This is a genomic window from Salinicola sp. DM10 (assembly GCF_017306975.2).
Classification (GTDB): domain Bacteria; phylum Pseudomonadota; class Gammaproteobacteria; order Pseudomonadales; family Halomonadaceae; genus Salinicola.
Window position 1 is genome coordinate 114738 of sequence record NZ_JAFLEN020000005.1, and the last position, 54823, is coordinate 169560.

Annotated in this window: 53 protein-coding genes (2 of these 53 only partly in view); 25 read left to right on the plus strand and 28 right to left on the minus strand. The window is 68.1% G+C overall.

From position 1 onward, the window contains the following. Both mltF and J0A90_RS15870 read left to right on the plus strand, forming a co-directional pair. Positions 1 to 90 carry the end of a membrane-bound lytic murein transglycosylase MltF gene (gene mltF / locus J0A90_RS15865; protein WP_207034262.1) on the plus strand. 1377 nt of this gene lie to the left of the window's left edge, so 90 of the gene's 1467 nt are visible here — the last part of the coding sequence; the start codon falls outside the window, past its left edge; the stop codon is at positions 88 to 90. 57 nt (positions 91 to 147) lie between these two features. After that, positions 148 to 2106, plus strand: coding sequence for a diguanylate cyclase domain-containing protein (locus J0A90_RS15870; protein ID WP_207034265.1), 1959 nt, complete (start codon positions 148 to 150; stop codon positions 2104 to 2106). 7 nt (positions 2107 to 2113) lie between these two features. On the opposite strand, the gene tadA is transcribed toward J0A90_RS15870, so the two are convergent. Then, complete coding sequence (gene tadA / locus J0A90_RS15875; RefSeq protein WP_207034268.1) at positions 2114 to 2581, minus strand: tRNA adenosine(34) deaminase TadA; 468 nt, start codon at positions 2579 to 2581, stop codon at positions 2114 to 2116. An 83-nt stretch (positions 2582 to 2664) separates the two neighbouring features. Here tadA and J0A90_RS15880 point away from each other — a divergent pair, with 83 nt between their 5' ends. Further along, a complete protein-coding gene (locus J0A90_RS15880) occupies positions 2665 to 3480 on the plus strand; it encodes an acyl-CoA thioesterase II (protein WP_207034271.1) in 816 nt (271 codons plus the stop codon). A gap of 128 nt (positions 3481 to 3608) precedes the next feature. Here the strand turns inward: J0A90_RS15880 and J0A90_RS15885 are convergent, their stop codons facing one another. After that, positions 3609 to 4682 carry an NAD(P)-dependent alcohol dehydrogenase gene (locus tag J0A90_RS15885; protein WP_207034273.1) on the minus strand — a complete coding sequence of 358 codons (1074 nt, stop codon included), beginning with the start codon at positions 4680 to 4682 and terminating at the stop codon, positions 3609 to 3611. Positions 4683 to 4931: 249 nt separating this feature from the next. Here J0A90_RS15885 and J0A90_RS15890 point away from each other — a divergent pair, with 249 nt between their 5' ends. Further along, a complete protein-coding gene (locus J0A90_RS15890; protein ID WP_207034276.1) occupies positions 4932 to 5855 on the plus strand; it encodes an AraC family transcriptional regulator in 924 nt (307 codons plus the stop codon). Between the two features lie 15 nt (positions 5856 to 5870). Here J0A90_RS15890 and J0A90_RS15895 read toward each other — a convergent pair whose 3' ends face one another. Next, positions 5871 to 6605, minus strand: coding sequence for a TSUP family transporter (locus J0A90_RS15895; protein ID WP_207034280.1), 735 nt, complete (start codon positions 6603 to 6605; stop codon positions 5871 to 5873). An 84-nt stretch (positions 6606 to 6689) separates the two neighbouring features. Here J0A90_RS15895 and J0A90_RS15900 point away from each other — a divergent pair, with 84 nt between their 5' ends. After that, positions 6690 to 7181: a hypothetical protein gene (locus J0A90_RS15900; RefSeq protein ID WP_207034282.1), complete on the plus strand. Its 492-nt coding sequence runs from the start codon at positions 6690 to 6692 to the stop codon at positions 7179 to 7181. 18 nt (positions 7182 to 7199) lie between these two features. Here the strand turns inward: J0A90_RS15900 and J0A90_RS15905 are convergent, their stop codons facing one another. The 4 genes from J0A90_RS15905 to J0A90_RS15920 form a co-directional block, all read right to left on the minus strand. Continuing rightward, entirely contained in the window at positions 7200 to 7706 is a 507-nt protein-coding gene (locus J0A90_RS15905) for a GNAT family N-acetyltransferase (RefSeq protein WP_207034285.1), read from the minus strand. 48 nt (positions 7707 to 7754) lie between these two features. Beyond that, positions 7755 to 8213: an META domain-containing protein gene (locus J0A90_RS15910; protein ID WP_207034287.1), complete on the minus strand. Its 459-nt coding sequence runs from the start codon at positions 8211 to 8213 to the stop codon at positions 7755 to 7757. A gap of 118 nt (positions 8214 to 8331) precedes the next feature. Further along, a complete protein-coding gene (dacB, locus tag J0A90_RS15915; RefSeq protein ID WP_207034292.1) occupies positions 8332 to 9780 on the minus strand; it encodes a D-alanyl-D-alanine carboxypeptidase/D-alanyl-D-alanine-endopeptidase in 1449 nt (482 codons plus the stop codon). A gap of 68 nt (positions 9781 to 9848) precedes the next feature. Next, complete coding sequence (locus tag J0A90_RS15920; protein WP_207034295.1) at positions 9849 to 10508, minus strand: tRNA (guanosine(46)-N(7))-methyltransferase TrmB; 660 nt, start codon at positions 10506 to 10508, stop codon at positions 9849 to 9851. 328 nt (positions 10509 to 10836) lie between these two features. Here J0A90_RS15920 and J0A90_RS15925 point away from each other — a divergent pair, with 328 nt between their 5' ends. The 7 genes from J0A90_RS15925 (at position 10837) to J0A90_RS15955 (ending at position 18101) form a co-directional block, all read left to right on the plus strand. Continuing rightward, on the plus strand, positions 10837 to 12714 hold the full coding sequence (locus J0A90_RS15925) for a beta-ketoacyl synthase (RefSeq protein ID WP_207034561.1): 1878 nt from the start codon (positions 10837 to 10839) through the stop codon (positions 12712 to 12714). Between the two features lie 69 nt (positions 12715 to 12783). Next, positions 12784 to 13272, plus strand: a complete 489-nt coding sequence (gene coaD, locus J0A90_RS15930) for a pantetheine-phosphate adenylyltransferase (protein WP_207034297.1) — start codon at positions 12784 to 12786, stop codon at positions 13270 to 13272. After that, entirely contained in the window at positions 13157 to 13540 is a 384-nt protein-coding gene (locus J0A90_RS18780; protein WP_233076874.1) for a YfhL family 4Fe-4S dicluster ferredoxin, read from the plus strand. The genes coaD and J0A90_RS18780 overlap by 116 nt, the downstream gene beginning before the upstream one ends. A gap of 52 nt (positions 13541 to 13592) precedes the next feature. Continuing rightward, a complete protein-coding gene (locus tag J0A90_RS15940; protein WP_207034300.1) occupies positions 13593 to 14984 on the plus strand; it encodes an MATE family efflux transporter in 1392 nt (463 codons plus the stop codon). A gap of 77 nt (positions 14985 to 15061) precedes the next feature. Next, complete coding sequence (locus J0A90_RS15945) at positions 15062 to 16375, plus strand: short-chain fatty acid transporter (protein ID WP_207034303.1); 1314 nt, start codon at positions 15062 to 15064, stop codon at positions 16373 to 16375. A gap of 142 nt (positions 16376 to 16517) precedes the next feature. Then, positions 16518 to 16994, plus strand: coding sequence for an acyl-CoA thioesterase (locus J0A90_RS15950; RefSeq protein ID WP_051896374.1), 477 nt, complete (start codon positions 16518 to 16520; stop codon positions 16992 to 16994). A gap of 30 nt (positions 16995 to 17024) precedes the next feature. Further along, positions 17025 to 18101: an ion transporter gene (locus J0A90_RS15955; protein WP_207034306.1), complete on the plus strand. Its 1077-nt coding sequence runs from the start codon at positions 17025 to 17027 to the stop codon at positions 18099 to 18101. 137 nt (positions 18102 to 18238) lie between these two features. Here the strand turns inward: J0A90_RS15955 and J0A90_RS15960 are convergent, their stop codons facing one another. Next, positions 18239 to 18778: a cytochrome b gene (locus J0A90_RS15960; protein WP_207034309.1), complete on the minus strand. Its 540-nt coding sequence runs from the start codon at positions 18776 to 18778 to the stop codon at positions 18239 to 18241. Between the two features lie 106 nt (positions 18779 to 18884). Continuing rightward, entirely contained in the window at positions 18885 to 19205 is a 321-nt protein-coding gene (locus J0A90_RS15965; RefSeq protein ID WP_207034312.1) for an I78 family peptidase inhibitor, read from the minus strand. Between the two features lie 232 nt (positions 19206 to 19437). Here J0A90_RS15965 and J0A90_RS15970 point away from each other — a divergent pair, with 232 nt between their 5' ends. Genes J0A90_RS15970 through J0A90_RS15985 form a run of 4 tightly spaced genes read left to right on the plus strand, consistent with a single transcriptional unit; the run spans position 19438 to position 23402 of the window. Then, on the plus strand, positions 19438 to 20358 hold the full coding sequence (locus tag J0A90_RS15970) for an ABC transporter substrate-binding protein (RefSeq protein ID WP_207034315.1): 921 nt from the start codon (positions 19438 to 19440) through the stop codon (positions 20356 to 20358). Between the two features lie 7 nt (positions 20359 to 20365). Continuing rightward, positions 20366 to 21553: an ABC transporter permease gene (locus tag J0A90_RS15975; protein WP_207034318.1), complete on the plus strand. Its 1188-nt coding sequence runs from the start codon at positions 20366 to 20368 to the stop codon at positions 21551 to 21553. A gap of 14 nt (positions 21554 to 21567) precedes the next feature. Next, positions 21568 to 22644, plus strand: a complete 1077-nt coding sequence (locus J0A90_RS15980; RefSeq protein WP_207034321.1) for an ABC transporter ATP-binding protein — start codon at positions 21568 to 21570, stop codon at positions 22642 to 22644. Continuing rightward, the gene (locus J0A90_RS15985; protein ID WP_233076857.1) at positions 22641 to 23402 is read left to right on the plus strand and encodes an ABC transporter permease; all 762 of its coding nucleotides are present in this window, start codon (positions 22641 to 22643) and stop codon (positions 23400 to 23402) included. The genes J0A90_RS15980 and J0A90_RS15985 overlap by 4 nt, the downstream gene beginning before the upstream one ends. 88 nt (positions 23403 to 23490) lie before the next feature. On the opposite strand, the gene J0A90_RS15990 is transcribed toward J0A90_RS15985, so the two are convergent. From J0A90_RS15990 to J0A90_RS16010, 5 genes are all read right to left on the minus strand, one after another. Then, entirely contained in the window at positions 23491 to 24255 is a 765-nt protein-coding gene (locus J0A90_RS15990) for an SDR family NAD(P)-dependent oxidoreductase (RefSeq protein WP_233076858.1), read from the minus strand. A gap of 124 nt (positions 24256 to 24379) precedes the next feature. After that, on the minus strand, positions 24380 to 24676 hold the full coding sequence (locus tag J0A90_RS15995; protein ID WP_207034326.1) for a MarR family transcriptional regulator: 297 nt from the start codon (positions 24674 to 24676) through the stop codon (positions 24380 to 24382). Next, positions 24669 to 27017, minus strand: a complete 2349-nt coding sequence (locus J0A90_RS16000) for an FdhF/YdeP family oxidoreductase (RefSeq protein WP_207034329.1) — start codon at positions 27015 to 27017, stop codon at positions 24669 to 24671. The genes J0A90_RS15995 and J0A90_RS16000 overlap by 8 nt, the downstream gene beginning before the upstream one ends. 398 nt (positions 27018 to 27415) lie before the next feature. Further along, on the minus strand, positions 27416 to 28222 hold the full coding sequence (locus J0A90_RS16005) for a formate dehydrogenase accessory sulfurtransferase FdhD (RefSeq protein WP_207034330.1): 807 nt from the start codon (positions 28220 to 28222) through the stop codon (positions 27416 to 27418). 215 nt (positions 28223 to 28437) lie between these two features. Further along, positions 28438 to 28569, minus strand: a complete 132-nt coding sequence (locus tag J0A90_RS16010; RefSeq protein WP_035475804.1) for an entericidin A/B family lipoprotein — start codon at positions 28567 to 28569, stop codon at positions 28438 to 28440. Positions 28570 to 28789: 220 nt separating this feature from the next. Between J0A90_RS16010 and J0A90_RS16015 the strand changes: the two genes are divergently transcribed. Then, complete coding sequence (locus tag J0A90_RS16015) at positions 28790 to 29215, plus strand: HIT domain-containing protein (protein ID WP_207034332.1); 426 nt, start codon at positions 28790 to 28792, stop codon at positions 29213 to 29215. A 2-nt stretch (positions 29216 to 29217) separates the two neighbouring features. Here the strand turns inward: J0A90_RS16015 and J0A90_RS16020 are convergent, their stop codons facing one another. From J0A90_RS16020 to J0A90_RS16035, 4 genes are read right to left on the minus strand one after another with little or no spacing between them, the layout of a single operon-like run. Continuing rightward, positions 29218 to 30249, minus strand: coding sequence for a nickel/cobalt transporter (locus tag J0A90_RS16020; RefSeq protein ID WP_207034333.1), 1032 nt, complete (start codon positions 30247 to 30249; stop codon positions 29218 to 29220). Beyond that, on the minus strand, positions 30237 to 30929 hold the full coding sequence (locus tag J0A90_RS16025) for a DUF1007 family protein (RefSeq protein ID WP_233076859.1): 693 nt from the start codon (positions 30927 to 30929) through the stop codon (positions 30237 to 30239). The genes J0A90_RS16020 and J0A90_RS16025 overlap by 13 nt, the downstream gene beginning before the upstream one ends. 56 nt (positions 30930 to 30985) lie before the next feature. After that, positions 30986 to 31399 carry a hypothetical protein gene (locus J0A90_RS16030; protein ID WP_207034335.1) on the minus strand — a complete coding sequence of 138 codons (414 nt, stop codon included), beginning with the start codon at positions 31397 to 31399 and terminating at the stop codon, positions 30986 to 30988. After that, positions 31396 to 32013, minus strand: coding sequence for a hypothetical protein (locus tag J0A90_RS16035; protein ID WP_207034337.1), 618 nt, complete (start codon positions 32011 to 32013; stop codon positions 31396 to 31398). Before J0A90_RS16035 ends, J0A90_RS16030 begins: the two co-directional genes overlap by 4 nt. 227 nt (positions 32014 to 32240) lie before the next feature. Here J0A90_RS16035 and J0A90_RS16040 point away from each other — a divergent pair, with 227 nt between their 5' ends. From J0A90_RS16040 to J0A90_RS16055, 4 genes are all read left to right on the plus strand, one after another. Next, positions 32241 to 33383 (plus strand): glycerate kinase, encoded by a 1143-nt coding sequence (locus tag J0A90_RS16040; RefSeq protein ID WP_207034339.1) that lies wholly within the window; start codon positions 32241 to 32243, stop codon positions 33381 to 33383. 139 nt (positions 33384 to 33522) lie between these two features. After that, positions 33523 to 33996 carry a Dps family protein gene (locus J0A90_RS16045; protein WP_035475788.1) on the plus strand — a complete coding sequence of 158 codons (474 nt, stop codon included), beginning with the start codon at positions 33523 to 33525 and terminating at the stop codon, positions 33994 to 33996. 196 nt (positions 33997 to 34192) lie between these two features. Continuing rightward, the gene (locus J0A90_RS16050) at positions 34193 to 35929 is read left to right on the plus strand and encodes a PAS domain-containing methyl-accepting chemotaxis protein (RefSeq protein WP_233076860.1); all 1737 of its coding nucleotides are present in this window, start codon (positions 34193 to 34195) and stop codon (positions 35927 to 35929) included. After that, a complete protein-coding gene (locus tag J0A90_RS16055) occupies positions 35926 to 37452 on the plus strand; it encodes a chemotaxis protein CheW (RefSeq protein WP_207034347.1) in 1527 nt (508 codons plus the stop codon). Before J0A90_RS16050 ends, J0A90_RS16055 begins: the two co-directional genes overlap by 4 nt. Here the strand turns inward: J0A90_RS16055 and rmuC are convergent. Continuing rightward, positions 37449 to 39005, minus strand: a complete 1557-nt coding sequence (gene rmuC / locus J0A90_RS16060; protein ID WP_207034350.1) for a DNA recombination protein RmuC — start codon at positions 39003 to 39005, stop codon at positions 37449 to 37451. The genes J0A90_RS16055 and rmuC overlap by 4 nt on opposite strands. A gap of 162 nt (positions 39006 to 39167) precedes the next feature. On the opposite strand from rmuC, the gene J0A90_RS16065 reads away from it, so the two are divergent. Beyond that, the gene (locus tag J0A90_RS16065) at positions 39168 to 39731 is read left to right on the plus strand and encodes a type 1 glutamine amidotransferase domain-containing protein (protein ID WP_106418683.1); all 564 of its coding nucleotides are present in this window, start codon (positions 39168 to 39170) and stop codon (positions 39729 to 39731) included. Positions 39732 to 39845: 114 nt separating this feature from the next. Continuing rightward, positions 39846 to 40991, plus strand: coding sequence for an App1 family protein (locus J0A90_RS16070; protein WP_233076861.1), 1146 nt, complete (start codon positions 39846 to 39848; stop codon positions 40989 to 40991). Between the two features lie 42 nt (positions 40992 to 41033). Here J0A90_RS16070 and J0A90_RS16075 read toward each other — a convergent pair whose 3' ends face one another. The 6 genes from J0A90_RS16075 to J0A90_RS16100 form a co-directional block, all read right to left on the minus strand. Then, entirely contained in the window at positions 41034 to 41675 is a 642-nt protein-coding gene (locus J0A90_RS16075) for a Vat family streptogramin A O-acetyltransferase (RefSeq protein ID WP_207034353.1), read from the minus strand. Between the two features lie 181 nt (positions 41676 to 41856). Next, the gene (locus J0A90_RS16080) at positions 41857 to 43332 is read right to left on the minus strand and encodes an aminoacyl-histidine dipeptidase (RefSeq protein WP_207034356.1); all 1476 of its coding nucleotides are present in this window, start codon (positions 43330 to 43332) and stop codon (positions 41857 to 41859) included. Positions 43333 to 43444: 112 nt separating this feature from the next. Then, complete coding sequence (locus J0A90_RS16085; RefSeq protein WP_207034359.1) at positions 43445 to 45766, minus strand: GNAT family N-acetyltransferase; 2322 nt, start codon at positions 45764 to 45766, stop codon at positions 43445 to 43447. Positions 45767 to 45804: 38 nt separating this feature from the next. Beyond that, positions 45805 to 46218, minus strand: a complete 414-nt coding sequence (locus J0A90_RS16090) for a hypothetical protein (RefSeq protein WP_106418687.1) — start codon at positions 46216 to 46218, stop codon at positions 45805 to 45807. 115 nt (positions 46219 to 46333) lie between these two features. After that, positions 46334 to 47884: a DHA2 family efflux MFS transporter permease subunit gene (locus J0A90_RS16095; protein ID WP_207034362.1), complete on the minus strand. Its 1551-nt coding sequence runs from the start codon at positions 47882 to 47884 to the stop codon at positions 46334 to 46336. Between the two features lie 13 nt (positions 47885 to 47897). Further along, complete coding sequence (locus J0A90_RS16100; RefSeq protein WP_233076863.1) at positions 47898 to 48986, minus strand: HlyD family secretion protein; 1089 nt, start codon at positions 48984 to 48986, stop codon at positions 47898 to 47900. A 180-nt stretch (positions 48987 to 49166) separates the two neighbouring features. On the opposite strand from J0A90_RS16100, the gene J0A90_RS16105 reads away from it, so the two are divergent. Next, complete coding sequence (locus tag J0A90_RS16105) at positions 49167 to 49814, plus strand: TetR/AcrR family transcriptional regulator (protein ID WP_207034367.1); 648 nt, start codon at positions 49167 to 49169, stop codon at positions 49812 to 49814. Here the strand turns inward: J0A90_RS16105 and J0A90_RS16110 are convergent. The 3 genes from J0A90_RS16110 to J0A90_RS16120 are packed head-to-tail and all read right to left on the minus strand — an operon-like array spanning position 49799 to position 53633. Continuing rightward, positions 49799 to 52054, minus strand: coding sequence for a xanthine dehydrogenase family protein molybdopterin-binding subunit (locus tag J0A90_RS16110; RefSeq protein WP_207034370.1), 2256 nt, complete (start codon positions 52052 to 52054; stop codon positions 49799 to 49801). The genes J0A90_RS16105 and J0A90_RS16110 overlap by 16 nt on opposite strands. Beyond that, positions 52051 to 53085, minus strand: a complete 1035-nt coding sequence (locus J0A90_RS16115) for a xanthine dehydrogenase family protein subunit M (RefSeq protein WP_207034373.1) — start codon at positions 53083 to 53085, stop codon at positions 52051 to 52053. The genes J0A90_RS16110 and J0A90_RS16115 overlap by 4 nt, the downstream gene beginning before the upstream one ends. Further along, complete coding sequence (locus J0A90_RS16120; protein WP_207034376.1) at positions 53082 to 53633, minus strand: (2Fe-2S)-binding protein; 552 nt, start codon at positions 53631 to 53633, stop codon at positions 53082 to 53084. Before J0A90_RS16120 ends, J0A90_RS16115 begins: the two co-directional genes overlap by 4 nt. 362 nt (positions 53634 to 53995) lie before the next feature. Between J0A90_RS16120 and J0A90_RS16125 the strand changes: the two genes are divergently transcribed. Then, positions 53996 to 54823: the 5' portion of a Na+/H+ antiporter gene (locus tag J0A90_RS16125; protein ID WP_035472653.1), read on the plus strand. Its footprint extends 891 nt past the window's final position; only the first 828 of its 1719 coding nucleotides appear in the window; it begins with the start codon at positions 53996 to 53998; its stop codon lies beyond the right edge, outside the window.

Consider the following 54823-nt stretch of genomic DNA (forward strand, 5'->3'; position numbering starts at 1 on the left):
CGCAGTCAGCAGCAATTCGACCAGTTGGGTCAACGCACCCTGGACAGCGACACCATGACGCCGCTGGAGATCGTCGCGCCGCTGATGTAACGCTTGGCAGGACCGGTCACTCGCGCTGGCCGCGTCTCTAGGAGTCGTTGATCGCCTATGCCCTTGGTGTCCCGTCTGATGCTCTATCTGAGCCTACCGCTTATCGCCTGGGCACTCTGGTCGGGGGGCGATCCCGCCCAACACTGGATACTGGCACCGCTGCTGGGTCTACTGGCGCTGGGCCAGTGGCTCACTTGGCGCAGCGGGCTCGTGCTCAGCCGCTGGCTACTGATCCCCACTGCGCTGGTGACCCTCGGCATTATCGCCAGCTTCATGCTCAGCGAGAGCTGGATAGCCACCGCCACCTGGCAGAGCTGGCTCGACCGCCTGCCGGGGAACTGGACGCTCTATCAGATGCGCCCCTCGCCGCTGGCGCTGGCCGCGCTGTTCACGCTGATGCTCAACCTGCTGCTGCTCAGCCGGCTGGGGCTGGGTTCGCCGGCCCTGCTACTGCTCGTCGCCGGCTGCACGGCGCTGTTGAGCGCGCGTTCGCTGCTGCCCGCCCCGCCCCACGCGAGCGCGCTGATCGGGGCGCCGCCTGAACTGGTGGCAGCACTGTGGCTGCTCTGGGGCGGCCAGCTGGCGCGCCTGGTCGCACCGTTGCTGCGCTACTGGCAGCGTATCCTGCCACCGCTGGCGATCGCTGGCACGATCATGCTGGTCGTGCTGTTCGGCTGGCAGCAGCAGCGCCAGAACGACAATGACCGGCTGTTCGCCCAAGTCGCCAACGACGGTGATCGCATCGCCACCCTGCTGGCCACGGAAACCGAGGCCCACCTCAAGGCGATGCGCCGTTTCGCCAGCTTCTGGGACATGCTCGGGAAGATTCCCACAAGCGACGAGTGGGCGCGCCAGGCCAAGCTTTACTACGAGGATTTCGGTTACTTTCGCAACATCGCCTTCATCGATCGCGACGGCAAGGTGCTGCGCATCTATCCGCTGCGCGGCAATCTGTCGCTGATCGGGCTCAATCTTTACCGCCACCAGCTCGAGACCAATGCGGTACTCGACCGGCCGCTGGTCTACGGCATCGAGGGGCAGACCGGGATCATCGACTTCCTGCAGGGCGGGCGCGGTGTGATCAGCTATCTGCCGGTTCGCGATAGCGCCGATGGCGAGCTGCTGGGGGCGGTGGGTATGGTGGTCAGTGTCGACAACCTGCTCAGGTCGCTGCTGCGCCAGACCCACAGCCGCGACCGCGCGATCATGCTGCTCGACCACCAGCAGGTCTACTTCCATGGCGGCCCGCTGGCCAACCTCTCGGACTGGCGCTACCAGCGCCCGGTGCAGATAGGCGCCGACACCCTGACGCTCAGCGTACAGCCCGATCTCGATCTGCTGCTGCGCCAGCGCGATCGAGTGCCGGAGATCACCCTGGTGTTCGGCCTGGTGCTCGCCTATCTGGTCTACATGGTTCTCTACGTCTATCGCCGGCTGGCCCAGCAGCATCGCCTCGCCAGCCAGGCCAACGACTCGCTGCGCCACGAAATCGCCCAGCGCGAGCGACTGCAGGGCGAGATCGAATGGCTTGCACGCCACGACGAGCTGACCCAACTGCCCAACCGCCGCCAGTTGATGAACTGGCTGGAAGAGCACCAGCAGGCACTGCCGCTGGCGCTGATGATCTGCGACCTGGATCACTTCAAGCGTATCAACGATCATTTCGGCCACCTCACCGGGGACCGCTACCTGGCCACCCTGGCCGAGAGCTGCCGCGCAACGATCGAGGCCGCCGGGGGGATCTTCGCGCGCTACGGCGGCGAGGAGTTCGTCGCCTGCGTGCCCCACTGCGACCGCCAGCAGGCCAAGCGTCTGGCCGAGACTCTGCGTCAGGCGCTGGCCGCGAGTGAACTGGTGCAGCCCGACGGCCAGCCGGTGACCCTGAGCATCGGCGTCAGCGTGACGAGCGGCGGCCCGCTGCAGCGCGAGGCGCTGTTCCAGGCCGCCGACGAGTCGCTCTATCGGGCCAAGCAGAATGGCCGCGACCGGGTGGAGATGGACGGACTGGTACTCTGAATTGGTACTATGAGTCGCCCGCCCGACGGGCCTGGAAGAAGCCCTTGAGCAGGCGCCGCGAGGGCGCCGCCAGCACCCCGCCGCGCACCTCGATACGGTGGTTGAACCAGGGCTGGGCGAACAGGTTGGCGCGGGACTCGGCCATGCCGCCCTTGGGCTCGGCGGCGGCATAGACCAGACGCGCCAGGCGCGCATGAATCATCGCGCCGGTACACATCAGGCAAGGCTCCAGGGTGACGAACAGGCTGCAGCCGTCGAGGCGGTAGTTGCCCTGTGTGAGACTGGCGTCGCGCAGGGCCTGGACCTCGGCGTGGGCGGTGGGGTCGTGGCTGGCGATGGGGCGATTGTAGCCGCGCCCGATCACCTCGCCGGCGGCATCGACCACCACCGCGCCGATCGGCACCTCGCCCGCCGCCAGTGCCAGTTGCGCCTGCTCCAGCGCCCGATGCATGTAGAATTCGTCACTCTGGGTCATGCGCTGCCCGCTCGTTGGATCGTCCTGGCCGCGCGCCCGGGCGGGCACGTCAGCCGTCATTTACTGCACGCAAGGATACGCGAATGAGCCAAGCGTTGGATGATCTCGTCGCCCTGCTGGGTCTCGAGGCTCTCGAAGAGAATCTGTTCCGTGGCCAGAGCCAGGATCTGGGCCTGCCACAGCTGTTCGGTGGTCAGGCGCTGGGGCAGTCGGCCGCCGCCGCCACCCGCACCGTGCCCGAGGATCGTTACCTGCACTCGCTGCACGGCTACTTCCTGCGCCGCGGCGACGCCGCCTTGCCGGTGGTCTACTCGGTCGACCGCGTGCGTGACGGCGGCAGTTTCACCACCCGCCGCGTCACCGCGATCCAGAAAGGCCAGCCGATCTTCTTCTGCAGCGCCTCGTTCCAGGGGCGTGAGGAGGGCATCCACCATCAGCCGAGCGCCCCCGAGGTCGAGCATCCCGAGGCGCTGCTGGCGCGTGGCGAAGCGGTGCATCAGCGCTTTCGCAACCATCCGGTGGAGTTCATCACCGTCGAGGAGCGCCATGATTGCCCGCCGTCGCGGATGATCTGGTTCCGTCTCGCCGGTGGGCAACTGCCCGCCGACCCGGCCCTGCACCGCTATCTGCTCGCCTACGGCTCGGACTTCAATCTGCTGCTGACCAGCCTGCTGCCCCATGACGTGACCCTCGGCGACCCGCGGCTGCGCATCGCCAGCCTCGATCACGCGCTGTGGATCCACGAGGACCCCAAGCTCGACGACTGGCTGCTCTATGTGATGGAGAGCCCCTGGGCAGGCGGGGCACGCGGTTTTGCCCGCGGCAGTTTCTACGACACCCAGGGGCGTCTGATCGCCTCCACCGCGCAAGAGGGCATGGTGCGGGTCGGCGGAGACTGAAGCTCGGCTTGACTGAAACGCAAAAGCGCGCGACCCGAAGGCCGCGCGCTTGGCACGCTCACGCTATCCGAGTACGGGTCGCGTGGCGGCTCTGGCCTTAGGCCAGAGCCAGAACTAGAGCCAGGCGATCAGGCCGCCTCGGCATCCTTGAGCGAGGCCATGTCGATGACGAAGCGGTACTTGACGTCACCTTTCTGCATGCGCTCCCACGCCTCGTTGATCTGATCGATATTGATCATCTCGACGTCGCAGGTGATGCCGTGCTCGGCGCAGAAGTCGAGCACTTCCTGGGTTTCCGGCATGCCACCGATCAGCGAACCCGCGAGCACACGGCGACGGAACACTAGGTTGGCACCGGAGACCGCCGGGTCGATCGGCTCCAGCAGCCCCACCAGGATATGCGTGCCGTCCGGCTTGAGCGCTTCCAGGTAGGGGTTGATGTCGTGCTGTACCGGCACCGTGTCGAGCATGAAGTCGAAGGTCTCGGCGACCGCCTGCATCTCTTCTTCGCTGGTGGAGATGACCACGTGGTCGGCGCCCTGCTTCTTGGCCTCGAACTTCTTCGACTCGGAGCGGGTGAACAGGGTCACCTCGGCGCCCAGCGCCTTGGCCAGCTTGACACCCATGTGGCCCAGGCCACCCATGCCGATCACGCCGACCTTGTCACCCGGCTTGACGCCATAGTGCTTGAGCGGCGAGTAGGTGGTGATGCCGGCGCACAGGATCGGCGCCGCGGACTTCAGGTCGAGGCCTTCAGGCATGCGCACCACGAAACGCTCGCTGACCACCACCTTGTCCGAATAGCCGCCCTGGGTCAGGGTGCCGTCGTGCTTGTCGGGGCTGCCGTAGGTCATCACGAAACCTTCGGCGCAGTAGTTCTCCAGGCCGTCCTGGCACGCCTTGCACTCGCGGCAGGAGTCGACCATGCAGCCGACGCCGACCAGATCACCGACCTGGTACTGGCTGACATCGTCGCCGACGGCGGTGACGCGACCCACGATCTCGTGGCCCGGAATCACCGGATAGGAGGCCATGCCCCAGTCGTCGCGGGCGAAGTGCAGATCGCTGTGGCAGACGCCGCAGTAGAGGATCTCGATGGAGACATCGTCGGGACGCGGAGCGCGGCGCTCGAAGTTCCAAAGCTGCAGCGGCGCGCTGTCGGAGTGGGCGGCATAGCCTTTGGCCGGGGTCTTCTCGCTCATGGGAAAGCTCCTTTTCCGGGGTCGCTCTCGACCCGTGAATGACGGCGCAGAGTGTGGTCCATCGCGCGCCACGCTGCCATGCTCGATCCTGCCGAAGGTCTGCCGGATTCTGCTTAGGGAAAGTCGATTTCGGCACGTCATTCGTAACATTCGTGCACAATACCCTGAAAGCTAACTACACTTAACCTCCCGGACGACCATCATTCGGCCCGCCGGGCCAGCAGATACCGCAGCGCAGGGGACTTGCCGATGCTAGACACACGCTCACCACTGCTCGATCGCGCGCCCACCGCGCCGGCCGGCGCCAAGCCAAGCGCAGCGGTCTCCGCGCGCCGGCTGGCCGAAGCGATCACACCGCTGGTCAACGACGAGGGGTTCATCGACACCGCGGTGGAGGGAGTACGCCTGATCGCCTCACGCTGTAGCTATCCGCGTACGCCGCTGATCTACGAACCGGGCATTTTCGTCATCGCCCAGGGCGACAAGATCGGCTATCTGGGCGAACGCGTGATCCACTACGGGCCGGGCAACTATCTGGTCCAGGCGCTGCCGATGCCGTTCGAGTGCGAGACGCGCACCCCCGAGAACGCGCCGATGCTGGGGATCAATATCGCCTTCGATCCGCTCACCCTCAGCGAGCTGGTGCAGCAGCTTCCCGCCCCGGGGCGCGAACTCGGCGATCCGGCACCGATGGCCGCAGTGGCGCTGGATGCGACCATGGAGGCGTGCGTGCTGCGCCTGATCGACTGCCTCGGCGATGCCACCGAGAGCCGGGTGCTCGGCCCGGGGCGCGTCAGGGAGGTACTGTTCGCCGCGCTGCGCGGGCCCCAGGGCGCCTCGCTGCGTCAGCTGGTGCAGCGTCAGGGCCAGTACGCGCGGATCATCGATGCCCTGACCTATCTACACCGCCACTTCGCCAGCCCGCTGACGGTGGAAGCCCTGGCCGCCCAGGCCAACATGAGTGCCTCGCACTTTCATCACCACTTCAAGCGCACCACGCAGCAGTCGCCGCTGCAGTACCTCAAGCGCCTGCGTCTGCTCAAGGCACGGGCGCTGCTCGGCCAGCAGCGCATGAACGTGGCCCGCGCCGCCAGCGAGGTGGGCTATCGCAGCACCTCCCAGTTCAGCCGCGAGTACAAGCGCTACTTCGGCGTCAGCCCCTCCCGCGGATGAGTCGCGGGGCCGGGGTCAGAGGCCGGCCAGGCCACGCACCAGGTAGTAGCCGCCGACCACGGTGACGATCCAGCGCGTCCAGGTACGAAAGCCGCCGTCACTCAGGCGGTTGAGGATCAGATTGCCGCTGCGCGTGCCGAGAAAGGCAAGCGGCAGCCCCAGCAGCACCCAGCCCCACTCTTGTGCGCCCATGGCCGCCGCGGCCTGCCAGTAGAAGACGATCTTCAGCGAGTGCGCGATCACCTGGATCGACGCCTTGCTCGCGACCACCGTGCGGCGGTCGAGATGGGTACGGATGAAGCCGATATCGATGGTCGGCCCCGACACCCCCACGGCGATGGTCAGGCCACCGGAAACCACGCCGCAGAGCACCGCGTGCCCGGGGCGCGAGACATCCAGATGGAACCAGCGCTTGGGGATCCACACCAGCACCGGCATCAGTCCGAGCACGATCAGCACCACCGTCTCGCTGGGGTGATAGCGCACCAGCGCCAGTGCCACTGCGGCGATCACCACCCCGACGGCGATACCGCCGACGATGCGCCAGTCGATGAAGTGCCGCGACAGCCACGCCCGCGAGGCGTTGGCGGAGAGCTGGATCACCCCGTGTACGGCGATTGCCGTGGCCGCCGGCAGCCAGGCGAGCAGAAAGCCGAGCAGGATCAGCCCGCCGGCCATACCGAACACACCGGAGAGCACCGAAGTAGCGAAGACCACGCCCAGGAACAGCAGAGAAATGGGTAGGGTCATGAAGGGTCTATACTCCAAAAATAGTCCTGCCCCGGCCCGGCCTCGCGCGCCGGCAGTTGTTCACTGAACTGAAGGATGATCCGCATGCCCTGCCCCACCCGCTCGCAGCACCCACTTTGCCGATTCCCGCTGGCGTCGCTGGCCATCGCCGTGACGGCGTCGCTGGCCCTCACCTCACTCTCCGCCCAGGCCTCGAGCCCCGCGTCCTGGGAAGACCAGACCCGCGACGTAATCGCCCAGTGCACCGACGCCAGCCAGTTCTCGGACGCTGAGCCGGCGGGCGCGCCGGTGCTGTTCGACGACGAAGCAGGCACCACCGCCCTGCTGCTTAAGGGCCACTACCCGCAGCAGCACATGAACGGACGTGAGGGACAGGAGCTCTGCCTCTACCTGCGCGCCAGTCAGGAGGTCTTCATCGCTCCGGCCGACAAGCTCACTGCGGGCCCGGATGCTCTGCCCGACGCGCCGACGGACACCACTGACGACTCCGGCAAGAGCGGTGGCGCCGGGGGCAACGACACGGCAACCGACGATGCCGCGACCGCACCCACAGACAGCAATGAGAAGGCGCCCTGAGAGGCCCGCACAGAGTCGCTAAGCATCCCCCAGCAGGCGCTGGTAGAACGCCAGATCCAGCCAGCGCTCGAACTTGTAGCCGACCTCGCGCACGGTGCCGGTGTGGCTGAAGCCGAGGCGCTCGTGCAGCGCGATGCTGGCGACATTGGTGGCGTCGATGCCGCCGATCATGCTGTGGTAGCCCTGCGCCTCGGCGCGCGCGATCAGCGCCTCCATCAGGCAGCGCGCCACGCCGCGCCCGCGATAGTCGCGATCGACGTAGACCGAGTGCTCGACGCAGTAGCGGTAGGCGGCGTGGGGCCGGAACGGGCCGTAGCTGGCAAAGCCCATCAGCCGACCGCTGGCGTCGTCGCACACGCCAAGGATCGGCAAGTCACTTTCATGCTTGGTGCGGAACCACTGCTCGATGAAATCCAGCGTGCGCGGCTGATACTCGTAGAGCGCGGTGGTATTGAGAATGGCATCGTTGAAGATCGTCATCACGGCGTCGCCGTGGGCATCGAACTGACACTCGATCGGGGTCATGCGGACACTCGTTCCCATCATCGTTATTGGATAGACGCGCCACCGGCGTCAGTAGAGTGCCGTCGCCTGCAGCGTGGCCAGCGGGCGTTCGCGGCTATCTTCCAGCACCAGTCGATCACCACTGCGCGCCAGATGTCGGGTGCGCGAGAGCACATCGAGCCAGTCCTGCTGCTGCGCCTGCAGCGGGCCGCTACAGGCGCGCCGGGTGGTGCCCAGGGCCGAGAAGCTCAAAGCGTCGTCGGTGTGCTGATAACGCCCCATCAACCGATTGCAGCCGGTCGAGCCGCGCACGTGGCCGGCGGCGTTGAACACCAGATGCGCCTCGCGCTGCTGGTCACCCACCACCGCCGCCTCGCCGCCCAGGCTATCCAGACGCCAGTAGGTGCCCACCAGCGGCTCGCTGGGCGCCGGCGCGGTACGCCCGGCGCAAGCGCTGAGCAGACCGGTGAGCCCGACGACGGCGAATACCGCCAGGGTGAGACGCAGGGACTGGGGCAGCATGAACATGGCTAGAGACCTCCGGCGACGAAAGGGGCGGTGCGCCGCCTCGACGACGCACCGTTAGAACGGCCATCTTCGCCCGATTCGGCCAATGTCGACAACTCGCGCCCCGCACCGGGTCACCTCAGTGGCGCTCGATCATCGCGGTCAGGTCCTCGGCGATCAGCGGCAGGCTTTCGCGCCAGGAGAGATAGGGGGTGGAAGCAGTGCCGTTGATCAGCACCGCGAAGCTGCCCCAGCGCCCCTCGCGGGTGCGGAAGTAGCCAGCGACGGCGCGCACCGTGACCGGCTCGTTGAGGGTGCCGGTCTTGAGCATCACGTGATCCTGGAACACCTCACTGCCACGACGGATGAAGTGCATCGGCCCGTTGGTGGGCACCTGCATGCCAGCGACGAAGGTGGGGAACAGCGAGGCGTTGGCGTACATCGCCGCCAGCAGCGCATCAACGCTGCGCGCCGAGACGCGATTCTCCGGAGTCAGGCCGCTGCCGCTCTTCAGCGTCGCCGCACCGTGCCCGGGCAGGCCGGCGGCAAAGCGCTGGAGCATCGCCCCGGCGTCAGCCAGCTGCTGCTGAGAACCAACGGTGAGATCCATCGCCAGGGTGTCGGCCATGAAGTTGTTGGAATAGTTGAGCGTACGCAGCAACAGCTCCTGCAGCGGCTTGCCCTCGACCGCGGCGAGCTGAACGGCGGTCACCGGCGGCGGTTGCTGGCTCACCGCATAGCCACGGCTCACCGCCACCCCGGACTGCTGCAGCAGCGCCAGCAGCGTCTGGCCAGTCTGGTCGGCGGGGTCGGAGCTGGCCTTGTAGATCGCCTGGGGGAAGCTGCCGGCGGGAATCTGGCCACTGACCTTGAGCGTATCGCCCTGGCTGTCGGTGACCCGCGCGGCGGAGAGGCTCAGCGAGCCATTGGCAGCGACCGTACGCACCTGGTTGTCGACCCGCAGGATCGGCGTCACCGTATCGCAGCTGGTGATCCGCGCCGGCTGCCCCACCGCGCCCGGTGCCACCGTGGCGCACCAGCTGCCGTAGTTGATCGCCGCCGACGACAGCAGCGCGCTGTAGGCATTGGTGCCGCGGGTCTGCGTCTTGCAGCGGTCGGTGGTGGTGCAGCGCACCGGGCCGAAGCGCCACTGGCTGATCACCAGCTGGCCGTCGACCCGCTTGACGCCGCTCTCGCGCAGCTTCTGGATCAGCCGCCACAGCTCCTCGGAGGTGAGCGCCGGGTCGCCGCCGCCCTCGAGTACAAGATCGCCATGCAGGGTACCGCTGGGGTCGACGCTGCCGACCGAGACGAAACGCGTGGTGAAGCGGTGCTGCGGGCCCCAGCGGTCGAGCGCCGCCGCCGCGGTATAGAGTTTGGTCACCGACGCCGGCGACAGCGCGCGGTCGGGGTCGAGCGCCCCGAGCACCTCGCCGCTGCCCAGCAGACGTGCCTGGGCGCTGATCGCAAAGCCCTTGTCGGCGAGCTGGGCAACATGATCGAAACCCGCCGCCTGCGCGGCCATGGAGAGCGTGGAGAGTGACACCAGACATGACGCCAGAAAACCGCGATACAACGCTTGCCGCATGATGAGAACGTCCGCACTGAGTGAAAGAGAAAAGAGGTGAAGCATCAGTCAAAACCGATGCACCGAGACTAGTCGAGATCGACCGCGTAGCGCCACAGCGTCTGGCCACTCTCGGCGTACTTGCGCTCGAACGGGGTCAAAAACGTCTCCTCCGGTTGGAACGCCCCCCACTCACCGCGCCGGTCGCACAGCGCCTCTACCGCCAGCGCGAACTCCTCGACGTAGATCGCCCAGTTGGAGCGCAGCTCCAGGCACCCGCCCAGCGCGACCAGGGTGGGGAAGACCGGATGGCCGTGCCAGCGCTTCTTGAGCTGGGCGCTCTTGGGGTAGGGGTTCGGGTAGAGCAGATAGTGGCGCGCCGGGCGCCAGCCGGCCTCGTGGGCCAGACGCCAGAAGTCGACCAGGTCGGCGCGTACCAGCAGCGCATTGCCCGGCAGTTCGCCGTGATCGCGGGAGAGCCGCTGCTCGCTGCGGTCGACGCCGATCACCGCGTGATCGGGGTGGGCCAGCGCCAGGCGCCGGGTGGAGAGCCCCACGCCGCAGCCAGCGTCGAGAATCAGCGGCTTGTCAGTGGTGGCGAGCCAGGCGGCGGCGCGCTCGAAGGCGGCGCGGGTGTGCTGGGCCGGCGGGCGCTGCCAGACACTGGCACTGGCACGCGCGACGCGACGCGCGAGGTCGCGATGGGGGCCACTTTGATTACTGACGATGGCGCGCGAAGACGATTGCATGGCGGAAACACTGACGAGCGGAAAGACCCGCCAGTCTACCAGCCCTGAAGCCTGCGATCTCGCCACACCAACCCGCCACTCACCTTGGCCGCGGCATGACGCCACGCACGCGCGGGTGTATCATCCCAGCCCACATTCAGCCAATCTTGGCAATACGCCCTTCGAAGGCAGGCGCGGTTCACCACGTTTCGTCGATTCCCGCGATCGGCACGCGCCCTGTCGGGAGACGCCCTTTCTCGTCGCTGCGTCACTCCCTGCCTCGAAGAGCCCGATTGCCCCCAACGCTCACGAGGGACGTGGCTTGTCACATTTACCGGTGATCGTCGGCATGGGCGGCATCAATGCCGCGGGAAGGACCTCCGGGCACCACGCCTACCGCCGCACGATTCTCGAAGCCCTGCCGCAGACGGCACAGACCCAGACCCTGGTGGCCCTGGCAGCACTCATGCGCCTGGTCACCCGCAGCGCGGACGGCGGCTGGGAGAGCGCCGAGGGTGAAGCCCTCGACGTCTCCCAGATCGTCGCCCGCTATCGCGAGCACATCCTCGCCCACACCCTGATCCGGCGCATCGAGGACGACGCCTTCGGCGCCGCGGGCATTCCCGGCAACCGCGAGCTGGCGATGACCTTTGCCGAGCCGGTGCGTTTCACCACCTCGCGTCGGCAGCTACCGCAGCCGCTGCCGGCGGGCTGGGAAGTGCGCGAGATCGACCGTCACACGGTCGAGGTCGCGGTGCCCGCGGGGGCGCTGCAGGCGCTGCTGCCGGAGCGCCGCCAGGCCGCCGTGCGCGCCGCCGGCCAGCTGCCGCTGGGCTTTGCCCCGGACACCTTCTATCGCAGCGTGCACCATCCGCGCGGGCTGTCGATGGCGATCTTCGGCGTCAGCGACTGTCTCGGCCAGAGCGGGCTCGACTGGGAGCGCGTGCGCGGCCAGCTCGACCCCGATGCCATCGCGGTCTACGCCGGCAACTCCATCGGCCAGCTCGACGACGCCGGCTGGGGCGGCATGCTCAAGAGCTTCGTCACCGGCAGCCGCACCACCTCGAAGCAGATGCCGCTGGGCTACGGCCAGATGCCGGCCGACTTCCTCAACGCCTACGTGCTCGGCAGCGTGGGCGCCACCGGTGCGATCCAGGGCGCCTGCGCGACCTTCCTCTATAACCTGCGTCTCGGGGTCGAGGATATCCGCCAGGGCCGCCGCCGCATGGTGATGGTGGGCACCAGCGACGCCCCGGTGACGCCCGAGATCATCGAGGGCTTCCGCGCCATGAGCGCGCTGGCCGACGATCAGAGCCTGATGGCGCTGGATGCGCTGGAGCTGCTCACCGACGCCGACTACCAGCGCGCCTGTCGGCCGTTCGCGCGCAACTGCGGCTTCACCATCGCCGAGGCGTCGCAGTTCGTGCTGCTGATGGACGACTCGCTGGCGCTGGAGACCGGCGCTCAGATCCTCGGCGCGGTGCCGGACGTGCACGTCAACGCCGACGGCTGGAAGCGTTCGATCTCGGCCCCGGGCATCGGCAACTACATCACCCTGGGCAAGTCGGTCGCGCTGGCGCGTTCGATCCTCGGCGACGACAGCGTGCGCCAGCGCACCTATCTGCACGCCCACGGCACCAGCACGCCCAAGAACCGCACCACCGAGTCGCACATCTTCGATCAGGTGGCGCGCGCCAACGGTATCGAGAACTGGCCGGTGGCGGCGATCAAGGCGTTCATCGGCCACTCCCAGGGCAGCGCCGCGGGGGACCAGATCGCCAGTGCCCTAGGGACGTTCGCCCACGGCTACATCCCGGGCATCCCGACCCTGGATGCGGTGGCCGACGACGTCTTCGCCGAGCGCCTGCGCTTCTTCCGCGAGCCGCTGGCGTTCGAGGCCGATGCCAGCTTCATCAACGCCAAGGGTTTCGGCGGCAACAATGCCACCGGGCTGCTACTCTCGCCGGCAGTGACCGAGCGTCTGCTGGTCAAGCGTCACGGCCAGCGCGCGGTGGACGCCTGGCGCGGGCGCCGCGAGCAGGCGCTGGCCGCCTCGGAGCGGTATCGCGAGGCCGCCGACAGCGGCCGTTTCGAGGTGATCTATCGCTTCGGCGAGGGCGTGCTCGAAGGCCCCGAGCTGGAAGTGGGGGCCGAGGCCATCCGCATCCCCGGCTATGCCCAGCCGGTATCGCTCAAGGCCGACAACCCCTTCGGCTCGCTCGAATGACACTATCGAGTGACGCTATCGAGTGGCGCAGCCGAGCGATAAGGCGGCAACCGGCAGGAGAGTGAGTGCATGAACACCGTGGTCTATCCCGGCACCTTCGACCCCATCACCAACGGCCATCGCGATCTGATCCAGCGCGCCGCGCGGATCTTCGACAAGGTGGTGATCGCGGTCGCCGCCAGCCCGCGCAAGCAGCCGGCGCTGGCGTTGGCCGAACGCGAGGCGCTGGCGCGTGAGGTGGCCGCGGGCTGGCCCAATGTCGAGGTGGTGGGTTTCGACGGCCTGCTCACCGAGCTCCTGACCCGGCTCGACGCGCGCATTCTGCTACGCGGGGTGCGCGGCGCCACGGATTTCGAGTACGAGCTGCAGCTGGCCAACATGAACCGTGCCCAGTCGTCGGACGTGGAGACGCTGTTTCTGACCCCGGAGATCCAGAACTCCTATCTCTCCTCGACCCTGGTGCGCGAGATCGCGCGCCTCGGCGGGGACGTTTCCCAACACGTATCGCCGTGCGTGGTCGACGCACTTCGCCGGCGCTTCGCGACTGACGGCGCCTGAGCGCCGCGAGGAGAGCCACATGGCCCTGATGATCACCGACGAATGCATCAACTGTGACGTCTGCGAGCCGGAGTGTCCCAACGACGCCATCTCGCCCGGCGAGGAGATCTACGTCATCGACCCCGCGCGCTGCACCGAGTGCGTCGGCCACTTCGACGAGCCCCAGTGCCAACAGGTCTGCCCGGTCGACTGCATTCCGCTCGACCCCGAGCGCCCGGAGACGCGTGAGCAGTTGATGGAGAAGTACGAGATCATCACCGCCGCCTGAGCGGGTCGTGGTAGCCGCTGCGCCAGCGTTCTCATTTCCCTCGCCTGCAAGGATGCCCGTGGCCAGCCAGGACACTCCCCGCTACTCCACCCGCCACGTCTGGACGCTGGCGTGGCCGATCATTCTCTCCAATATCACCGTGCCCCTGCTGGGGCTGGTGGATACCGCGGTGGTCGGTCATCTGCCGGATTCGCGCTATCTCGCCGCGGTGACCCTGGGCGCCACGCTGTTCAGTTTCCTCTACTGGGGCTTCGGCTTCCTGCGCATGGGCACCACCGGCCTGACCTCGCAGGCGGTGGGCCGCGAAAACGACAGCGACGTACGCCTGCTGCTGGCCCAGTCGCTGGTGATGGCAACGGTGATCGGGGTGGCGCTGATTCTCTTCTCGCGTCCGCTGATCGCCGGCGGGCTGTGGCTACTCGACGGCAGCGAGGCGGCCATGCAGCTGGCCGCCGACTACGCCCATATCCGCATCTTCTCGGCCCCGGCGGTGCTCGCCAACTACGCCATCCTGGGCTGGTTCATCGGTCAGCAGAAGACCCGTATCACCCTGGCGATCCTGCTGCTGACCAACGGCGTCAACATCGTGCTCGACCTGCTGTTCGTGGTCGGCTTCGGACTGGCCAGCGATGGTGTCGCCTGGGCCTCACTACTCGCCGACTACGCCGCCCTGGCGTTCGGCCTGTGGCGGGTCGCGGTGCACTGCCGCCAGCTCGGCGGCTCGCTGTCGCGCCAGGCACTGCGGGTTTGGGCGCACTACGCCGCGCTGATCCGGGTCAACCAGCACCTCTTCGTGCGCACCCTGGGGCTGCTGTTCGCGCAGGCGTTCTTCACCGCTCAGGGGGCCAACTTCGGCGATACCACCCTGGCCGCTAACGCGGTGCTGTTGCAGTTCATTATGCTCACCTCCTTCGCCCTGGACGGCTTCGCCAACGCCGCCGAGGCACTCACCGGGCGCTCGGTGGGCCGGCGCGCCTGGGACGACTTCGGCGACGCGGTGCGCGCCGCGGGCAAGCTCTCGCTACTGGTGGCGGGGGCAGCGATGGCGCTGTTCGCCGTCGGCGGCGACTGGCTGGTCGCACAGCTCACCGACCTGCCGGAGGTACGCGCCACCGCCAGCGACTACCTGCCGTGGATGATCGCCATGCCGCTGCTGGCGGTGTGGAGCTATCTGCTCGATGGAGTCTTCATCGGCGCTACCGAGAGCCGGGCCATGCGCAACTCGGTATGGCTGGGGCTGGCCGTCTACCTGCCGACGTGGTGGCTGACCCAGGGCTTCGGCAACCATGGCCTGTGGTTTGCGTTCCTGGTGTTCACGCTGGTGCGCTCGGCCACCCTCGGCGCCTGCTACGTGCACTACCGGCGCACGCGCTGGTGCAGTGCCGCTACCCACACGCCCACAGGCGCTGAAAGCAGCGAAAGTGCCGAGGAATCAGTCAGCTAGTCGTCGACCAAGGTTGACTAATCGCGACAGGGGGAATGCGCTAGGCTGCGCTTAAAACAACAGCGAGCCTCGCCACCATGCTGCAGAAACTCTCCCGCCCCGCGGTCAAACTGGTCGAACGCTACCTGCCCGACCCCTATATCTTCGTACTGCTGCTGACGCTGGTCGCCGCGCTGGCGGCGATGCTGTTCGAGCAGCAGTCGCCGCTGGCAGTAATGCGCTACTGGGGCGACGGCTTCTGGGGTCTGCTGGCGTTCTCGATGCAGATGCTGCTAGTGCTGGTCACCGGCTTCATGCTGGCCAGTTCGCCACCGGTCAAGCGCCTGCTCGACGCCCTCGCCGGCCTGGCCCGCTCCCCGGGCGGTGCGATCGTGCTGGTGACCCTGGTGTCGCTCGCCGCGAGCTGGATCAACTGGGGCTTCGGGCTGGTGATCGGGGCGCTGTTCGCCAAGGCGCTGGCGCGCCGGATACGCGTCGACTACCGCCTGCTGATCGCCAGCGCCTACTCCGGCTTCGTCGTCTGGCACGGCGGCCTGGCGGGCTCGATTCCGCTCACCATCGCTACCCCGGGCCACTTCAGCGAGGCCCAGATCGGCATCATCCCCACCTCGCAGACGATCTTCTCACTCTACAACCTGCTGATCGTCGGGATCCTGTTCGTGGTCATGCCGTTGATCAACCGCTGGATGCTGCCGGACGCGCAAGAGAGCGTCTACGTCGAGCCGTCCCAGCTCGCCGAGCCCGACAGCGCGCGGCCAACGGACAACACGCGCCCCGCCGACCGGCTCGAGAACAGCACCCTGCTGTCATGGCTGGTGGGCATCCCGGGGCTCGTCTATCTCTTTCACTACTTCGTCTTCGCCGGCGGCGGGCTCAACCTCAACAGCGTCAATTTCCTGTTCCTGTCGCTGGCGATCGTGCTGCACCGCACCCCGCGCAGCCTGCTGGCGAGTCTCCAGGAGGCGATCAAGGGCGGTGCCGGCATCGTCATCCAGTTCCCCTTCTATGCCGGCATCATGGGCATCATGATGGGCTCGGGGCTGGCGCAGTCGCTCTCCGAGCTGTTCGTCGCCATCGCCAGCGCCGATACCCTGCCCTTCTGGTCGTTCATCAGCGCCGGCGTGGTCAACCTGTTCGTGCCCTCCGGTGGTGGCCAGTGGGCGGTGCAGGCGCCGGTGATGCTGCCCGCGGCCCAGGCGCTGGGCGCCGACGTCGCGCGGGTGGCGATGGGCGTGGCCTGGGGTGACGCCTGGACCAATCTGCTGCAGCCGTTCTGGGCTCTGCCGGTGCTCGCCATCGCCGGGCTCAACGCCAAGGACATCATGGGCTTCTGTCTGATCCAACTGGTGGTGACCGGGGTTATCATCGGGTTGGGTCTGACCTTCTTCTAGACCCCGTTCGAAAAGGACTACGCTCGGCAATACGGGCAGTCACGCCCGATCTGTGGTACATCTGGCCCACGACAATAGTGGGTCAGACAACGCCGAGGACACCGTGACGCCCGACGATTTTCCGCGACAGCACGAGCTGTCGATGACCGTGCTGATGACCCCCGACATGGCCAACTTCAGTGGCAAGGTGCATGGCGGGGCGATCCTCAAGAAGCTCGACGAAGTCGCCTACGCCTGCGCCAGCCGCTACTCAGGTAGCTATGTGGTGACACTGTCGGTGGATCAGGTGCTGTTCAAGCAGCCGATTCATGTCGGCGAGCTGGTCACCTTCCTCGCCATGGTCAACCATGTCGGACGCTCGTCGATGGAGATCGGCATCAAGGTGCTGGCCGAGTCGATCCAGGAGCATGTGATCCGCCACACCAACAGCTGCTACCTGACCATGGTGGCGGTGGACAGCGCCGGGCATCCGGTCGAGGTACCACCGCTGGCGTTGAAGACCCCGTTGCAGAAGCTACGCTTCGAGAAGGCCGCGATGCGCAAGAAGCTGCGCAAGCAGGAAGCCGAAGAAGAGCGCAACGCCATGACCGCCTACCGCCAGGGCCATCACGACGTGTGAGCCCGGCGGCGGCACCGACAAGGAAGTCCGATGCCCGCAAGCGCGCCCCACGCCGCCCCCACCAAGCGCCCGATCAGCCGCTTCAGCGAACGCCTGCTGCTGGTCTGGGACATCGCTGTGGTGCTGCTGGTGGCAATCAACCTGGCCCTGCTGCTGTTCGACAGCCTCTATCTGATCCCGCCGCTCAATGAGGCTTTCGAGGCGCTGGCGCCGGGGCTCCATCACGCCTATCAGGTCAATGTGCGCGAGCACTTCTTCCGTATCGATCTGTGCTTCGTGGCGATCTTCATCCTCGATGTGCTGCTGGGCTGGGCCATCGCCATCGCCCAGCGGCGCTACGCACGCTGGTTCTTCTACCCTTTCGTGCACTGGTACGACGTGCTCGGCTGTATCCCGCTCGCCGGTTTCCGCTTGCTGCGCGTGCTACGCGTGGTCTCGCTGCTGATCCGACTACAGCGGCTGGGGGTGGTCGACGTGACCCGCTGGCCGCTCTACCGCTTCTATCGCACCTACTACGGGGTGGTGATGGAGGAGCTCTCCGACCGCGTGGCGATCAAGCTGCTGGGGGATATCCAGCACGAGATCGCCCAGAGCGAACACCTCACCCGGCGCGTCTCCGAGGAGGTGATCCAGCCACGCAAGGCGGCCCTGGTGAGCGAGATCGCGGCGCGCCTGGAGCGCACCATCGACAAGAGCTACGCCGAGAACCATCGTCAGGTCCATCGCTACGTCTCGGCGCTGGTCGCGCGCACCCTGGAAGAGAACGCCGAGCTGCGCCGGCTCAAGCGTCTGCCCATGGGCGATGCCGTGGCCGAGGGTCTCGAGCGCAGCCTCGACGATATCGCCAACCGGGTGGTCCACGAGGCGATCGACGGCCTGCGCTCGCCGCACTTCCACTCGCTGCTGGCGGATCTGGTCGGCAGCGGTATCGATGCCTGGCTGCGCGTCGACAAGACCACCGATCAGGTCACCCAACAGGTGCTGATCGACGTGCTCGAGCTGCTCAAGCAGCAGGTCGCGGTGCAGCGCTGGAAACTCGAGATGGACCCGGAGCGCACCATCCGCGAGCGCGACGCCGCACGCAAGACTGCCGGCGAGCAGCGCTAGGCAGGCCGCCAGTCCAGGTCGGCGAGATCGGTACCACGGGAGAGGGGGCGGAGGGCCGCTGTCGAGGGTGCACGCGGCGCCCTGGACAGTGGAGGAGACAGTGAAGGAAGAGTCGGGCTATTGGCGGATGAGGCGGCTTATTGCGGGCCGCCGGGGCGCCCGACCATGCGCTTCAGGGTATCGTCGCGACGCCCGAAGTGGTGATGCATCGCCATCGCCACATGCCCCAGGATCATCAGCGTGATCAGCCAGGCGATCGGCTCGTGGACCACACCCAGCGCTGCTGCCCAGGGTACGTCGGCGCCCGGCGCCAGTACGCTTCCGAAGGCGTGTACGCCGTAACCGGAACCCCAGGTCATGAGCACGCCGGAGAGCGGCATCATGATCAACAGTGCATACATCAGCACATGCGCCCACACTGCCAGCCGCTGCAGGCTGCCTTCATGCACCGGGCGATGGCCGAGCTGGGACAGCGCCCACAGCGTGCGAATCGCCATCAGTGCGAGCACGCTGACCCCGATACTGGTGTGCCAGGGCAGGATCAGTCGACTGAAGGCATTGCCGTCCCACACTTCGTGCAGGAACACGCTGGTGAGCTGAACGATCACCAGTGCGGCCACGACCCAGTGCAGAAAGCGGGTCGCCGAGCCGTAAACCTGAGGAGAGTCCTGCAGCATGGCGAAGGTTCCTTATCGGGTTATCTCATCTTGTGAAGGCGCGGATCATACCTCTGAACGCACACGAACCGCCCTTCACACGTTGACGTCTCGGTGGGATACCGCCTCAACCGCAGGCGAGGGAGAGAATCCGGCGCTTATCGTCGACCCGGATATCCAACCGCCCGGGGCGATGATCCATGGTGACCTGCTCGTCCGGCTGGATCACGCGGATCTCGTCGGCCCGCGAGCGATCCTCGATCCAGCGCCGGGTAGTCTCGTCGAGAATCTGGCCGTTCATGCTGCCGACCGCCTGCGCCCCACAGCTGTCCGCGGGCAGCGGTTCCATCATCGGCGGCGGGGGCGGTGCCTCGTCCGGTGCCGGCGCGGTGCTACAGCCTGCCAGCAGCAGGCTGCCGAGCAGCAGGGTGGTGGCGGGGATCTTCATCGATAGCTCCTTGTAGGGGTAAGCATCCTTGATGAGCTTCAGATTAGCACCTGCGACGCGGGAGAACAGCGGTTGGTCGCTCGGCGGTCGGCCCGCTAGACTCTGCTGAGGCATGGCGCGGTGTGCACCGCGTCCATCGACAACGATATCGATGACGATCACGATATCGGCGACATCGACAACGACGACAACATCGGCGTGCCGCCACGGCCGCCCAGCCAGGGATGACATCATGCGCAAGCTACTCGCCATCGGCCTCGCCGCCGCCACCCTCACGGCCGCTACCGGCGTCGCCCAGGCCGCCGACGCGCCGATCCGCGTCGCCTCCAAGATCGATACCGAGGGCTCGCTGCTCGGCAACATGATCGTCGAGGTGCTCGAGAACGCCAACCTGCTGGTGGAGAGCCGTCTGCAGCTGGGGCCGACCAATATCGTGCGTCAGGCGCTGATCTCCGGCGATATCGACCTCTACCCCGAGTACACCGGCAACGGCGCTTTCTTCACCGATACCACCGACGATCCGGCGTGGAAGAACGCCGCCGATGGCTACGCCAAGATCCGCAAGATGGACCTCGAGCAGCACCAGCTGGCATGGCTGACCCCGGCCCCCGCCAACAACACCTGGGCGATCGCGGTGCGCCAGAACGTCGCCGATGCCAACGACCTCAGCAGCATGGCCGACTTCGGGCGCTGGGTGGACAACGGCGGCGAGGTCAAGCTCGCCGCCTCGGCGGAGTTCGTCGAGAGCGACGCGGCGCTACCCAGCTTCCAGCGCGCCTATGACTTCACCCTCGACGAAGATCAGCTGCTGGTGCTCTCCGGCGGCAATACCGCGGCGACCATCCGCGCCGCCGCCGAGGGCACCAGCGGCACCAATGCCGCCATGGTCTACGGCACCGATGGCGCGATCGACGCCGCCCAGCTCAAGGTGATGGACGACCCCAAGGGCGTGCAGATGGTCTACGCCCCGGCGCCGGTGGTGCGCGAAGCGGTGCTCGAGGCGCACCCACAGATCGCCGAGCTGCTCGAGCCGGTGTTCGAGTCCCTCGATCGCGAGACCCTGCAGCGCCTCAACGGCAAGATCCAGGTCGACGGGCTGCCGGCCAAGCAGGTGGCGCATGACTACCTGACTCAGCAGGGCCTGCTGGATTGACCACGGCATGCCGCATGAGCAAGCCCCGCGGGTGATCGGCAACCGGGTACTGCTGACCCTGTGGCTGGCCGCGGCCATTGGCGTGGCGCTGCTGCCGTTCGCCACGCTCTCGCCCAACCGGCTGGTCTCGGGCCAGCCGGTGATGCTATGGCAGGCGCTGCCCGGCTGGCAGCTCGGTGCACTGGGCCTGATCGCGGCCGGGCTGCTGCTGGCCGCGCTGGCGCGGGGGCTGGCGTCGCGTACCGCCTGCTGGTTGGGGCTGGCGCTGACGCTGCCGCTGCTGGGGCTGACTCTGTTCGCCCTCGGCGACTATGCCCAGCGCGCCCTGGCCGAAGCCTCCCCCGCCGCCCGAGTCTCCCAGGGCGGCGCCTTCTGGCTGCTGCTGTTGGCGGCAGCGCTGATCGCCGTGGATGCGCTGCAGCGCCTGCGTCTGGCGCTGTTGGCGCGGGCACTGTTTGCGCTGCTGGCGCTGGGCCTGATCGGCGCCTGCCTGGCGAGCGACCTGCTCGCACCGCTGTCGCTGATGCGCGAGTTCGCCAATCAGCGTGACATCTTCGTCGCCCAGGGCCTGCGCCATCTCGCCCTGGTCGGCGGCGCGCTGTTGCCGGCGCTGGCCCTGGGGCTGCCGCTGGGGCTCGTGGCGGCTCGCAGCCGGCGCTGGCGCGATGGCCTGTTCAGCGTGCTCAACGTGTTCCAGACGCTGCCCTCGATCGCCGTGTTCGGAATGCTGATCGCGCCCCTGGCGGCGCTGGCCCACGCGGTGCCGTGGCTGGGCGAGCTGGGAGTCAGCGGTATCGGGGTCGCACCGGCGATCATCGCCCTGGTGCTCTACTCGCTGCTGCCGGTGGTGCGCAACACCTACGCCGGCCTCGCCGGGGTGCCGGCAACGACGCTGGAGGCGGCCCGCGGCATGGGCATGACCTCGCGCCAGATCCTGTGGCGGGTGGAGCTGCCGCTGGCGCTGCCGGTGATCCTTTCTGGGCTGCGCATCGTCACCGTGCAGGCGATCGGGCTCACCGTGGTGGCGGCGCTGATCGGCGCCGGCGGCTTCGGGGCCTTCATCTTCCAGGGCCTGGGGCAGTACGCCATCGACCTGGTCCTGCTCGGCGCCATCCCCACCATCGTGCTGGCGGTGATCGCCGACTTCCTTCTGCAACTGCTGGTGGCCGCGAGCCGCCCGCCCGGCACCCGTTGACCCGGGGGAACCCCATGATCGAACTGCAAGGGCTGACCAAGACCTACGCCGGCAAGCGGGTGGTCGACGACGTCTCGCTGACGCTCGAGAGCGGCGAATTCGGCGTGCTGATCGGGCCTTCGGGCTGTGGCAAGTCGACCACGCTGAAGATGATCAACCGCCTGATTCCGCTGAGCGAGGGACGCATTCTGATCAACGGCGACGACGTCACCCAGCTGCCCGTGGAGCAGCTGCGGCGGCGGATCGGCTACGCCATCCAGTCCACCGGGCTGTTCCCGCACTGGAGCGTGGCGCGCAATGTGGCCACCGTGCCGCAGCTGCTCAAGTGGCCCAAGGCGCGCATCGATGACCGTGTCGACGAGCTGATGACGCTGTTTCAACTCGACCCGGCCGAATTCCGCGACAAGTACCCGCACCAGCTCTCCGGCGGCCAGGCACAGCGGGTCGGGGTGGCCCGGGCGCTCGCCGCCGACCCCGAAGTGCTGCTGATGGACGAGCCGTTCGGCGCGGTCGACCCGCTCACCCGCGAGACGCTGCAGGCGGAGATGAGGCGCGTCCACGCCCAGACCGGCAAGACCATCGTCTTCGTCACCCATGACATGGACGAGGCGCTGGCCCTGGCGACCCGCGTCGCCCTGCTCAACGGCGGCCGCCTGGTGCAGTACGACCGTCCGATCGAGATGCTGGTCGAGCCCGCCGACGACTTCGTGCGCGAATTCATCGGCCAGGCCGATCTGGGTCTCAAGCTGCTGTCGCGACGCTTTGTGCACCAGTACCAGCGCCGCGCCCGGCTGGCGCCGGAGACCGGGCTGGAGCGTCTCGACGAGCACGCCTGGCTGGTCGACGCCGGGGGCCGCCCGAGCGCCCTGGCCGGCGCGCGGCTGGATGACGCCGACGCCATCACCCGGGTCAAGCCCGAGTGGATCGCCACCCCGGAGATGAGCATGAAGGAGGCGCTGTCGCGCATGGTGTGGTACCGGGTGACCGCCCTGCCGGTGGTGGACCGCGACGGGCGTCTGATCGCCGAAGTGGGCATGCCCGGAGTGATGGGGATCGGGGGCGACAGCGCCGTCAGCGAGGCCGCATCATGAGCGTTGCCGCCGCGCGCTCGGGGCTGCGTCGCGCCGCCGCCGGCAACCTCACGCTGGTGCTGCTCACACTGCTGCTGGTGGGGCTGACGCTGGGCATGAGCCAGTTGGAACCGCTGTTCCGGGCGCTGTTTCCCGATCTCAGCCAGCCGCTCTACAGCCGCGACAGCTTTCTCAATCTGATGCTGGCGCACATCGGCCTGGTGCTGGTGTCGTCGCTGATCTCGGTAAGCGTCGGCGTGACCGCCGGGCTCTTCGTCACCCGCCCTGCCGGGCGCGAGTTCGAGCCCATGGTGTCGTCGCTGGCCGCCATCGGGCAGACCTTCCCCCCGGCGGCGGTGCTCGCCATCGCTGTGCCGCTGGCCGGGTTCGGCTTCACCCCGACGATCATCGCACTGTCGCTCTACGGCCTGCTGCCGGTGATCCAGAACACCATCGCCGGGCTCGGCACGGTCCCCGCGAGCACTCGGGAAGCGGCACGCGGCAACGGCATGAGCGCGTGGCAGATCCTGTGGCGGGTGGAGCTGCCGCTGGCGATGCGGGTGATCATCGCCGGGGTTCGGGTGTCGGTGATCATCAACATCGGCACCGCCACCATCGGCTCCACCGTCGGTGCCAAGAGCCTGGGCACGCCGCTGATCGCCGGGCTGGTGGGCAACAATCTGGCCTACGTGATCCAGGGTGCGCTGCTGGTAGGGCTACTGGCGATCGTCACCGACCTGGCGTTCGAGCGCCTGGAGCGGCGCTACACCTTCGGCTGAGGTTGAACCGCTGTCGCAGGCGCTGGGAGACTTTCTCATCGGGCTCGAGGCGAAAAGTCGGTGAACGCAAGTGGTGTCTATCAGGAAGCTAGCCGAAATACTGGGCGCCATTGATATCGACAATGCTTCCCGAGACGAAGGCGGCACCGTCACTGGCCAGCCACAGCGCGGCCGAGGCGACGTCTTCGGGCACCCCGGCGCGCCCGGCGGGAATGCCGGCAACGGTGTCGCGCTTGGACGCTTCGCTGGTGAAGGTGGCATGGAACGGGGTCGCCTCGATGAACCCCGGCGCCAGCGCGTTGACGGTGATGCCGCGTGCGGCGACCTCCTTGGCCAGCCCGCGGGTGAAGCCGAACAGCGCGGCCTTGGCGGTGGCGTAGGCGGTGGCGCCAGGGTGGCCTCCGTTGCGCCCGGCCAGCGACGACAGCGTGATGATGCGCCCGCCCTCGGCGCCGAATAGTGGCAGCAGATAGTGGGTCATCAGAAACACCGAGTCGACGTTGAGCGTCTGCACCTGGCGCCACAGGGTGTAGGGCATCTCCTCGATGCTCGAGCGCTGCACCAGACCGCCGGCGTTGTTGATCAGGATATCGACCCGACCGCATTCGGCCCGCAGCCAGTCGGCGAACTCGGCCACCGCGGCCTCGTCAGTGACGTCGAGCGCCCGTGCCAATGCCGGCTCGCCCCCGCTGGCACTGAGCGCCTTAAGCGCCGCGGCGTCGGGCTGGTGCGAGCGATAGGTGACGACCACGCGGGCGCCGGCCGCCGCCAGTGCTCGGGCAATGGCGTAGCCGATACCCACGCCGCCACCGGTGATGACAGCGATACGGCCCTGCAGCTGTGATTCAGACATCGGTTCCTCCGGATGAAGCGCGAGTGATGGGCGCCGATACGCTCGCGCGAGCGCATCGGCGCCATAAGCTCAGGATAGCGCCAGATGGGAGTTGCGACGTCAGAGCGTGCGGGGCGTTTGGGTGTCAGGCTTCGACGTCGGCGAGCAGTCGCAGCCCCAGTGCCGGGCTGGCGCCACCGCGGGCCTGGGTGGCGATCCAGCCGGCGGCTTCGAGCTCGGCGGCGGCGCGACGCACCAGGGCATGCTCGATGCCCAGGTGACGCGACAGCTGCGCGCTGGAGAGCGACGGCTCGGCGACGTCATGCAGCGCGGCCATTAGCAGCGCCGCCAGCGGGTCGAGTTCGGGGTGCGCCGCCTGGAGCGCCGTGAAGCGGCGCTCGAGGGCGACGACATCGAGCTCCGATGGCCCACGCTCAGGCAAGGCGGGCGCTCGCTGCCAGGCGCACGGCCACCGACTTCGATGCCGGGGTGTGGCTCTGCTCGCCCTTGTGGTCGAGCGGGATCAGCGGATTGGTTTCCGGGTAGTAGGCGGCGGCGCAGCCGGCGGGCGTATCGTAGGCGACGATCTTGAAGCCATCGGCACGGCGCGTCACGCCGTCGTCCGACTCGCCGATCAGGTCGACCCACTGCCCCACGGCAAACCCCAGCCGGTCGATATCCTCGGGGTTGAGGAAGATCACCCGACGGCCGTTCTCGATACCGCGATAACGGTCATCGTAGCCGTAGACCGTGGTGTTGTACTGGTCGTGCGAGCGCATCGTCTGCAGCGTGATCCAGCCCTCCCGGGCGGCGAGCCGCTGATGCATCACCTCGCCCGGCAGTGCGTCGTTGGAGAACTCCGCCTGGCCGCTGGCCGTCGGGAACTCACGGCGTGCCACCGGATTGGCCAGCCAGAAGCCCCGCGGCGCGCGCACCCGGGTGTTGAAGTCGTCGAAACCGGGGATCACCGCGGCGATGTGCTCGCGAATGCGGTCGTAATCCTCGCGCAGCGCCGCCCACTCAACGCTGTCGTCGTCACCGAACAGGCGCTCGGCGATACCGGTGAGGATCGCCACTTCCGAGCGCAGCGCCTTGTCCGCCGGGCGGTTGATGCCCGCCGAGCCGTGCACCATGCTCATCGAGTCCTCGACCGTGATCAGCTGCGCCTTGCCTGCCGCGTTGCGGTCGATCTCGCTGCGCCCCAGGCACGGCAGGATCAGCGCCTCGCGCCCGGTGATCAGATGGCTACGGTTGAGCTTGGTGCTGATGAAGGCGGTCAGCGCGCAGTTGGCCATCGCCTGCTCGGTGACACCGCTGTCGGAGATGGCGCGGGTGAAGTTGCCGGCCAGGCCGACGAACACCTTGCCCGGCTGGTCGCGCATCGCCTTGACCGCGGCCACCGAGTCGACCCCGTGATGGCGCGGCATGGGGCGCTGATAGTAGGCCTCCAGCGCGTCGAGCAGCGCATCCGCGGGCTTCTCGAAGATCCCCATGGTGCGGTCGCCCTGGACGTTGGAGTGGCCGCGCACCGGCGAGGTGCCGGCGCCGGGCTTGCCCAGGTTGCCGCCCAGCATCAGCAGATTGACGATCTCGCGTACGGTGGCCACCGAGTGCACGTGCTGGGTGATGCCCATGGCCCAGCAGGCGATGGTGGCACGCGAGCGGGCGTAGAGATCCGCGGCCTCGCGCATTTCACGCTCAGACAGCCCCGATTGGGCCTCGAGCTCGGCCCAATCGGTAGCCTCGACCCTCACCCGATAAGCCTCGAGATGCGCGGTGTGCGCGGCCAGGAAGGCGTGGTCGAGCACCGCCTCACCGGCGGCATCGCGCTCGAACAGCGCCTTGGCCATGCCGCGTACGGCGGCCATGTCACCGCCCAGCTTGGGGCGGAAATAGAAGGTGCTGATGCGATGGCTACCGTTGTGCAGCATCTCCAACGGCTTCTGCGGGTCGGCGAACTTCTCCAGTCCGCGCTCCTTGAGCGGGTTGAAGGAGACGATGGTGGCGCCGCGCTCGGCCGCTTCGCGCAGCACGCCGAGCATGCGCGGATGGTTGGTGCCGGGGTTCTGGCCGAACACGAAGATCGCCTCGGCGCGTTCGAAATCCTCCAGCCGCACACTGCCCTTGCCGGTACCCAGAGCCGCGTTGAGCGCCACACCGCTGGCCTCATGGCACATGTTGGAGCAGTCCGGCAGGTTGTTGGTGCCAAAGCGCCGCGCCAGCAGCTGGAACACGTAGGCCGACTCGTTACCGGCCTTGCCCGAGGTATAGAAGATGGCGTCGTCGGGGGTCGGCAGCGCCTTGAGTTCCTGGGCTACCAGTGCGATTGCGTCCTCCCACGCGATCGGCTCGTAGTGATCGGTCTCGGCGTTGTAGCGCATCGGCTCCACCAGCCGCCCCTGGTCCTCGAGCTGGTAGTCGTCCCAGGTCTTGAGTTCGCTGACGCTGTGGCGGGCGAAGAACTCCCGCGTGACGCGCTTGGCGGTGGCTTCCCAGGTCACCGCCTTGACCCCGTTCTCGCAGAACTCGAACGACGAGCCGTGCTCCGGGTCGCCCCAGGCGCAGCCGGGGCAGTCGAAACCGTCGGGCTGGTTGAGCTTGAACAGCGAGCGCGCGTTGAGCGCCGGCGAGCGGCTGTGCCACAGATGCTTGCCCACCGACTTGAGCGCGCCCCAGCCGCCGGCCGGGTTGCGGTAGGAGAAGACCTTGGGATCGCGGGCAAGGCCCGCCTGCGGCGGCTCGTGGGAGGCCGGAGACTCAGGGGCTTGGCGAGACTGGGACATGGGGTTCCTTGCTGCGTGAAGGCGTGCGCTCGGCCGGATCATCAGCGCTCGCGCGGGGCACGCGCTGACGGGAGATCGCCTCGATGGAAGGGGCGAGACCGGCTGGCAATCGGGCCACGCGGGCGGGCGGTGCGGGATCGCGCCGGCGCCCAGGCACCGATACATACCAAAGCCTAAGGTTAATACCAAAGTATAATACGAAAGCATAGTACGCCCGCTAACTAGTGGCTGTCGATACAGCCACCATTGAAGGCGTCAAGGCATGGCTTATCGGCCCCGCCGCGCCGAGCTTGAGCTCGTCGGCCCGGGGCTTATGGATCGACGTGGATGAACGGCGTAGAGAAACGGCGTAGAGAAACGGCGTGGAGCCAGCGGGTCAGACCAGCGGGTCGAACGGATCAGCGGTCGCCTCGGCTCAACAGTTCGAGCCGGCGTCCACGGTGGCAGTTGATCAGGGTGAGATTGCAGGCGCGCGCCACTTCCACCGCCAGCCGCGAGGGGTAGGAAAGCGTCGCCAGGGTCGCGATACCCGCGCGCACGCTCTTCTGCACCAGTTCCAGGCTGCAGCGGCTCGAGGTCATCGCCCAGGCGGCCTGACGGCCCTGGCGCAATCCCTCGCCGATCACCTTGTCGAGCGCATTGTGACGCCCGATATCACGTCCTGCGGCGATCAATTCGCCGTCGGCGGCGAAACTCAGGGCCAGGTGCATACCGCTCTCGGCGCGGTCTTGGAGCGCTGCAAGCCCGCTGCGCAGCGCCGCCGGCGCCGGTGGGTTGGCCGGTGCCAGTCGCGTCAGCCCGAACAGCAGCTGCGACTCTTCCTGCACGCCGCAGGCCCCGCAGCCGCTGGTGGTGGTAGTGGCCCGCGCCTGCCCCGCCGCGCGCCGCTCGATCCGCGCCGCCACGTTCAGGCGCACGCGATGGCCATGGCGGCTGCTCTCGCAGGCGAGCGACGCGATATCGGCATAGCGGTCGATCACCCCTTCGCTGAAGGCGAACCCCACGGCCAGCGCCTCGAGCTGATCCGGCGTCGCCAGCACGGTGGCGTAGGCGGTGTCGTTGAAGAGAATCGAGACCGGGCGCTCCTGCGGCCCTGGCAGTTCCCCGAGATCGGTCTCGCTGCTGTCGAGGTAAGCGTCGGTAGCGCCACTGCCCTCGGGCGATGGATCGGTATGGGGCGTGGCGTGAGGTGAATCTGGCGTCATCGGCTGTCGCAGCTCTCCACGGTAAACACGGATCGAACCGCGCAAAATTCGGTGGGTGATTGGGGGTGTGCGCAGAGATCGAGCGTAGCGGAGAAGTCGACCGGAGGGATAGCCCCAAGGCGCGCTGTACCCAGCGTATCCTCGGCACGGCAAGGAAGGCGACGACGCGCGCACAGCCAGAGCGTCCGGCGGCTCGCCGCCGGACGCCTCTCACCTCAGTTGGCGGCGTCCTGTACCGCTTCGCCACCCTCTTCGATGTCCTGGCCCGCACCGCTGACGGTGTTGCAGCCGGACAGGATACCGGCGCCCAGCAGGGCGAGCAGAGACAGCGCAATCAGTCGTTTCATCGTTGTCGTCCTCCATAACGTTTGTTGGCGAGTGGCCCGAGATGCCACCGAGGCCGGATTCTGGCCGACCCACTGTCAACATAGCAGAGGCGACCCCGCTGCGCGCTGTCTACCCGCCAACGCCCCGCCGTGGCCGCGACGCTCGGCGTCACGGCGCTCGACGTCGCGGCGTAGCCGCCCGTAGAGTAGGCGCTTTCTGCCGCCGATCCCCGGAGCCGACATGCCGACCTTCACCCTCGACCCGCGCCTCGAACAGGACAGCCTGCACGTCATCGACCTGACGCTGTGCCAACTGCGCCTGAGCCGCGACGCCCGCTACCCCTGGGCGATCCTGATTCCGCGCCGCTCCGAGGTGGTCGAGCTCTACCACCTCGATAGCGAGGCGCAGGCCCAGCTCTGGCACGAAGGCACGCGCCTGGGCGAGGCGATGATGGGCCACTACGGCGGTGACAAGCTCAATGTGGCGACGCTGGGTAACATGGTGCCGCAGCTGCATCTGCACGTGATCGTGCGCACCCGCGGAGACGACGCCTGGCCGGGGCCGGTGTGGGGCCAGGGCGAGCCGCGCGCCTATACCGAAGCCGCCCTAGAAAGCCGACGCAACGAGCTCGAACAGCTGGCTCTCGGAGCCGGCCTCCTCGATTGAACTCAGGAGGCGTCGCGCGCGCCCGGCAATAGAGGCGAACCCGCGGCCGCCCCCGGTGTGCCCAGGAAGGGCGCGCCGGGAGGCGTGCCCTGCTGCCACTGGGCCAGGGTGAGCGAGAGCCCCAGCGCCAGGATCACAGCGCCACCGGCAAAGCCGACCCAGGCGCCCCACGGCCGTCGCCCGGAGAGCGGCGCCAGCCGCCGTTGGGTCCACTCCCGCGCCAGCACGCTCGCCAGCGCCAGCGACGACACTGTCAGCGCCGTGCCCAGCGACATCGCCAGCACCGCCACCACACCCTTGCCGAACTGATCCAGCAGTGCCGAGGCGCCCAGCAGCAGCACCGCGCCGCTGCAGGGGCGAATGCCGATGGAGAGCACCGTCAGCGCCGCCGTGCCCCAGGCCTGGGCGCGCTGGGGTGAAACGTGATGGTCATGGCCACAGCCGCAGCCTGCACCGTGATCATGACCCGGTTCATGGGCGTCATGGGGGCCATGAGCATGAGCGGACGCCGCTCCAGGGGCGGCATGCCAGCGCCACAGCCGGCGCAGCGAGCGCCAGCACAGCCATAGCCCGACCAGCGCCACCATCACGAAGCTCGCCAGTTCCGCCTGATCGACGCTGGCCATCGCCTCGCGGGTCAGCCAGCCGAGCCCGAACACCAGCACCGCGACCAGGGCGATCGCCACCAGCCCCTGCAGCAGCGAGGCGAGCGCGGAGAGAGCGATAGCGCGCCGCCAGGCCCCACCCTGGGAGGCGAGATAGGTGCTCAGCACCACCTTGCCATGCCCCGGCCCGGCGGCGTGGAAGACGCCGTAGCCGAAGCTGACGCCGAGCAGCACGCTCCAGGTGGTAAACCCCGGAGCGCGGTCGATGGCGGTGATCGCCGCGGTCAGGGCGTGATAGAGATCGCGCTGCCACAGCACCACCTGCACCGCTGCCTGCTGCCACCAGCCGAGCCAATAGATCGTTCCGGCGGCGAGCAGCACGCCGCAAAGGGCCAGCGCCACGCTGCGCCAGGGGCTCAACCGGGGCATCGAATCTCTCCGGTTTCGGCGAAGAAGCGCCCCAGGTTGGGCTCGCCGGTGTCGGTCTTGTCGAGCATCGCCGCTTCCATCACCTTCTGCGGATCGGGTTTGGCCTTGACGATACGCGTGGTGCAACCGGGCGGTGCGCGATCCAGGGTGAGCGCCTCGGGTAAAGGCTGGGAACCGTCGGCGTTGGCCTCGTGGACCATCTCGATATAGTAGGTGGGGTCGAAGACCCGGTAGCGCAGCAGATGCCCGCCCAGCGCCACCGGCTGGGCCAGCGGCAGCACGAACTCGAACACCAGCCGCTCACCGTCGATCTCGGTGTTGGTGTCGACCACCTCGCCCTGGGCCAGCTCGCGGTTATCGAGATCGATCCAGGTCAGGTTGTGCTGGGTGGCGAGGTTGTTGCGGATCTCGCCACCCAGGGCATCCAGCCGCTCCGCCATGCTGCTGTCGTCATCGACGCTGGCCAGCTCCTCCATCACCACTTGGCTATAGAAGGGGTCCATGCGCCACTGCTGGCGCAGCGCCTCCAGTCGCCCTTGGGCATCGAACTCACCGCGCACGCTGATATCGACCCAGCCGTGAGGATGAGCCGAAGCCAGAGGCGCCCAGCCCAGCATGCTCAGCCCCAGGCCGATGCCCAGGCTCAGGCGCCAGCCCCGTTGCAGGCTCTGACCCAACAAACCCTGGCTCGACCCCAGTCGAGCCCGATGACGCTGATCTGCGTACGACTCGCGGTTCACGGCAGCAGCCCCAGGCGGCGCTGCACGTCGATGAACAGCGGATCGAGCGACACGGCGTCCAGCGGCTGGCCGCCGCGGCGACCGCTCAGGGTGAGATAGGTATCCCCGTTCTGCAGCACCAGCCCCGGCGGGCGCTGGCTGCCGCCGGTCACCTCGGCGTGTATCTCGTAGCCGCTGCGCGAGGCGAGCACCGCATCGATCTGGCGCAGGTCGCCGTCGGCCTGACGAATCACGAAGCCGCGCTCGGCGAGCATCGCCAGCGTCGCGCGCAGGGTGGCATCCTCGCTGGCGGTGACAGCGATACTGCGCGGCTGTGCCGGCGGGTTCACCGCGCAGCCGGCGAGCCCCAGCAGTAAAATCAGCGTCAGCGAAAGCCCACGGCGCGGGATACTAGGTAAGCGGGGACTCATGGGCTTGCTCCTGACGCGGCCGAGGCCGCCAGCTGGGACTCGATCGACTGGCGCAGCTGGGCGCAGAAGCCGGGCTGATTGTAGCTGCGGGCATCGATCAGATAGCCGTTGTGGTCGACCACCACCGAATCGCGGTCGACGTAGGTGGTCGCCTCGGGCGTGACCACCGAGACCCGCTCGATCTGCACCGGGTCGGTGTTGTAGCCACCGCCGAAACCCTGGAACAACCCCAGCGAGTAGCCGTGGCTACCGCCGAGGCCGAAGCCGCCCCAGAACCCGGTACGCCCGAAGGGGCTGTCGACCGCCCCCAGCCCGGGCTGGGCGGTACGCCGCTCGGCGCTGACCAGGCCCAGCTTGGCGTCGGTATCGAGCACTTGATAGCCCTGCTGCTCCAGCGCCTGACGGGTAGCGCGCAGACGCGCCAGGGTTTCCCCGGTGGCCGACCACTGACAGGCGGCGGGCAGTGAATCCGAGCGCGTGGCGGCGAGCGGCTCCGGCGCGGCCAGCGACTGACAGCCGCTGGTCAGCGCCACCACCGCGCCGACCACGAACCAGCCAGAGGGCCTGGGGCGCGTCGCGTGGGACAGCCGGTGACGCCAGGATGATGGTTTCATGGCACTCTCCTCGAGAGGCAACGGCGAACAGCGTGAGCATGACAGTTGGTCTGTCGTCGGTCCATGTCCATTAGGCTTTGCCTGAGAAAGTGTCCGCGCCCAGCCACCCACCGCGGGCGGGCCGTCGCCGCGGGCGGCGAACGGCGCTATGCTGGTCGCGCCGCCCTACCACGCCCAGGCCTGCACCCACGTCCGCACCCACGCCGTCAGCCATAGCCGAGGATTCGATGAAGATCGTCATTGCTCCCGACAGTTACAAGGACGCGCTCAGCGCCCGCGAGGCCGCTGCCGCCGTGGCCCGCGGCATTGCTCGCGAGTGGCCCGAAGCGAGCCTGCATGAGTGCCCCATGGGCGATGGCGGCGAAGGCACGCTGGATGCGCTGCTCGCGGCCACCGGCGCCGAGCGCCGCCGCACGCGGGTGCAGGATGCCCTGGGGCGCCCGGCAGAGGCGAGCTGGGGCTGGCTCGCCGAGTCGCGCACCGCCTTCATCGAACTGGCAGAAGCGAGCGGACTGCAGGCCCTGACCCGGGATGAACGCACCGCCCTGCACAGCACCACCCATGGGGTCGGCGAGCTGATCCTGGCCGCGCTGGACGCCGGCGCCCGTCACCTGGTACTGACCCTGGGCGGCAGCGCCACCAACGACGCCGGTGCCGGCATGCTGGTGGCCCTCGGCGCCCGCCTGCTGGACGAAGACGACCAGCCGCTGCCAGCGGGCGGCGCGGCCCTGGCGGCGCTGGCGACACTCGATCTCGCGGGCCTCGACCCGCGGCTGGCCTCGTTGACGGTTCAGACCGCCGTCGACGTCGATAACCCGCTGCTTGGCCCGCGCGGCGCCAGCGCCATCTTCGGCCCGCAGAAAGGCGCCAGCGACGCCGACGTCGAAAGCTTGGACGCCGCACTCGCCCACTTCGCCGACCACGCCGCCCGCGCCCTCGGCGAAGACCACCGCGAGCTGCCCGGTGCTGGCGCCGCCGGCGGCATGGGCTTCGCCGCCCGCGCCTTTCTGGGTGCGGAACTGCGCCCCGGGATCGAGCTGGTCATGGCGCAGGTGGGGTTCGACGCGCTGCTCGCCGACGCCGACTGGGTGATCACCGGCGAGGGCCAGCTCGACGGTCAGAGCCTCTCTGGCAAGACGCCGATCGGCATCGCCCGGCGCGCGCAGCAGCACGGGGTACCTAGCGTGGTGCTGGCAGGGCGTCTGGGCGAAGGCTGGCAGGCGGCCTTCGACCACGGCGTCACCGCCGCCTTCGCCCTCGCCGACGGGCCGCTCAGCCTCGAGGCCGCGCTGAACCGCTGCGCCGCCCTGCTGGAGGACAACGCCCGCAGCCTGGCACGCGTATGGCGCGCAAAAAGCGAGCGTCAGTGAAAGTGTTCGATTTTCCCCAGGCGATGTCTAAAAGTCAGATAGCCGCCGCCTATGCCGGCCATACTCAGGCTTGGCTGGGCAGCGACGACATGGCGACATACACTTTGGTCGCGCCCATCGCTTTTTAAGGAGGAATGTCATGTCGGATACCAATGCCATCGGTCTGCACGCATCCGCAGCCGAACAGCTCGCCGAGAAGCTCAACGCGCTGCTGGCCAACTACCAGATCTTCTATATGAACGTTCGCGGCTACCACTGGAACGTCAAGGGTGAGCAGTTCTTCGAGCTGCACGCCAAGTTCGAGGAGATCTACACCGACCTGCTGACCAAGGTCGACGAGGTCGCCGAGCGTATCCTGACCCTGGGCTATCAGCCGCTGCACGCCTACAGCGACTACTTCGCGGTATCGAAGATCCAGGAAGACACCAAGGTCTCCGACGGCAAGCAGTGCGTGCGCGGTCTGGTGACGGGTCTGCAGGTGCTGATCGAGCTTCAGCGAGACCTCCTCTCGCAGGCCAGCGACGCCGACGACGAGGGCACCGCCTCACTGGCCAGCGACTATATCCGCGAGCAGGAGAAGACGGTCTGGATGCTCAACGCCTATCTCGGCTGACGCGTTCAAGCTCTCTTGCGCTGCTGCCATCGATGCCGCCCTACGGGGCGGCATCGTCTTTTGGGCCCGGTTTATCTCGCCGATAGCCGAGTTTAATTAAACTTCGCCCTTGCCCCGCCGATGTTATGCGGTACCCACCATGAGCTTTGCCGAGCGGCAAGCTCGCGGCCCTCATCCCGCTCCGCGGAGGCACTGCATGTCCCTGGAAACTTCTGCTTCTGGCACCGACTCGATCACCGCACCGCCGCTGGAAGCGCTGTGGCAGGCGGTCAACCGCTCCCAGGCCGTGATCGAGTTCGATCTCGATGGCCACGTGCTCGACGCCAATGCGCGCTTTCTCGAGGCCATGGGCTATCGCCGCGACGAGGTCATCGGTCAGCACCACCGCCTGTTCTGCGACGAGCGCTACGCCCAGAGCCGCGCCTATCAGGAATTCTGGGGGCGCCTGGGGCGCGGCGAGTTCGTCAGCGGCGAGTTCAAGCGCCTCACCCGCCAGGGCGAAGAGATCTGGCTGCAGGCGACCTACAACCCGGTGCTCGATGGCGAGGGCAAGCCGCACAAGGTGATCAAGCTGGCCACGGACATCACCTTGCAGAAGCGCGCGGTCGCCGAGTACGAGGGCAAGGTCAAGGCGATCGATCGCGCCCAGGCGGTGATCGAGTTCGATCTCGACGGCCATGTGCTCACCGCCAACCAGCACTTCCTCGACACCGTGGGCTACACCCTGGAGGAGATCGAGGGTCGCCACCACGCGCTATTCTGCCAGCCGGACTACGCCAAGAGCGACGACTACCGCCAGTTCTGGGCGCGCCTGCGCCAGGGCGAGTTCTACAGCGGCGAGTTCCGCCGTCTCGACAAGCACGGCCGTGACATCTGGCTGCAGGCCACCTACAACCCGATCCTCGACGCCAGCGGACGCCCCTACAAGGTGGTCAAGTTCGCCCACGACGTCACCGCCGAGCGCCAGCGCAACGCCGAGTTCAAGGGCCGGATCAACGCCATCGACCGCGCCCAGGCGGTGATCGAGTTCGATCTCAAGGGCAATATTCTCGCCGCCAACCAGAACTTCCTCGACACGCTGGGCTATCACGCCGACGAGATCGAGGGCCAGCATCACCGCATGTTCTGTACACCCGACCATGTGGTCAGCCGCGAGTATCGCGACTTCTGGCTGGCGCTGAGTCGCGGTGAGCTGTTCGACGGCCGCTTCATGCGCCTGGGCAAGCATGGCCGCCGGGTCTGGATCCAGGCGACCTACAACCCGATCTTCGATGCCGACGGCAAGCCCTACAAGGTGATCAAGTTCGCCACCGACATCACCGCCGAGGTCGAGCTGGAAGAACACATCCAGGCCCAGACCGAGGCCATGAGCCAGTCGATCCATGCGCTCAACGCCTCCATCGCCTCGATCGCCGAGAACACCCAGTTGACCCGTTCGCTGGCCCGCGAGACCCAGCAGGAGGCCAATCGCGGCACCCAGTCGCTGAACGACTCGCGCGAGGCGATGGCGGCGATCCAGAAGTCTTCCGAGGATATCGATGCGATCGTCAAAGTGATCGGCGAGATTGCCTCCCAGACCAACCTGCTGGCGTTCAACGCCGCCATCGAGGCCGCCCGCGCCGGTGAGCACGGCCTGGGCTTCTCGGTGGTCGCCGACGAGGTGCGCAAGCTGGCCGAGAAGTCCGCCGACGCCACGCGCCAGATCAACCGTCTGCTGGGCGAGTCGCTCAAGCGCATCGACAGCGGCAACAGCGTGACCCAGCGCGCCACCGACTCCTTCGCACGCATCGTCGAGGGCGTGGCCCAGACCACCGACTCGATCGAGGAGATCGCCACCACCGCCAGCGCCCAGCTCGAGACCGCCAACCGGGTCGACGGCGCGATTCGTGAACTGGCGCGGGCGACCCGCGGCGAGGAGCGGGCCAGATTATGAGCGGGCAAATCTTCGGCATCCTGCGCGTCGGGGCCGCGGATGTCGCCCTCGATGCCCACGTGCTGCGCGAGGTGGTACGCCTGGAGCGGTTGCCGCCACCGCGCCCGCGAGCGCCGGCCTGGTCGCGGGGCACGCTGTCGCTGCGCGGCCAGCCGCTACCGCTGGTCGATCTGGCGCGGCTGCTGCAGCTCGATGATGATTCGCCTCTCGAGCCCCAGCGCGAGGGACGGCATGATCCCCAGGCCAGCTTCGTCGCCGTGGTGGCGCATCGCGGCGCGCGGTTCGGGCTGTGCGTGACTCAGATCGTCGACGTGATCGAGGTGGGGCCGCATCAGCAGCATGCGGTGAGCCAGGGCGACGGCTCCGCGCTGGCGCTGATGCCTTCGCTGATCGATCACCCGAGTCTGGCGCACCCGGCTTATCGGCTCGACCTGGATGCGCTGTTCGCGTTGGAAGAGATGGTCGCGGTGACACCGGCGGCGGCACGGACCGAGCACCAGTCGTCCGAGGCCTCGGGGTTGCCGACAGTCACCAGTGACGCCACGCCGACGCTGATCAACGCTCGGCGCTGGCTGATCGTGGAGAGCGGCGGCCAGGCACTGGCACTGGATACCGCGATCGTCGGCGAGGTCGCCAACTGCCCCGAGATCGAACCGCCGCCGATCGAGCTCGATGCCTACCTCGGCAACGTCACCCTGCGCGGTGCGCGGCTGCCGCTGTTCGACCCCGGCGAGTTGATCGGCCGCGCGCCCCAACGGGCGCGCCCCAGCTACATGGTAGTGCTCGATGGACCCGAGGGGCGTCTGGCACTGGCCCTGGAGCACGTCGCCGCGCTCAGCGCCGACGCCACCCTGTCACCGGCCGGACCAGGCCAGGCGGCGGCGGTGGCCGGGCTGGTCGTCGCGCCCTCGGGGCGCGATGCGCTGGCGCTCGATCACCGGGTGCTACTGTCGGCGCTCAATCTGAGTGCCCTGGCGCGCCTGCACGCGCGGCTCGACGGTGCCCAGGCAGGCAGCTCGGCCGCCGAGCATCGACCTCGGCAGCGCTTCGCGCTGGTGCGCTTCAACTGCGCGGGCGACTACACCACCCTGCTCGACCAGCTCGATGCCGTCGATACTGCCCCCACCGACTATCTCGCCAGCGGTGGCGACCCGCGCTTCGTTGGCGTGTGGCGCCGTCAGGGGCGCAGCGTAGCCCTGGTCGACCTGCGTCGTCTGCTGGGCCGCGACGCCTCGCGCCCGCCCCAGCACGTGCTGATCGCCGATAGCGGCCAGGGGCTGATCGGCTTTCTCACCGACGCGATGCAGCGCATCGATTACATCGAGGCAGCCGAGGAGAGCCTGGTGGTGCGCTGGCGCGGCGACATCGACCCCGAGGCCCCGGCGATCGAGCGCGCCAAGCGGCTGATCGCCCTCGGCAGCGGCGCGCACCACCAGGTGATGGCGATGATCTGTCTGCAGGGGCTGGCGATCGACCTGGCGGCGGGCAGCGCGGCGCCGACGAACGCCACCGAGTCCGTCTAGTCCGGCCCGCTTGCGTCCGAGCGGCCCGATATGCGGGCCGCGGCGGTGCTATCGGCGTCGCCGGTGCGCGTTGCGCCTGCGGCGTGATCGTTGGAATCGCCACCGATCACGCCATGCTCTCCTTCGCGGCTCGCGTCGGCGCCGGGCGCGGCGCGATCTAGCGCCGCCTCGTCGGCATCCGTCCCGGCCTCCCGGGTCAGGTGCTCGGGCAGCGCGCGCTTCATGCGTACGCCGAGCTTTTCCAGCGCCAGCGCCTGACCGACCAGGCTACCCTGGCCGGTGGCGAGCCGCCCCATGGCCTGATCGTAGCTGCCCCGGGCACGGCCCAGATGGCGCCCGACATCCTCGAGACTCGAGACGAAGCCCTGGAACTTGTCGAGCAGCTTGCCGGCACGCTCGGCGATATGGCGCGCGTTTTCGTTCTGGCGTTCCAGATTCCACAGGCTCGCCACGGTACGCAGACTGGCCAGCAGCGTGGTCGGGGTGACCACCACGATGTCGCGCGAGAAGGCGTCTTGGAACAGAGTGTCGTCGAACTGGAAAGCAACCGCGAAGGCCGGCTCGATGGGCATGAACAGGAACACGAAATCCGGCGAACGCAGCCCCGGCAGACGCGGGTAGTCGCGCCCCGCCAGGCCGTCGATATGCGCCCGGATCGCCTGCACGTGGGCGCGCAGCGCCTGCTCGCGCTCGGCATCGTCCTCGGCGTTGACGTAGCGCACGTAGGCGTTGAGTGAAACCTTGGCGTCGACGATCAGATGCTTGTCGTCGGGCAGGTAGATCACCGCGTCGGGGCGTTGACGGCCCTGATCGCCCTCGATCGAGACCTCGCGGCGATACTCGATGTCGCGGCGCAGCCCGGAGCGTTCGAGCACCGACTCCAGCATCACCTCGCCCCAGTTGCCCTGCATCTTCTTGTCGCCCTTGAGCGCCCGGGTCAGGTTGGCGGCCTCTTCGGTGATCTGACGGTTGAGAGTGGCGAGCTGGTCGATCTGCACCTTGAGCGTGGTGCGCTCGCGCACCTCCTCACCATGGATCTCCTCGAGCCGCTGGCGAAAGCCGCTGACCTGCTCGCGGAAGGGCTTGAGCAGCGCTTCGAGGCTGTCGCGGCTCTGGGCGCTGTAGGCGCGCTGACGCTCATCGAAGATCCGCCCCGCCAGCGCCTCGAACTCCTGCGCCAGGCGCGCCTTGGTCTGCTCCAGAAGCTCCAGGCGCTCGGCGTGCTGGCGCTGCTGCTGCTCGTTCAGGGTCTCGAGCCGACCATAGCGCTCGCGCAGATCGGCCAGACGCGCATTGAGGCTCTCCACCTGCTGGTCGCGCTGGGCCAACTGGCGCTTGAGCTCGGCCTCGCGCTCGCGCAGCTCGTCCTGCTGGGCATCGCTCTGGGCCAGCTCCTGTTCCAGGCGTTGGCACTGGCTCTCCGCCTCGCGCAGCCGTGCACCGAGCCCCTCTGCCCTCGCCCGCGTCTGGCGCCACTGCCATAGGGCGGCCCCGCCGGCCAGCGCCAGCACACCGGCCAGCCCCCAGGCGAGCGCCAGCGTATCCATGTTCATCGCGCGCTCCCTTTGCTCATGTGTTGCATGATTTTACCGCCGCCCGCCAGGGCCGGCTTGCACTCTCGCCCTCATGTTCCACACTGAGGGGTGGGCAACACGTGGACCGGGATGGCCCACGTGCCCACACACTCCATGACACATCACGACCAGGAGGTCACGATGGCTCAGCAACTCAACGGTAAACGCGTCGCCATTCTCGCCGCCGACGGCTTCGAGGAGTCCGAACTTGCCTCGCCCCGCGCCGCACTGCAAGGCCAGGGCGTGGAAACGCACGTCATCACCCCGGACGGCAAGGGCATTCGCGCGTGGGCCGAGACCGAGTGGGGTGACACCTACGAGGCCGACAAGGCACTCGATGCCGCCAACCCCAGCGACTATCACGCGCTGGTGCTGCCGGGCGGCCTGTTCAACCCGGACACCCTGCGCATCAACGACAAGGCGCTGGCCTTCGTCAAGGCGTTCTTCGAGGCCGGCAAGCCGGTCGCGGCGATCTGCCATGCGCCCTGGATCCTGATCAACGCCGGTGTGGTCGAGGGGCGCAAGCTCACCTCGGTGCCCTCGGTCGCGCAGGATCTGAAGAACGCCGGTGCCCACTGGGTGGACGAATCGGTGGTGGTCGACAGCGGCTTCGTCACCAGCCGCACACCGAAGGATCTCGACGCCTTCAACGCCAAGCTGCTCGAAGAGCTGGCCGAAGGCCGGCACAGCCAGCAGCACGCCTGAGCGTCATCCCGCACGAGACCGAACGCCCGCCGCCAGGCGGGCGTTTTCGTGTGCTTTGCGGGATCGCCCGAGGCTTCCCATACTCAAGGCACTCGATTCAGGAACCGCCAACCCGTGACTCACTCCACCTCTTCGCGCCGCCTGCCGCGCCTGTTCGTCAGCAAGCTGGCCCACTTCGCCAAGAAACTGGTACGCCTGTTCACGCGCCCTGTGCGCCGCGACAGCGGCCGCGGCGGGGTCGTGGTGCACCCGTTCCGCGGCTACGGCTCGCAGCGCGAAGCCTTCATCATGGGGCGCGTATTCCGCCAGCCCGGGCGCCTGCTGGCTTGGCAGGAGGGCGGCATGATGCAGGATCTGGTCGATATCGCCCGCCGCGTGGTGCGCCGCGGCATCGCCGAGGCGCAGGTCGACATCCGGCTCGGCGCCACCCACGCCTCGGTGACCACCGACCGTGACGGCTACTTCTACGCGCATATCGACATCACCCACAGCCTGCCCGGCGATGCGATCTGGCACACCGCCAAGCTGCAGGTACTCTCCGAAGCGGATGCGATCAGCACCGAGACCGAAGTCTATATCCCGCCGACCAGCACCGACCTGATCGTGATCAGCGACATCGACGACACCGTGATGTACACCGGGGTCGCCAACAAGCTCAAGATGCTCTATCGGCTGTTCGTCGAGAAGGCCGACCAGCGTACCGCCTTCCCCGGCGTCGCCGCGCTCTACCGCGCGCTCTACGGCGGTATCGAGGGCAATCGCAAGCGCCCCATGCTCTACGTCTCGCGCGGGCCCTGGAGCATCTACGAGATGCTCGAAGCGTTCTTCAACATGAACCGCATCCCGGTCGGGCCGATCCTGTTCCTGCGCGAGTGGGGCATGACCCTCAAGCGCCCGTGGCCGCGCAAGGCCGAGGAGCACAAGTCGAATGTGATCCGCAACATGCTGGCACTCTACGATGACCTGCCCTTCGTGCTGATCGGCGACAGCGGCCAGCACGACCCGGAGGTCTACACCGAGATCGTCAAGGCGCACCCGGAGCGGGTCCGCGCGATCTACATCCGCAAGGTGGACGACGACCCGGCGCGCGACGCCGCGATCGCAGCGCTGGCCGAGGAGCTGCGTCAGGCCGGCTGCGAGCTGGTGCTCGCCCGCGACAGCGTGGGCATGGCCGAACACGCCCACGCCAAGGGGCTGATTTCGGAGGAAGGATTGGATGCGGTACGCGCTGATACCCGCGCCCAGCAGCAGCGCGAGTGAGCCGCTGCGGCGGCGCGTTGACACCGCCGCCGAGTCGATTCGTCAGGCGTGGGGCGAACAGGCCGCCAGCGCCTCGATATCACCCGCGACGATGTGTTCCAGGTGTTGCGTGATCTTCTCGATGGGCCAGTCCCACCAGGCCAGCGCCTCGAGCCTGGCCACGTCTTCCGGCGCGAAGCGCTGCTTGATGGGTTTGGCCGGGTTGCCACCGACGATGGTGTAGGCCGGCACATCGGAGACCACCACGGCGCGCGAGGAGACGATGGCGCCATTGCCGATGGTGACCCCGGGCATGATCAGCGCGTCGTAACCGATCCAGACATCGTTGCCGATGACGGTATCACCCTTGAACGGCAGATCCCCCGCTTCGGGCATGACCTTTTCCCAGCCATTACCAAAGATCTGGAAGGGATATGTGGAGATGCCCGAAAGCTTGTGATTGGCCCCATTCATGATGAATGTCGCACCGCGCGCGATAGCGCAGAACTTGCCGATGACCAGCTTGTCGCCGATGAACGGGAAGTGATAGAGGACGTTGCGCTCGAAATCCTCCGGCGCCTCGGGATCGTCGTAATAGGTATAGTCGCCGACGACGATATTCGGATCCCGCACGGTATTCTTGATGAAGCAAACCTGCGGAAACCCCTTCATGGGGTGCTTGGTGTCTGGATTCGGACCGTTCAAGCTTTCTCCAACGAGTTTTTCCAGCGCGTTTCACCGAAGCGCTTCCCCAACGAGCTTCCCCAAAGCGCTTCCCCAAACCCTGGGGAGCAATCGCAGTCCGCCGCGGGGCGTCGAAGCGCGCTGTCGTAGTCAGGCCGGCGTCGCACCGCCGGCCCAAGGGCCCCTGCCCGGCAGCGGCTGATCAGGCCGCGCGGCCCGAGCCGATATCCGCCACCAGCGCCTTGAGCACCTGCCAGAACTCCTCGACCGAGGCGATTTCGGTGCGCTCGGTGGGTGAGTGGGCGCCGCGAATCACCGGGCCGAAGGAGATCATCTCCAGCTGCGGGTACTTGCTGCCGATGATGCCGCACTCGAGCCCGGCGTGGATCACCTTGACCGCCGGTTCCTGACCCAGCGTCTCCTGGTGCAGGCGCTTGAAGCGCGCCAGCAGCGCGCTGTCGGCACTCGGCGTCCAGCCAGGGTAGCCGTTCTCGACCCGGGTGCGCGCGCCGATCAGCCCGAACAGCGCGGTGAAGCGGTCGGCCAGATTTTGCGTGGCGCTATCGCGCAGCGAGCGCACCAGCGCGCAGAGGTGGAAACGCCCGTTCTCCAGCGTCACCACGCCGAGGTTGTTGGAGGTCTCGACCACGCCCGGTACTTCCACGCTCATGCGCTCGATGCCGTAGGGCGCAGCGTGCAGCGCCGCCACCAGCAGGTCGGTGGCGGTGTCGGTCAGCGCCTCGGCGTCGTCGCAGGAGAGCTCGCCCGGCGAGAGCGTCAGGCTGACGCCATCGTCGACGCCGGCCAGCTCATCGCGATAGAGCGCCTGCAGTTCGGCCAGGGTCGCTTCCAGTGCCGGCAGGTGGTTCTCGTTGACCACGATGGTGGCGAAGGCTTCCCGCGGCAGGGCGTTGCGCAGGGTGCCGCCATGGTAGTCGACCAGACGGATGTCATACGCCTCCAGCGCCCGCAGCGCGCGTACCAGCAGCCGGTTGGCGTTGCCGCGCTCCTTGTGGATATCGACCCCGGAGTGGCCGCCGACCAGGCCGGTGAGCGCCAGACGCCGCATCACCTCTTCCTCGTCGCAGCCGCGCATCGGCAGGTCGGCGTCGATCACCACGTCGGCGCCGCCGGCGCAGCCGATATAGACTTCGCCGCGATCCTCGGAGTCGAGGTTGAGCAGATAGCGCCCTTCGAGCCACCCCTCCTCGAGGCCCAGCGCGCCCTTCATGGACGTCTCTTCTTCCAGCGTGAACAGCGCCTCGATCGGACCGTGGGCGATGTCGTCGGTTTCCAGGATCGCCAGCGCAGCGGCCACGCCGAGACCATTGTCGGCGCCCAGGGTGGTGCCGCGGGCGTGCAGCCAGCCATCTTCGACGTAGGTGTCGAGCGGGTCGTTGAGAAAGTCATGCGGGCGGTCGGCGTTGGCCTGGGTGACCATGTCCAGATGCCCCTGGAGGATGATCCCCGGGACCGACTCGCAGCCGGGCGTGGCCGGCTTGCGGATGCGCAGGTTACCGCTGCTGTCGCGATCGTGAGCGAGCCCCTGGGCATCGGCCCACTGCTCCAGCGTTTCCACCAGCCGGGCTTCGTGCCCCGAGGGCCGCGGCGTGTTGCACAGGGTACGGAAATGCCGCCAGACGGGTTCGGGAGAGAGCGTTAACAGATGATCGTTCATGTCGATTCCGGCCTCGCCGACACCCGCAGGCGGCGGCAGGCTTGCAACGGTGATGGAAGAGAAAGGCCCGGCCCGCAGCGCGGCGGGCGGCCTGTTTCAGTGTGCCAACACCTTACTCGCCCGGCGCCGGCTTGACCATATCGCGGCCTTCACCGGCCGCCGCGAGCAGACCGCGGGCAAGCGCCCGGGCGCGCGCCTGGCGCCCGCGCCGGCCATCGTCCGAGAGACGGTCGTCATGGCCCTGGAACAGCGCCGCCACCGCGCTGGCAATGGCCGCCGGCGTGCCCAGCGCGGCGGCGACATCGCTGCCCTGCACGCTTTCCGCCGGGGTATCCGCCAGCGCCAACTCCGCACCCGGGGCAGGCTGGCGACGCCACCAGTCGAGCCAAGCCTGACGCAGCCAGGGCCGCACCAGGGCCAGCTCGCCCCCACCCTCCGCGAACCAGACCAGCCGCGCCCTGAGGGCGTTGGAGGCCGGCCCGGACTCGCCTTCCCAGAGCAGTGACGCCGCCACCTCGGGGTCGAGATCCCGTGCTGCCTGGCTGAGCAGATCCGGCAGCAGCAGACGGAAATCCGCCGCCATGGCGGCCAGCGTAGCTCGCGCCACAGGCGTCAGCCCCCGCCCCAGCATCAGCGCCGGCTCGCCGCTGGCCGCCTCGCGGGTCAACCCCAGGCGCAGGGTCACGAATCCGGCGTGGCGCCAGAAGGCGATCAGCCCCGGCTCGGCGCCGAAGCTCACACCGAGGCGCTCGATGCCTGCCGCCACGGCAGCTTCTTCCACCGCGGCGAGCAGCTGGCTGCCCACGCCACGGCGGCGCAGGGTGGGATGCACGGCGATGCGCATGAGCCGCCACCAGCGCGCGCACGCGGCGTCGAGATGGCCGCCATGAAAGGCCAGCGACTGCGCCATCAGGTGCCCCCGCGGGCGACGTCTGCCGTGGTGGATCTCCGCGGCCAGGGCGGCGTCGAAGCCCCCCTCCGGTTGGACCACGGCGATCGCCACCAGCGTCTCGCCCAGCATGACGGCCGGCAGCATGACCTCGGGGCCATCGAGCAGATGGCGCAGATCGCTGGGCGCGGTGCGGTAGTGGGCCTGTACCAGCAGCCCGAACGCCTGGGTCAGCAGCGTAGCATTCGCCGCCAGCGCCTCGCGGTCGAGCCAGACCACACGCACTGCGTGATGCTCGGCGCGGGCCGCCACCGTCTCGGCGCTCGCCGCCTCGGCATCGAGACACAGCAGATCCCGTGTCAGCGCCTCCAGCGGGTCGCCCTCGGCCCAGCGCACCGGTTCGCTCAGGCGCAGCCGCCGCCAGCCCGGCGTCAGCTGGTCGAGACGCTCGCGCAGGCGCACCTCGAAGCCGCGCCCGGTGCCTTCGTAGCCGTGCACCGTGGTGGCAAAGGCAAGCCGCGGAAAGCGTTCGAGCCAGCAGATCAGGCGGGCAGCGGGGATCGCCGCCGCTTCGTCCACCAGCAGGGTCGGCGGCGCGTGCGGGTCGATCTCTGCACCCTCGAGTGCGGGCAGCACCCGCTCCGGCGGCAGCCAGGTGACCTGCGCCGGCCGCCCCGCCAGGGTCAGAGTGAAGCCCGTCTCATCCACGCGGCCTTCTGGCAGCAGCGCCGCAAGGCGCGCGAACAGCGGCGCCACCGCCTCGCGGGTGGGCGCGCTCACCCAGAGTTGCCGCTCGCCCTGCTGCAGCCGGCGCGCCGCGGCGATCCCCAGGGCGGCGCTCTTGCCGCGTCCGCGGTCGGCGACCAGCACCAACGGCCGGCGCCGACGCAGCCGGGTCAGCCGCGCCACCGCCTCGGCCTGATCAGCGGTGAGACAGTCGGCGTCTCTGCTCGCCGGTGTCGGTGTCGGTGTCGATGTCTGCGCCTGTGCCGGTTTACCCGCCGATCGCGTCGGCGCGCCTGCCCGCGGTAGTAGCGCGTCGGGCTTCCACACCGCCATCGATTCCGCGGCCAGCAGCCCGCGCGCCACCCGGCGCAGATAGCGCGCCTTCAGTGTTTCCGCCGCGTGGGGCCACTGGGTCAGGCGGCGGTAGTCGGCGTCCCCCCGCCACGGCCCCGCCTCGGGCGTGAGCCAGTGTGCCGGGGTCAGCAGCACCAGCCAGCCGCCGGCGAGGACGGTGCCGCTGAGCGCGCCGAAGGCGTCGGGATCGAAACCGCCCTGGGGCGAAACGGCATCGATGACCACCAGGTCGTGCTCCTGGCCCAGCCGCGAGCGCGCCTTGGCCGCCGCGAGCCGGGGGATGCCGGGTGCGTTCTCGTTGACCGGGCCCAGCCACAGTGGCGTGCGCCAGTCGCCGGCGGCGATCCACTCGCTGGCTCGCGCCAGCGCCGTATCAGGGTCGGCGGCGATCCACAGCACCCCGCGCACCCGGCGGGCACGCAGCGCCTCACACTGCTCACGCAGCCACTCGGCCAGCGGGCTCACGTCTTTCTCCAAAGAGATCACCTATCCAAAGAGATCCCCTATCCAAAGAGATCGCCGAGGTCGGGTTTGAGCGTGGGGCAGAAGCGCGCCAGCACCAGCGCCAGGGCCACGCCGCCCAGGGTCAGCAGCACCGGCAGCCAACTGAAGGCCACGCCGGAGGAGACATAGAGGTAGAGAAAGAACAGCGACATCACGCCGCCGCCGAGCAGCCGCCCGGCACGGACGCCGGCCAGGTAGACGCTGACCAGCACGCCGAGACAGGGGATCAGCACGCTGCACAGGTTGATCACGAACTCGCGCCCGGACGCGGCGACACCGGGCAGCAGCAGGCGCGCGGCCAGCTCCCACACCACCAGATAGATCAATACCGGTGCGGCGAAGGCGCCGATCAGGCGCGACACGGTACGAACGGGCTCGTCGGCGCCCGGCTTGGGCGGTTGCGGGGTCTGCATCATCGGCTTCCAGAACGGGTTGGCAAAGGCGGCGCGGCCGTCGCGGTCACGCCACCGAGAGGTCTGGCGCTATTGAAGCATCCACGCCGCGCGCCTGCATCTCCCCCGCCCTGCTTCAGTGCTCGATGCGCTTGAGCAGCAGCACCAGCGGTACGCTGAGCAGGTAGAGACAGCCCATCCACAGGAAGATGTCGTTGTAGGCGAGCACCTGGGTCTGCACGCCGATCCGCTGGCCGAGCATCGCCACGGCGCTGTGGTAGGGGTCGGCGACATGGCCCATCAACAGCGACTGATAGTTGGCGATCTGCTGCTGGACCACGATCCGCCCCTGGTCGAGCGCCGGGATCAACTGGTTCCAGTGGTAGTCCTCACGCCAGTCGCGCACGGTATCGAGCATGGCGAGCCCGACCGCACCGCCCAGGTTGCGCATCACGCTAAAAAGCCCCGCGGCATTGCCCAGCTCCGCCGGCCCCAGGGTGCCCAGGGCGATACGCGAGGCGGGGATGATGCACATGATCATGCCGGTGCCGCGCACGATCTGCGGCCAGAAGAACTGCCAGAAGCCCGACTCGCTGGTGAGATTCGAGTTCATCGCGGTGCCGATGCCCACCAGCAGCAGGCCGAAGAAGAGCAGCACGCGCAGATCGACCGAGTTGGTCAGCCGCCCCACCACCGGGGCGGTGAAGAACATCGCCACCCCAGTGACGAACATCACCTCGCCGATCTGCAGGCTCGAATAGCCGCGCACACCGCCCAGAAACAGCGGCATCAGATAGACCAGCCCGTACATGGCGATACCGACGACGAACACCAGCCCGGTGCCGACCGAGAAGTTGAGGTTCTTGAACGCGCGCAGATCGACGATCGGATGCTCACAGGTGAGCACCCGCCAGAAAAAGCCGATGCAGGAGGCCACGCAGAGCAGTGTCATCCACACGATCAGCTCGCTCGAGAACCAGTCGTCGCCGGGGCCCTCTTCGAGCACGAACTCGAGGCTGCCGAGAAACAGCGCGATCAGAATCAAACCGGTGAAGTCGAGCCGCTTGGCGACGCTGGCGTCGCCTTCGTCGACGTCGAGAAAACGCCACACCGCCAGCGTCACGAAGATGCCGGGAATCACGTTGACCAGGAACAGCCAGTGCCAGCTGAAGATCTCGGTGAGATAGCCGCCCACGGTGGGGCCGATCGACGGCGCCAGCGTCACCACCATGCCGATGATGCCCTGCACCGTGCCCATCGCCCGGCGCGGGAACAGCGAAAAGCTGACCGCCTGGGTCAGCGGGATCATCGCCCCGCCCATGAAGCCCTGGATCGCACGCAGCACGATCAGCTGATCGATGCTGGTGGCCAGCGCGCAGCCGAGACTGGCCAGGGTGAAACCGGCGCACGAGATGACGAAGGCGACCCGGGTCGAGAGCCAGCGCATCAGCACCCCGGAGAGCGGGATCATGATGATCTCGGCGATCAGGTAGGAGGTCTGGATCCACGAGATCTCGTCGCTGGAGGCGGAGACGCCGGCCTGGATCTCGTTGAGCGAGCTGGCCACGATCTGGATGTCGAGGATCGCCATGAACATCCCGAACACCGCCGCGACGAAACCGAAGCGGTGGTGCCAGGAGGGCATCTCCTGCGGGCCGCCGTTGGCGGGCGGCGCGACCTCACTCATGCCGCGTCACTCCTCACGGGGTGCTGTCGTCGAGCGCGGGGCCCGGATCGAAGTAGATCGCCTGGCCGTCGACCTGGCGCGTATCCACCGAGGGCACCACCGAGAGCCCCGCCTGCAGCCGCCACAGCTGATCCTTGGGGCCGGTGATACGGATCTTGACCGGCACCCGCTGCACGATCTTGTTGAAGTTGCCGGTGGCGTTGTCCTGCGGCAGCAGACTGAACTGGGTGCCGGTGGCCGGCGCCACGCTGTCGACCTTGCCGGTGTAGGCGATATCCGGGTAGGCATCGACCTCCAGAGAGACCGGCTGGCCCACGCGCATGCGCTCGATATCGGTCTCCTTGAAATTGGCCACCACGTAAGCGCTGGAGACCGGCACCAGCTGCATCAGGGTCAGCGACGGCTGGGCCAGGTCGCCGGCCTCCACCGTGCGGTTGCCGACCACCCCGGTGCGCGGGGCGACGATGCGAGTCTTGGCGAGCTGGTTCTGGTAGTAGTCGATATCGGCCTGGGCGGCATCGCGCTGGGCCTGGGCGCTCTCCACCGCGGCCTGGTCGGCGCTCAGCCGGCGCTTGGCCGACTCGACGCTGGCCCGGCGCGCGGACAGGGTGGCCTGGGCCACGCGCAGCGAGGCGCGGTCGTCGTCGAGCTGCTGACGCGAGGCGTAGTTCTTCGACGCCAGCGACTGCGAGCGTTCGAGATGCTGGCGCGCCTGGGCGACGTCGGATTCCGCCGCGCTCACCTGCGCCTGGGCTTCATCGATACTGGCGCGGTCGAGTTCGATCTGGCGCTGGGCCTGGGTCACACCGGCGGCGTTGACCGCGAGCTGAGCCTGGGCCTGGGCCAGTTGGCTGCGGGTGTCGCGATCATCGAGCTGGACCAGCAGCTGGCCCGCCTCGACGCGCTGGTTGTCGGTCACCGCCACCCGCACCACCTTGGCCGTGAGTTCGGCGCGCACCGCCACGCTGTCGGTGTGTACGTAGGCGTTGTCGGTGCTGACGAAGAAGCGCCCGGTGTGCCACCAGTGCCACGCGAACACCAGCGCGACGACCGCCAGCACCAGGATCGCCGCCGCCGTATAGAGCTTTTTCTTGATCTTCATGCGTTGATCTTCATGCCTTTGACTGGGAGCCGGAGACACGGCTATTTGCCGGAGACACAGGCGCGACTAAAGTGTAGTGTATGCTACACTATCTTTCGTAAAACGCCACCGTGATCGCGTTACGGCTGGCAACTCACTCGATGCCTTCACCGCTCATCCAACGAGGCCTCCGCCAGCGCCATGCCGTCATCCGATGCTCCCCGCACGCTCACGCCCACCACCGAGCGCGGTCTCAAACGCCGCGACGCACTGATGGACGCAGCCCAGAAGCTGTTCCTCGAGCGCGGCTACGGTCAGGTCAGCGTCAACGACATCGTCGCCGAGGCGGGCGGTTCACTCTCGACCCTTTATCGCCACTTCGGCAGCAAGGAGGGGCTGTTCCAGGCGATGATCGAGCGCCGCTCCCACCACCTCTACGAAGCGCTCTCCGCCGAGGGTGTCGACGGGCTCGCGGTCGAGGAGGCGCTACAGCGCCTGGGCGTCACCCTGCTGACCAAGGTCACCGACTGCGAGACCCTGGGCATCTACCGTGAAGTGGTGGCGGAGAGCCCGCGGCAACCCGAGCTCGGCCAGCTGTTCTACGCCGCCGGGCCGGGCCGCGTGCGTCAGGCGCTGGCCGCCTATCTCGCACGTCAGATGCGCGCCGGACGCCTGCCCCAGAGCGACGCCGCCGAACTCGCCGGTATCTTCCTCGGCTCGGTGCTCGGCGAGCTGCATCTGACCCAACTGCTGCAACTGGAATCGCCGCCTTCGCAGGCGGCGATCGAGCAGCGCGTGGCGCGCTGCGTCTCCCTTTTCGTCGGCGGGTTGCGCTACCCCGAAGCGTGATCGGCAAGCAGCGCTTCGATGGTCACCGGCAGGTCGCGGTAACGCTTGCCAGTGGCATGATAGAGCGCGTTGGAGATCGCCGGCGCAATGCCGGTGAGACCGATCTCGCCCACCCCGCGGGCACCGAACTCGTTGAACTTGAAGTCCGGATAGTCGAGCAGCTCGACGTCGATCTCGGGGATGTCGGCGTGTACCGGCACGATATAGTCGGCCACGTTGGCGTTGATCAGCCGGGCGTCGCGCGGGTCGTAGTCGAGCTTCTCGAACAGCCCCATGCCGATCCCCATGACGATGCCCCCTTCGACCTGGTTGCGCGCCGTGGGCGGATTGATCGCGCGGCCGATATCCATGCTCGATACCACCCGTGCCACCCGCACCCGCGAGATGCCCGGGTCGACGCGCACCTCGACGAAGTGGGCACCGAAAGAGCGGAAGCTGTACTGCTTCTTCTCCTCCCCCGGGGCGCTGCTGCCCTGACCGTTGACGCTGGACAGACGCATGCCCTCGAGCACCTCGGCAAAGCGGTAGCTGCGTTGGCCGTCACTCAGCGCGCCCTCGGCCACCGTCAGGCTGTCGGCATCGACCCCGGCAAACACCCCACCGTGGCCGGTCGCCACCTCCTTGAGCGCGCTCAAGGCATCGCGGACCGCCGCCGCCACCGCCGGCAGCGTGGTTGCAGTGGCCATCGAGCCGCCGGAGAGCGGCCCTGTCGGCAGACTGGTCTCGCCCAGCTTGACCTCGATGTCAGCCACGGCGACGCCGGTCAGCTCGGCCACCGTCTGGGCCACGATGGTGTAGGTGCCGGTGCCGATGTCCTGGGTGCCACAGGCCGCGAACAGGGTGCCATCGGCGCGCAGCTCGACCCGCGCCTGACACGGCTGGCGCCCGGCGAACCAGGTGCACGCGGCCATGCCGTAGCCGATGATCTCGTCACCGTCGCGCATCGCCCCGATGCCCGGGTCGCGCTGGGCCCAGCCGAAGCGTTCGGCGGCGCTGTGCAGGCACTTGTCGAGCTGCTTGCTCGACCACGGCAGGCCGCTCTCCGGGTCTTCGTGGGCGTAGTTGCGCAGACGCAGCTCGACCGGGTCCATCGCTAGCGCCACCGCCAGCTCGTCCATCGCGGTCTCCAGCGCGAAGATACCGGAGACCTCGCCGGGCGCGCGCATCGGGCAGGGCGTGCCGTGGTTGAGCGCCAGGATGCGCTGGCTGACCGCCAGGTTGTCGCAGGCGTAGAAGCTCGGCGTGGCGCTGCCGCAGGCGTCGACGTAGCGGTCTACCAGCGAGGTCTCGGTGGTGGAGTCATGGATCACCGCGTTCAGGCGGCCGTCGCGATCCGCGCCCAGCCGCAGACGCTGGCGCGAGGCGGGGCGGTTGCCGCCGCCGGTCATGTCCTGGGCTCGTGGCAGCACCAGCTTGAGCGGGCGCCCGAGCTCGCGCGCGGCACCGGCAGCGGCCACCGCGTGGGGCCACATGAACAGCTTGTTGCCGAAGCCGGAGCCGATGTAGTGGGAGATGACCTCGATGTTCTCCTGCGCCAGATCGAAGATCCGGGCCATGGCGTTGCGCTGGTAGAACACCCCCTGACTCGACTCGTGCACCACCAGCCGGCTGCCGTCATCGCGCCACTCGGCCAGGGTGGCGTGCATCTCCATCTGCAGGTGGCTCTCGGCGGCGATGTGATAGACCGCATCGATCTTCACCGCGGCGCCGGCGAACGCGGCTTCCGGATCGCCGCGGGTGGTTCCTGAGTCTTCCAGCAGCTCGCCTTCGGTGTGGCTGTCGTGGGCACCATCGAGCAGGCTGGAGATCGCGCCGGCCTCCTGGCGGTAGCGGGCCACCACGCGCTGAGCGGCGGCGCGGGCCTGGGCGAAGCTCTCCGCCACCACCAGTGCGACGTACTGGCCGTGGTAGTAGATGCGCTCGTCCTCGAACGGCAGGCGCACCTCGCTCACCTGATCGCCGTGCCCCATGCTGTTGGGCGAGCGGTGCAGGCGCGGAAAGTTGGCGTGGTGGAAGATCTCGACCACCCCGGGCATCGCCAGCGCCTCATCGAGTTCGAGCCGTTCCAGGGTGCCGTGGGCGATGCTCGCGCCGACCGGATAGCCATAGAGCATGCCTTCGACGCTGAGTTCACCGGTATAGCCGGCGCGACCGGTGAGCTTGAACTCGCCGTCGATACGCGGCGTGCGCTGGCCGACGACCTTGGGCTGGGCGAGTGTCGACTGGGTCAGATCGTTCATGCCTGGCTCTCCTGGGTGTCGGTGCCGCCCTGGCGGGCGGCGCGGGTGGCATCGCGCAGGGCGCGTACGATCGCCTGCTTGGCCAGGTCGACCTTGAAGGCGTTGTGGGCGAGCGGCCGGGCGTCGCGCAGGGCGATCTCGGCGGCGCGTTCGAAGCTCGCCAATTCGGCCGGCTGACCGACCAGGGCCGCCTCGGCCTCGCTGGCTCGCCACGGTTTGGTGGCGACACCGCCCAGGGCGAGCCGTGCCTCGCTGATCCGCTCGCCGTCCAGCTTGAGCTGCGCCGCCGCCGAGGCCAACGCGAACTCGTAGGAGGCGCGGTCGCGCAGCTTGAGATAGTGCGATCCGACCGGCGCCAGCGGCGCATCGAGAGTCAGCGGCGCGTCGAGGGTGAGCGCGGTGATCAGCTCGTCCGCGGCCAGGTCGTGCTCGATGTGCGGCGTGTCGCCGGGCAGCCGATGGAAATCGGCGAACGCCACTTCGCGCTCGCCCGCCGGCCCTTCGAGGGTCAGGGTGGCGCCGATGGCGGCCAGCGCCACGCACATGTCCGAGGGGTGCACGGCGATACAGTCGGCACTGCCACCGAGCAGCGCGTGCATGCGGTTGATACCGTCACGAGCATCGCAGCCGCTGTCCGGCTGGCGCTTGTTGCAGGCGCTGCCGACATCGCGGAAGTAGGGGCAGCGAGTGCGCTGCATGAGGTTGCCGGCGGTGGTCGCCATGTTGCGCAGCTGGGTCGAGGCGCCCGCCAGCAGTGCCTGGGAGAGCAGCGGGTAGTCTCGCGTCACCTCCGGGTGATGGGCGAGATCGGTATTGGTCACCAGCGCGCCGACCTTGAGTCGGCCATCCGCCAGCCGCTCGACCGTCTTCAACGGCAGCGCGTTGATATCCACCACCGCCGCCGGGCGCATGACGTCGAGCTTGACCAGATCGAGCAGGGTGGTGCCGCCGGCGACGAAGGCGGTCTCGGCGTTGCCGTGCTGCGCGGCGTTGCTGACGCTCTCGGCGCGGGAGAAGTCGAAGGCTCTCATGGGGTCCCCTCCCCTGCCCGGCTCGTGGCGTCGTGGGCCAAGGTCGCGCGCGCCTGCTGGATCGCTGTCAGAATGTTCTTGTAGGCGCCGCAGCGGCAGATATTGCCGCTCATCGCCTCTTTCACCGCGGCGTCGTCGCTGCCGATGCGTGGATCATTGAGCAGCGCCGTCGCCGACATCATCTGCCCCGGGGTGCAGTAACCGCACTGGAAGGCATCACAGGCGAGGAAGCTCTGCTGCACCGGGTGCAGTTCGCCTTCCCGCGAAAGCCCCTCCACCGTGGTGACGTGCTGGCCTTCACACATGACCGCCAGCCGCAGGCAGGCGTTCATCGCCTGGCCGTCGACGTGCACGGTGCAGGCGCCGCACTGGCCGTGGTCGCAGCCCTTCTTGGTACCACCGAGGCCGAGCTGCTCGCGCAGCACGTCGAGCAGTACCGCGTTGGGGGCGACCTCTAGCGAGATCGGCTGCTGGTTGAGGGTGAAGTTGACGTTCAGGGTCGGCGCGGGGGGCCCGCGCCGGGTCGGGGAATGCACGGAATCGTCCATCTTGCCGGCTCCTCATCGGTGATCGAGGCGCGGCCCGGGGCGCGTCATTGCGCACGGCCACGCCCCGCGGTCTGGGGCGACTCGCGTGAGCACCATGGTTAGGGGCAGGCGGCACCGACGCCACGCTGGCGGGTGCCGGGCGCGCTGCGGCCGGGAACCAATGGGTGTCACGGGAATCCATGCAGGGCGGGGCGCTGTCAGGACGCCGTCGCCGTGTCGACTGATCAGCATAGACACCCGAGTGCCACCCCGCCCGGAGATGAGCGTAAATGTCTCCGCCGGCCTTCCCCGCGCTTTGACTTCGGTTAAGCTTGGCCGCTCGCGCCACCCGACCCACCCGGCAAGGAAGATCCACGACCACCATGAATACGCTGATCCTGGTCCTGATTCTGCTGCTGGTGGCTTCGGCCACCGGTGTCATCGCACGCTTCGTGCCAGCGCTGCCGACGCCGCTGGTGCAGATCATCCTGGGCGCCCTGCTGGCCTGGCCGGCGGCCGGTCTACATGTCGAGCTGGAGCCGGAGATCTTCCTGCTGCTGTTCATCGCCCCATTGCTGTTCGCCGATGCCCGACGCTTCCCACAGCGTGAGTTCATGAGCCTGCGCGGGCCCATTCTGGCCCTGGCGCTGGGGCTGGTGCTGTTCACCGTGGTCGGCGTGGGCTACTTCATCCACCTGCTGTTCCCGGCGCTGCCGCTGGCGGTGAGCTTCGCCCTAGCGGCGATCCTCTCGCCCACCGACGCAGTGGCGGTGTCATCGATCTCCGGTCGGCTACCGGTGCCGCCACGACTGATGCGCGTGCTCGAGGGCGAATCGCTGATGAACGATGCCTCCGGCCTGGTGGCGTTCAAGTTCGCCGTCGCCGCCGCGCTCACCGGCACCTTCTCGCTGGTCGATGCGACCTTCAGCTTCTTCATCATCGCGGTGGGTGGGCTGGTGGTGGGGGCACTGCTGGCCATGGGCTTCAACCTGCTGCGCACCCGCCTGATCGAACGCCACTTGGGCGAGGCGACCACGGTCCAGGTGATCCTGCTGGTGCTGCTGCTGCCGTTCGCCGCCTATCTGCTCGCCGAGCACCTGGGGCTCTCCGGCATTCTCTCCGCGGTGGCCGCCGGCATGGTGATGAACCGCGCCGACCTCAAGCGGGTCGGCCAGCTGAATGCGCGCATGCAGACCCAGAGCGTGTGGGAG

What these genes read in the sequence shown, in the direction of transcription:
- J0A90_RS15890 (WP_207034276.1), top strand. Translation starts at nt 4,932, where the DNA reads ATGCTAGACACACGCTCACCACTGCTCGATCGCGCGCCCACCGCGCCG.
- J0A90_RS15990 (WP_233076858.1), bottom strand. Translation starts at nt 24,255, where the DNA reads ATGTCTGAATCACAGCTGCAGGGCCGTATCGCTGTCATCACCGGTGGC.
- J0A90_RS15960 (WP_207034309.1), bottom strand. Translation starts at nt 18,778, where the DNA reads ATGCTGCAGGACTCTCCTCAGGTTTACGGCTCGGCGACCCGCTTTCTG.
- J0A90_RS16055 (WP_207034347.1), top strand. Translation starts at nt 35,926, where the DNA reads ATGAGCGGGCAAATCTTCGGCATCCTGCGCGTCGGGGCCGCGGATGTC.
- J0A90_RS16015 (WP_207034332.1), top strand. Translation starts at nt 28,790, where the DNA reads ATGCCGACCTTCACCCTCGACCCGCGCCTCGAACAGGACAGCCTGCAC.
- J0A90_RS15945 (WP_207034303.1), top strand. Translation starts at nt 15,062, where the DNA reads ATGCTGCAGAAACTCTCCCGCCCCGCGGTCAAACTGGTCGAACGCTAC.
- J0A90_RS15885 (WP_207034273.1), bottom strand. Translation starts at nt 4,682, where the DNA reads ATGAGCGAGAAGACCCCGGCCAAAGGCTATGCCGCCCACTCCGACAGC.
- J0A90_RS16030 (WP_207034335.1), bottom strand. Translation starts at nt 31,399, where the DNA reads ATGAGTCCCCGCTTACCTAGTATCCCGCGCCGTGGGCTTTCGCTGACG.
- J0A90_RS15970 (WP_207034315.1), top strand. Translation starts at nt 19,438, where the DNA reads ATGCGCAAGCTACTCGCCATCGGCCTCGCCGCCGCCACCCTCACGGCC.
- J0A90_RS16095 (WP_207034362.1), bottom strand. Translation starts at nt 47,884, where the DNA reads ATGAGTGAGGTCGCGCCGCCCGCCAACGGCGGCCCGCAGGAGATGCCC.
- J0A90_RS15940 (WP_207034300.1), top strand. Translation starts at nt 13,593, where the DNA reads ATGCCCGTGGCCAGCCAGGACACTCCCCGCTACTCCACCCGCCACGTC.
- J0A90_RS16120 (WP_207034376.1), bottom strand. Translation starts at nt 53,633, where the DNA reads ATGGACGATTCCGTGCATTCCCCGACCCGGCGCGGGCCCCCCGCGCCG.
- J0A90_RS16040 (WP_207034339.1), top strand. Translation starts at nt 32,241, where the DNA reads ATGAAGATCGTCATTGCTCCCGACAGTTACAAGGACGCGCTCAGCGCC.
- dacB (WP_207034292.1), bottom strand. Translation starts at nt 9,780, where the DNA reads ATGCGGCAAGCGTTGTATCGCGGTTTTCTGGCGTCATGTCTGGTGTCA.
- tadA (WP_207034268.1), bottom strand. Translation starts at nt 2,581, where the DNA reads ATGACCCAGAGTGACGAATTCTACATGCATCGGGCGCTGGAGCAGGCG.
- J0A90_RS16115 (WP_207034373.1), bottom strand. Translation starts at nt 53,085, where the DNA reads ATGAGAGCCTTCGACTTCTCCCGCGCCGAGAGCGTCAGCAACGCCGCG.
- J0A90_RS15955 (WP_207034306.1), top strand. Translation starts at nt 17,025, where the DNA reads ATGCCCGCAAGCGCGCCCCACGCCGCCCCCACCAAGCGCCCGATCAGC.
- J0A90_RS15920 (WP_207034295.1), bottom strand. Translation starts at nt 10,508, where the DNA reads ATGCAATCGTCTTCGCGCGCCATCGTCAGTAATCAAAGTGGCCCCCAT.
- J0A90_RS15985 (WP_233076857.1), top strand. Translation starts at nt 22,641, where the DNA reads ATGAGCGTTGCCGCCGCGCGCTCGGGGCTGCGTCGCGCCGCCGCCGGC.
- J0A90_RS16010 (WP_035475804.1), bottom strand. Translation starts at nt 28,569, where the DNA reads ATGAAACGACTGATTGCGCTGTCTCTGCTCGCCCTGCTGGGCGCCGGT.
- rmuC (WP_207034350.1), bottom strand. Translation starts at nt 39,005, where the DNA reads ATGAACATGGATACGCTGGCGCTCGCCTGGGGGCTGGCCGGTGTGCTG.
- J0A90_RS16065 (WP_106418683.1), top strand. Translation starts at nt 39,168, where the DNA reads ATGGCTCAGCAACTCAACGGTAAACGCGTCGCCATTCTCGCCGCCGAC.
- J0A90_RS16100 (WP_233076863.1), bottom strand. Translation starts at nt 48,986, where the DNA reads ATGAAGATCAAGAAAAAGCTCTATACGGCGGCGGCGATCCTGGTGCTG.
- J0A90_RS15905 (WP_207034285.1), bottom strand. Translation starts at nt 7,706, where the DNA reads ATGACCCCGATCGAGTGTCAGTTCGATGCCCACGGCGACGCCGTGATG.
- J0A90_RS16090 (WP_106418687.1), bottom strand. Translation starts at nt 46,218, where the DNA reads ATGCAGACCCCGCAACCGCCCAAGCCGGGCGCCGACGAGCCCGTTCGT.
- J0A90_RS16080 (WP_207034356.1), bottom strand. Translation starts at nt 43,332, where the DNA reads ATGAACGATCATCTGTTAACGCTCTCTCCCGAACCCGTCTGGCGGCAT.
- J0A90_RS16020 (WP_207034333.1), bottom strand. Translation starts at nt 30,249, where the DNA reads ATGCCCCGGTTGAGCCCCTGGCGCAGCGTGGCGCTGGCCCTTTGCGGC.
- J0A90_RS16105 (WP_207034367.1), top strand. Translation starts at nt 49,167, where the DNA reads ATGCCGTCATCCGATGCTCCCCGCACGCTCACGCCCACCACCGAGCGC.
- coaD (WP_207034297.1), top strand. Translation starts at nt 12,784, where the DNA reads ATGAACACCGTGGTCTATCCCGGCACCTTCGACCCCATCACCAACGGC.
- J0A90_RS15980 (WP_207034321.1), top strand. Translation starts at nt 21,568, where the DNA reads ATGATCGAACTGCAAGGGCTGACCAAGACCTACGCCGGCAAGCGGGTG.
- J0A90_RS16005 (WP_207034330.1), bottom strand. Translation starts at nt 28,222, where the DNA reads ATGACGCCAGATTCACCTCACGCCACGCCCCATACCGATCCATCGCCC.
- J0A90_RS16000 (WP_207034329.1), bottom strand. Translation starts at nt 27,017, where the DNA reads ATGTCCCAGTCTCGCCAAGCCCCTGAGTCTCCGGCCTCCCACGAGCCG.
- J0A90_RS15880 (WP_207034271.1), top strand. Translation starts at nt 2,665, where the DNA reads ATGAGCCAAGCGTTGGATGATCTCGTCGCCCTGCTGGGTCTCGAGGCT.
- J0A90_RS15965 (WP_207034312.1), bottom strand. Translation starts at nt 19,205, where the DNA reads ATGAAGATCCCCGCCACCACCCTGCTGCTCGGCAGCCTGCTGCTGGCA.
- J0A90_RS16110 (WP_207034370.1), bottom strand. Translation starts at nt 52,054, where the DNA reads ATGAACGATCTGACCCAGTCGACACTCGCCCAGCCCAAGGTCGTCGGC.
- J0A90_RS15950 (WP_051896374.1), top strand. Translation starts at nt 16,518, where the DNA reads ATGACCGTGCTGATGACCCCCGACATGGCCAACTTCAGTGGCAAGGTG.
- J0A90_RS15925 (WP_207034561.1), top strand. Translation starts at nt 10,837, where the DNA reads ATGGGCGGCATCAATGCCGCGGGAAGGACCTCCGGGCACCACGCCTAC.
- J0A90_RS15895 (WP_207034280.1), bottom strand. Translation starts at nt 6,605, where the DNA reads ATGACCCTACCCATTTCTCTGCTGTTCCTGGGCGTGGTCTTCGCTACT.
- J0A90_RS15910 (WP_207034287.1), bottom strand. Translation starts at nt 8,213, where the DNA reads ATGTTCATGCTGCCCCAGTCCCTGCGTCTCACCCTGGCGGTATTCGCC.
- J0A90_RS15975 (WP_207034318.1), top strand. Translation starts at nt 20,366, where the DNA reads ATGCCGCATGAGCAAGCCCCGCGGGTGATCGGCAACCGGGTACTGCTG.
- J0A90_RS16050 (WP_233076860.1), top strand. Translation starts at nt 34,193, where the DNA reads ATGTCCCTGGAAACTTCTGCTTCTGGCACCGACTCGATCACCGCACCG.
- J0A90_RS16035 (WP_207034337.1), bottom strand. Translation starts at nt 32,013, where the DNA reads ATGAAACCATCATCCTGGCGTCACCGGCTGTCCCACGCGACGCGCCCC.
- J0A90_RS15870 (WP_207034265.1), top strand. Translation starts at nt 148, where the DNA reads ATGCCCTTGGTGTCCCGTCTGATGCTCTATCTGAGCCTACCGCTTATC.
- J0A90_RS15900 (WP_207034282.1), top strand. Translation starts at nt 6,690, where the DNA reads ATGCCCTGCCCCACCCGCTCGCAGCACCCACTTTGCCGATTCCCGCTG.
- J0A90_RS16045 (WP_035475788.1), top strand. Translation starts at nt 33,523, where the DNA reads ATGTCGGATACCAATGCCATCGGTCTGCACGCATCCGCAGCCGAACAG.